The organism is Aeromonas sp. 11P (genome assembly GCF_051920165.1).
Classification (GTDB): domain Bacteria; phylum Pseudomonadota; class Gammaproteobacteria; order Enterobacterales; family Aeromonadaceae; genus Aeromonas; species Aeromonas veronii.
On record NZ_JBQBDJ010000004.1, the window covers coordinates 4,689,587 to 4,747,257 of the forward strand.

Annotated in this window: 44 protein-coding genes and 1 pseudogene (1 of these 45 cut by a window edge); 25 read left to right on the top strand and 20 right to left on the bottom strand. The window is 57.2% G+C overall.

Annotation, left to right across the window (positions count from 1 at the left end; genetic code table 11):
- Positions 1-43: 43 nt before the first annotated feature.
- The 10 genes from ACTG1P_RS21715 to ACTG1P_RS21760 all read right to left on the bottom strand — a co-directional run bounded on the left by ACTG1P_RS21715 (position 44) and on the right by ACTG1P_RS21760 (position 8,896).
- Positions 44-694 carry a hypothetical protein gene (locus ACTG1P_RS21715; RefSeq protein ID WP_440002237.1) on the bottom strand — a complete coding sequence of 217 codons (651 nt, stop codon included), beginning with the start codon at positions 692-694 and terminating at the stop codon, positions 44-46.
- A gap of 550 nt (positions 695-1,244) precedes the next feature.
- Entirely contained in the window at positions 1,245-1,778 is a 534-nt protein-coding gene (locus ACTG1P_RS21720) for a hypothetical protein (protein ID WP_440002238.1), read from the bottom strand.
- Positions 1,779-2,543: 765 nt separating this feature from the next.
- Positions 2,544-3,299, bottom strand: a complete 756-nt coding sequence (locus ACTG1P_RS21725; protein ID WP_440002239.1) for a substrate-binding periplasmic protein — start codon at positions 3,297-3,299, stop codon at positions 2,544-2,546.
- Positions 3,300-3,438: 139 nt separating this feature from the next.
- Positions 3,439-4,185, bottom strand: coding sequence for a substrate-binding periplasmic protein (locus ACTG1P_RS21730; protein ID WP_440002240.1), 747 nt, complete (start codon positions 4,183-4,185; stop codon positions 3,439-3,441).
- Positions 4,186-4,315: 130 nt separating this feature from the next.
- Positions 4,316-5,062 carry a substrate-binding periplasmic protein gene (locus ACTG1P_RS21735; protein WP_335837456.1) on the bottom strand — a complete coding sequence of 249 codons (747 nt, stop codon included), beginning with the start codon at positions 5,060-5,062 and terminating at the stop codon, positions 4,316-4,318.
- 71 nt (positions 5,063-5,133) lie between these two features.
- Positions 5,134-5,652: a GDYXXLXY domain-containing protein gene (locus tag ACTG1P_RS21740; protein WP_440002241.1), complete on the bottom strand. Its 519-nt coding sequence runs from the start codon at positions 5,650-5,652 to the stop codon at positions 5,134-5,136.
- Positions 5,649-6,653 (bottom strand): DUF4401 domain-containing protein, encoded by a 1,005-nt coding sequence (locus tag ACTG1P_RS21745; protein ID WP_440002242.1) that lies wholly within the window; start codon positions 6,651-6,653, stop codon positions 5,649-5,651. The genes ACTG1P_RS21740 and ACTG1P_RS21745 overlap by 4 nt, the downstream gene beginning before the upstream one ends.
- Positions 6,646-7,584: a DUF2157 domain-containing protein gene (locus tag ACTG1P_RS21750; RefSeq protein WP_440002243.1), complete on the bottom strand. Its 939-nt coding sequence runs from the start codon at positions 7,582-7,584 to the stop codon at positions 6,646-6,648. Before ACTG1P_RS21750 ends, ACTG1P_RS21745 begins: the two co-directional genes overlap by 8 nt.
- 165 nt (positions 7,585-7,749) lie before the next feature.
- Positions 7,750-8,307 carry a TMEM165/GDT1 family protein gene (locus ACTG1P_RS21755; protein WP_115521778.1) on the bottom strand — a complete coding sequence of 186 codons (558 nt, stop codon included), beginning with the start codon at positions 8,305-8,307 and terminating at the stop codon, positions 7,750-7,752.
- A gap of 259 nt (positions 8,308-8,566) precedes the next feature.
- Complete coding sequence (locus ACTG1P_RS21760) at positions 8,567-8,896, bottom strand: translation initiation factor (protein WP_440002244.1); 330 nt, start codon at positions 8,894-8,896, stop codon at positions 8,567-8,569.
- Positions 8,897-9,015: 119 nt separating this feature from the next.
- On the opposite strand from ACTG1P_RS21760, the gene ACTG1P_RS21765 reads away from it, so the two are divergent.
- The 3 genes from ACTG1P_RS21765 to ACTG1P_RS21775 all read left to right on the top strand — a co-directional run bounded on the left by ACTG1P_RS21765 (position 9,016) and on the right by ACTG1P_RS21775 (position 11,878).
- Positions 9,016-9,243 (top strand): FeoA family protein, encoded by a 228-nt coding sequence (locus ACTG1P_RS21765; RefSeq protein WP_005337384.1) that lies wholly within the window; start codon positions 9,016-9,018, stop codon positions 9,241-9,243.
- A gap of 128 nt (positions 9,244-9,371) precedes the next feature.
- Entirely contained in the window at positions 9,372-11,642 is a 2,271-nt protein-coding gene (gene feoB / locus ACTG1P_RS21770) for a Fe(2+) transporter permease subunit FeoB (protein WP_440002245.1), read from the top strand.
- Positions 11,639-11,878 (top strand): FeoC-like transcriptional regulator, encoded by a 240-nt coding sequence (locus ACTG1P_RS21775; protein ID WP_005350974.1) that lies wholly within the window; start codon positions 11,639-11,641, stop codon positions 11,876-11,878. Before feoB ends, ACTG1P_RS21775 begins: the two co-directional genes overlap by 4 nt.
- A gap of 94 nt (positions 11,879-11,972) precedes the next feature.
- Here the strand turns inward: ACTG1P_RS21775 and ACTG1P_RS21780 are convergent, their stop codons facing one another.
- Both ACTG1P_RS21780 and ACTG1P_RS21785 read right to left on the bottom strand, forming a co-directional pair.
- Complete coding sequence (locus ACTG1P_RS21780) at positions 11,973-12,623, bottom strand: DUF2913 family protein (protein ID WP_005346760.1); 651 nt, start codon at positions 12,621-12,623, stop codon at positions 11,973-11,975.
- 99 nt (positions 12,624-12,722) lie between these two features.
- Positions 12,723-14,018, bottom strand: coding sequence for a DEAD/DEAH box helicase (locus tag ACTG1P_RS21785; protein ID WP_440002246.1), 1,296 nt, complete (start codon positions 14,016-14,018; stop codon positions 12,723-12,725).
- A 286-nt stretch (positions 14,019-14,304) separates the two neighbouring features.
- Here ACTG1P_RS21785 and ACTG1P_RS21790 point away from each other — a divergent pair, with 286 nt between their 5' ends.
- Positions 14,305-14,883: an O-methyltransferase gene (locus tag ACTG1P_RS21790; RefSeq protein WP_440002247.1), complete on the top strand. Its 579-nt coding sequence runs from the start codon at positions 14,305-14,307 to the stop codon at positions 14,881-14,883.
- A 79-nt stretch (positions 14,884-14,962) separates the two neighbouring features.
- Here the strand turns inward: ACTG1P_RS21790 and ACTG1P_RS21795 are convergent, their stop codons facing one another.
- Together ACTG1P_RS21795 and gltB are read right to left on the bottom strand one after the other, a co-directional pair.
- A complete protein-coding gene (locus ACTG1P_RS21795; protein WP_042056188.1) occupies positions 14,963-16,378 on the bottom strand; it encodes an FAD-dependent oxidoreductase in 1,416 nt (471 codons plus the stop codon).
- A 12-nt stretch (positions 16,379-16,390) separates the two neighbouring features.
- Positions 16,391-20,848: a glutamate synthase large subunit gene (gene gltB / locus ACTG1P_RS21800; RefSeq protein ID WP_440002248.1), complete on the bottom strand. Its 4,458-nt coding sequence runs from the start codon at positions 20,846-20,848 to the stop codon at positions 16,391-16,393.
- A 611-nt stretch (positions 20,849-21,459) separates the two neighbouring features.
- Here gltB and ACTG1P_RS21805 point away from each other — a divergent pair.
- From ACTG1P_RS21805 to ACTG1P_RS21845, 9 genes are all read left to right on the top strand, one after another.
- Positions 21,460-22,389, top strand: a complete 930-nt coding sequence (locus ACTG1P_RS21805) for a TIGR01212 family radical SAM protein (protein ID WP_042083735.1) — start codon at positions 21,460-21,462, stop codon at positions 22,387-22,389.
- Positions 22,390-22,766: 377 nt separating this feature from the next.
- On the top strand, positions 22,767-24,911 hold the full coding sequence (locus ACTG1P_RS21810; protein ID WP_005337360.1) for a type I secretion system permease/ATPase: 2,145 nt from the start codon (positions 22,767-22,769) through the stop codon (positions 24,909-24,911).
- The gene (locus tag ACTG1P_RS21815) at positions 24,904-26,337 is read left to right on the top strand and encodes an HlyD family type I secretion periplasmic adaptor subunit (RefSeq protein ID WP_440002249.1); all 1,434 of its coding nucleotides are present in this window, start codon (positions 24,904-24,906) and stop codon (positions 26,335-26,337) included. Before ACTG1P_RS21810 ends, ACTG1P_RS21815 begins: the two co-directional genes overlap by 8 nt.
- 37 nt (positions 26,338-26,374) lie before the next feature.
- Positions 26,375-27,700 carry a TolC family outer membrane protein gene (locus ACTG1P_RS21820; RefSeq protein WP_440002250.1) on the top strand — a complete coding sequence of 442 codons (1,326 nt, stop codon included), beginning with the start codon at positions 26,375-26,377 and terminating at the stop codon, positions 27,698-27,700.
- Between the two features lie 135 nt (positions 27,701-27,835).
- Positions 27,836-28,588, top strand: coding sequence for a transglutaminase-like cysteine peptidase (locus ACTG1P_RS21825; RefSeq protein WP_440002339.1), 753 nt, complete (start codon positions 27,836-27,838; stop codon positions 28,586-28,588).
- A 3-nt stretch (positions 28,589-28,591) separates the two neighbouring features.
- Complete coding sequence (locus ACTG1P_RS21830) at positions 28,592-30,517, top strand: EAL domain-containing protein (RefSeq protein WP_042056178.1); 1,926 nt, start codon at positions 28,592-28,594, stop codon at positions 30,515-30,517.
- A gap of 263 nt (positions 30,518-30,780) precedes the next feature.
- A complete protein-coding gene (locus ACTG1P_RS21835) occupies positions 30,781-39,399 on the top strand; it encodes a retention module-containing protein (RefSeq protein ID WP_440002251.1) in 8,619 nt (2,872 codons plus the stop codon).
- A gap of 86 nt (positions 39,400-39,485) precedes the next feature.
- Entirely contained in the window at positions 39,486-40,046 is a 561-nt protein-coding gene (locus tag ACTG1P_RS21840) for a hypothetical protein (protein WP_440002252.1), read from the top strand.
- 56 nt (positions 40,047-40,102) lie between these two features.
- A complete protein-coding gene (locus ACTG1P_RS21845) occupies positions 40,103-40,819 on the top strand; it encodes an SIMPL domain-containing protein (protein WP_440002253.1) in 717 nt (238 codons plus the stop codon).
- A 136-nt stretch (positions 40,820-40,955) separates the two neighbouring features.
- On the opposite strand, the gene ahpF is transcribed toward ACTG1P_RS21845, so the two are convergent.
- From ahpF to ACTG1P_RS21860, 3 genes are all read right to left on the bottom strand, one after another.
- Positions 40,956-42,536, bottom strand: a complete 1,581-nt coding sequence (gene ahpF, locus ACTG1P_RS21850) for an alkyl hydroperoxide reductase subunit F (RefSeq protein WP_440002254.1) — start codon at positions 42,534-42,536, stop codon at positions 40,956-40,958.
- 124 nt (positions 42,537-42,660) lie between these two features.
- Entirely contained in the window at positions 42,661-43,227 is a 567-nt protein-coding gene (gene ahpC, locus ACTG1P_RS21855; RefSeq protein WP_005337335.1) for an alkyl hydroperoxide reductase subunit C, read from the bottom strand.
- Between the two features lie 691 nt (positions 43,228-43,918).
- Entirely contained in the window at positions 43,919-44,365 is a 447-nt protein-coding gene (locus ACTG1P_RS21860; RefSeq protein WP_440002255.1) for a CBS domain-containing protein, read from the bottom strand.
- A 212-nt stretch (positions 44,366-44,577) separates the two neighbouring features.
- On the opposite strand from ACTG1P_RS21860, the gene queA reads away from it, so the two are divergent.
- From queA to nlpI, 7 genes are all read left to right on the top strand, one after another.
- Positions 44,578-45,630 carry a tRNA preQ1(34) S-adenosylmethionine ribosyltransferase-isomerase QueA gene (gene queA, locus ACTG1P_RS21865; RefSeq protein WP_005344678.1) on the top strand — a complete coding sequence of 351 codons (1,053 nt, stop codon included), beginning with the start codon at positions 44,578-44,580 and terminating at the stop codon, positions 45,628-45,630.
- A 74-nt stretch (positions 45,631-45,704) separates the two neighbouring features.
- Positions 45,705-46,841: a tRNA guanosine(34) transglycosylase Tgt gene (tgt, locus tag ACTG1P_RS21870; RefSeq protein ID WP_005337329.1), complete on the top strand. Its 1,137-nt coding sequence runs from the start codon at positions 45,705-45,707 to the stop codon at positions 46,839-46,841.
- Positions 46,842-46,889: 48 nt separating this feature from the next.
- Positions 46,890-47,225, top strand: a complete 336-nt coding sequence (gene yajC, locus ACTG1P_RS21875; RefSeq protein ID WP_005337327.1) for a preprotein translocase subunit YajC — start codon at positions 46,890-46,892, stop codon at positions 47,223-47,225.
- Positions 47,226-47,243: 18 nt separating this feature from the next.
- Entirely contained in the window at positions 47,244-49,097 is a 1,854-nt protein-coding gene (secD, locus tag ACTG1P_RS21880; protein ID WP_005337324.1) for a protein translocase subunit SecD, read from the top strand.
- Positions 49,098-49,107: 10 nt separating this feature from the next.
- A complete protein-coding gene (gene secF / locus ACTG1P_RS21885) occupies positions 49,108-50,055 on the top strand; it encodes a protein translocase subunit SecF (protein ID WP_201982012.1) in 948 nt (315 codons plus the stop codon).
- 84 nt (positions 50,056-50,139) lie between these two features.
- Positions 50,140-50,508 carry a rhodanese-like domain-containing protein gene (locus tag ACTG1P_RS21890; protein ID WP_005351016.1) on the top strand — a complete coding sequence of 123 codons (369 nt, stop codon included), beginning with the start codon at positions 50,140-50,142 and terminating at the stop codon, positions 50,506-50,508.
- A 90-nt stretch (positions 50,509-50,598) separates the two neighbouring features.
- Positions 50,599-51,543 carry a lipoprotein NlpI gene (gene nlpI / locus ACTG1P_RS21895; RefSeq protein WP_005351017.1) on the top strand — a complete coding sequence of 315 codons (945 nt, stop codon included), beginning with the start codon at positions 50,599-50,601 and terminating at the stop codon, positions 51,541-51,543.
- Positions 51,544-51,608: 65 nt separating this feature from the next.
- Here nlpI and ACTG1P_RS21900 read toward each other — a convergent pair.
- Positions 51,609-52,480: pseudogene (locus ACTG1P_RS21900) on the bottom strand (U32 family peptidase).
- 11 nt (positions 52,481-52,491) lie between these two features.
- The gene (gene ubiU, locus ACTG1P_RS21905; RefSeq protein ID WP_440002256.1) at positions 52,492-53,487 is read right to left on the bottom strand and encodes a ubiquinone anaerobic biosynthesis protein UbiU; all 996 of its coding nucleotides are present in this window, start codon (positions 53,485-53,487) and stop codon (positions 52,492-52,494) included.
- A gap of 189 nt (positions 53,488-53,676) precedes the next feature.
- Between ubiU and ubiT the strand changes: the two genes are divergently transcribed.
- The gene (gene ubiT / locus ACTG1P_RS21910; protein ID WP_005344837.1) at positions 53,677-54,210 is read left to right on the top strand and encodes a ubiquinone anaerobic biosynthesis accessory factor UbiT; all 534 of its coding nucleotides are present in this window, start codon (positions 53,677-53,679) and stop codon (positions 54,208-54,210) included.
- Here ubiT and ACTG1P_RS21915 read toward each other — a convergent pair.
- Complete coding sequence (locus tag ACTG1P_RS21915) at positions 54,163-54,579, bottom strand: hypothetical protein (RefSeq protein ID WP_440002257.1); 417 nt, start codon at positions 54,577-54,579, stop codon at positions 54,163-54,165. The genes ubiT and ACTG1P_RS21915 overlap by 48 nt on opposite strands.
- Before the next feature lie 187 nt (positions 54,580-54,766).
- Here ACTG1P_RS21915 and trmJ point away from each other — a divergent pair, with 187 nt between their 5' ends.
- From trmJ to iscU, 4 genes are all read left to right on the top strand, one after another.
- A complete protein-coding gene (trmJ, locus tag ACTG1P_RS21920) occupies positions 54,767-55,489 on the top strand; it encodes a tRNA (cytosine(32)/uridine(32)-2'-O)-methyltransferase TrmJ (protein WP_127006452.1) in 723 nt (240 codons plus the stop codon).
- Between the two features lie 92 nt (positions 55,490-55,581).
- Complete coding sequence (gene iscR / locus ACTG1P_RS21925) at positions 55,582-56,085, top strand: Fe-S cluster assembly transcriptional regulator IscR (RefSeq protein ID WP_026035025.1); 504 nt, start codon at positions 55,582-55,584, stop codon at positions 56,083-56,085.
- A 53-nt stretch (positions 56,086-56,138) separates the two neighbouring features.
- Positions 56,139-57,353, top strand: coding sequence for an IscS subfamily cysteine desulfurase (locus ACTG1P_RS21930; protein ID WP_013723838.1), 1,215 nt, complete (start codon positions 56,139-56,141; stop codon positions 57,351-57,353).
- Between the two features lie 41 nt (positions 57,354-57,394).
- Positions 57,395-57,671 carry the 5' portion of a Fe-S cluster assembly scaffold IscU gene (iscU, locus tag ACTG1P_RS21935; RefSeq protein WP_005333813.1) on the top strand. The gene runs 107 nt beyond the window's last position, so only the first 277 of its 384 coding nucleotides appear in the window; the start codon lies at positions 57,395-57,397; the stop codon falls past the right edge of the window.

Sequence of the window (57,671 nt, forward strand, 5' to 3'; positions counted from 1 at the left end):
GGAACTTGACGCAGGAGGGCGAACACGTGGCAGCGAAACACCATCAGCGATTTTCAACTGTCCAATACTCACCATTGTTATATGGTTCACCTTCTTTATCACATCGAGTAACTTTGTTTTTTCCATTACCCATATCGAGCTCAAGCCAAGGTAATGTAAAGTTTTTAAACATAAAATAGGCTGGTTCTTCTATGTTTATCTTTTGTGGCTTTTTAGGACTGCAAATTATGAAGTGAGGCCTTACATTTGGCCATGTGTTTTCCTTACCAAAAATAGCCTTAAATCGTTTGTTTTTACTATCTAGCTGACCATTGCTAAAGTAGCTATCGCCTTTAGCTTCAATCATCACTATATGGGTTTTATTTTCGGGATCAATGAAGGCAAGGAGAAAGTCTACATCCTCTTGAGTGCCTGATATTTGCAAATCAACCTTTTTATTATTATCGATGAAGTTTCGTGGAAATATTTTTTCACCATGATCTTGGGTGAGAAACAAGCTGACATAGATCCAGTCAAGGTGATAATCTATGGCCGAAAAGTATTCTCTGGGAATTTTGACTTCTATTAGCTTTGATATTTCATCAAGCTGTTTGTCATCCATGCGAAATTCTGGGTTTCCCAGCATTTGACCAATTAGGTAAAACCGCTCTTTTCGGTTAAACGATTTCAAATTATCAATTAGGCTGTTGCTCATATCAATCTCGAAAATGTATCTTGTCTGATAGGAAATAATGCAATGGAAATCGGTGTATATCGTAGGGTGTAATGAACGAAGTGAATTACACTTCTATCTCAGATTGGCATGAATCCTGTGTCTGATATTTTCCTCGGGGCTACGGGTCGGGTGTTGCCCCCTGTTGTTCGCCGAGGTGAGGGCACAAGGTCAGGAGCGCCGTCATGGACGACGGCGCAGACGCAGGCGGTACAGGGATGTACCGTCTGCGTCGTTCCGCCAGACCTTTTGCCTGAACCGAGGGAACCCGACGCAGGAGGGCGAACAAGTGGGGGTGGCCTTTCTTTTGGTGACTTTTCTTTGGCCACGCAAAGAAAAGTCACTCGCCAAGCCGCGTAGCGGCGGCGAAATCCCATCGAGGACGGAGTCCTCGCGTTCTGCATGGCGAAGCCATGCCAAATACCGTGTTGCAGGGCAGAGACGTTACCTACCCCCTCACCCTAACCCTCTCCCACAAGGGGAGAGGGGACGGTTACCGAGATGGCGGACTGTTTTATGCACCTTTATTAAACTATTGAATTAATTCCTGAATGTATGCTTTATATACTTGTGCGGAATTATCAAAATCATCCATGTTGCTCTCATGCATATTAATAGTGCCGGAGTCACTACCGTAAGTTTTGTATCGTTTTACTGTGACAGTTAATTCGGATTCTATGTCTGGTTGTGTAAGGGTTATGGCTACACCATGATTTTCGATGTTTTTATATGACATGTAAACATCGATATAAAATTCACCTGATATCATTAACCCACCAGTTTTTACGCCATTCTTAAGCTGATTATTACTTAAATTGAATTCTTTGCATAAATCTTGGTATAGTTTGTCGAGTTTACTTTCTGCAAAAGATTCCTTGGCACCGAAAATTCTTTTTGCTGACTTTGGAAATCGAAGGCGAGTATTTTTCTCTATAGAGAAAATAAGAAGTGCTTTATCCTCTTCACTTATCTTATTATTTGATGTTGCGTTGTTGAATAAGTTAATCAGTTCTTTCTCAGAAAATGCATTGTTTTCAATTTTTGTTATTAAATTTGATATTTGCATGTTGTTATAAACCTTAGTGCTAAAAAAATATAAGATTAATAGCTTTAAATGCACTCTACATTTTTATCTTTCATAAGCCCTCCCGGCTAGGGCATAACCTTCTCGTCCTGCATGGCGAAGCCATGCCAATTAGGGGGGCGATATTCCGCTATGCAATGACGTTACCGACCCCTAACCCTCTCCCGCAAGGGGAGAGGGGACGGTTACCTTGGTGCAATGCGCTGCGCTTATTGCACCCTACCGCTCCCCCGCAGGGGGAGGGGATGGTTACTGCGGACGATTACGCTTCGCTAATCGACCCTACTCGACCCCATTCGACCCGATTCGACCTTACAAATTGCCCCAAGCGTCGTATCCGCATGGGGGCATGGGCATAGCCCCGGGGGCTGACGGGTACGCCCGTCGAGGGTGCAACCCTCGCACCTTGGCGCGGGAGACCGGCTGGTCTCCGCTAAAGTGGCTACCGCCCCTGACTGTCGCTACCAGATTGCGCCGTTGACCATTGATCTCGGAAAAGGGGTCAACAGACGCCCGTTGCCATATTACGGAGCCAGAGTGGTCTTATCTATGGTTTTGATGAGCTAACTATCAGAAAAGAGTGGTTTTTTGCGCTGGCACAAACTTTTATTAATTATCGATTAGTTGATGGTTGTCGGGGCTTGGCAGTGGCAGGGCGGTGGGGTGACGCCGCAAGAGGCGTGCAAACGGTAAAAAGCGAAGGGGCCCGCGGTGGGCCCCTTGTTGTTGGCGTTCGACGCCTCGCCGCTATTTGGCGGTGGGGGTAGGGAAGTATTTGCTGTGCAGCAGCGGGTATTCGCTGCTCGCCAACACCTGGGTCAAGCCGGTCTGGAACTCCTTGACCAGCTCGTCGCTCACCGGATGGCTGAAGGCGAAGCAGAGCTGCTCCGAGCTCAGCACCCACTGCTCCTTGAAGCTGGCTGGGTCGATCTTTTGCTCTGCGACCAGCATCTCCATGGTGGTCTTGTGAGTTGACAGCAAATCAACCCGGCCGGAGGTGAGCATCTTGAGCGCTTGTGATAGCCGATTGGCAGTCATCAGCTTGGTCTCGTCAAAGCCGTTGTTGAGCAGCAGTTGCTCCCCCACATCGGCCCGCACCGCCCCGATATTGAACGCCTTGGCATCGTCGAGCTTGGTGATGGTGATATTGCGCTCGGCCAACCCTACCAGCACGACTTCGATATAGCCGACGGGACAGGCCCACTTGAACAGGGGATCCCGCGCCTGGGTGCGGGCGGTGGAGAAGAGCACCGCATTGGGCTTTTGGGTCAGCAGGTAGTAACCGCGCGCCCACGGCATGATGGTGACGGGCTGCGCCGGTGTATTGGTTTTTTTCCACACCAGTTGCAGCAGCTCGACCGCGAGGCCGGTGGGGGCGCCGCTAGCATCGGCGTAGTTGTAGGGCTTGTACTCTTCTGTGATGTAGTGCAGTTTGCCAAGCTCAGGACTCGCCTGTGCGAGGGTGGCCAGCAGCGCCCCGGCCAATCCAATCCATGGTTTCATTTTTGCCATCCTGATCAAGGGAATATCTGCTCAAGTGTGACCAAGCTGACCGATTTCGCCAAGGTGACGGAGCATGTTTGGCAAAAAAGCGCGAGGGGCGGCCGCCATCCTGCGCCCAATGTCGGCGGCGATCAGGGCGTTAGCGCAGCGGCAGGTATTTGGCTTGCAGGGCCGAGAAATCCGCCGAAGCGACGACGTGGGTCAGCGCCTGCTGAAAGAGGGCGACCTCGCTGTCGGGCACCTGACGGCTGAAGGCGTAGCAGAGCGGTCTGGCATCCAGCACGAAGGCGACATGAAAGTCATCCGGCTTGAAGCCCAGTTGCTGCAAAGTTTGATAGCCCGCGAGCTTGTTGGTCGCAAAGAGATCGGCGCGACCTGAGGCGAGCATTTTGGCCGCCTGGGTGAGGCGATTGGCCAGCATCAGCTGGCGCTCATCGATACCGCGTTCGAGCAGCAGCTGCTTGGAGACGGTAGAGCGCACCACGCCGACCTTGTAGCGGCTGATCTCGGCCTCCGAGCCGAGGGTGATGTTGTCCGCCTTGCGCCCCAGCAGCACAAACTCCGAGTGATCGATGGGGCAGGCCCACTTGAAGAGCGCTTCCCGCTGCGGGGTGCGGGCGGTGGCAAACAGCACCACATTGGGTTTTTGTTGCAGCAGGTTGTAGCCCCGGGCCCAGGGCAGAATGCGGATGGGCTGGGGCGACACGCCCCGCGCTTTCCAGATAAGCTGCATCAGCTCTACCGACAATCCGGTTGGCATCCCTTGCTGGTCGCTGAAATTAAACGGGGGAGAGATTTCGCTCAGATACTCGAGCTTGCCCGGATCGGCCTGCGCGAAGGTGGCCCACAAGAGCAGTAGCAGATGAGGTAGGTGCCATGTCCGCACGGGAAAGATCCTTCGCAATCAACTATGTAGCCCAGTTTGACTGCTTGCGGCGGGAATAGCTAGCCACCTCTATTGCATCTTTCATCAATAAAAGGGGCAGCGAACCGCTGCCCATCGGGTGAGTGAGTACTCAGCGCACCGGCAGGTATTTGGCCTGCAATTTGCGAAACTCCTCCGAGGCGAGGGCGCGGGTCAGGCCCTGCTGAAAGAGGGTGATCTCGCTGTCTGGCACCTGACGGCTAAAGGCGTAGCAGAGCTGCTCGGCGCTCAGCACCATGGCCACGTTGAAGTCGTCGCTGCTCAGCTTCAGTTCGCGGATGGCGTCATATCCCGCCAGCTTGCTGGTGGCGAGCAGGTCGGCGCGGCCGGAGAGCAACATCTTCAACCCCTGCGACAGGCGGTTGGCCGGGATGATGTTGTTGTCATCCATGCCGTTGTTGAGCAGCAGCTGCTCGGCGGCGTCCGAGCGCACCGCGCTGATCTTGTACTGGCTCATCTGAGCGAAGGCGGTCAGGGTGATGTTCTGCGCTTTGCGGCCCAGCAGTATGTACTCCGAGTAGCCGATGGGGCAGACCCACTTGAAGAGATCTTCCCGCGCCTGGGTGCGGGCGGTGGAGAAGAGCACCACGTTGGGCTTCTGGGTTAGCAAGTAATAACCTCGCGCCCATGGCAGGATGCGCACCGGCTGGGGTGTCACGCCGCTGTGCTGCCAGATCATCTGCAGCAGATCGACCGCAAGGCCGGTGGGCTGGCCTTGCGGATCGCTGAAGTTGTAGGGGGGGTACTCTTCGGTGAGGTACTCGAGCTTGCCCAGATCAGCCCGGGCCGTCGAGGCCCAGCAGAGCAGCAACAGATGACAGATCAGCCATATCCTCATTGGGAACATCCTTAGCGATCAACCTTCCCTTGAGTGTGACCATGAACAGCGTAAATAGCCACTCACTGCCGTTACCAGCGGGCGCGAGTCTGCCCGATGGGCTGGTAGGCCTCGTCCCGCAGCCCCACCAGCAGGGTCTTGCCATCCGCTTGCAGCCGGAATTCGCCGTAGCGGGCCGCTTCGTACTGCTCCCCCGAGCCCTCTTCAAAGAAGTAGGCATCGGGGCCAATCTGCCACTGCCGCTCGCTTTGGTGCACCTGCAATATCCGCTCATCGCTGGCGAGCCGATCCTGTTTGCCATCGGCCACCAGAGTGGCCACCTGATGGGCATCGAGGCGGATCACCAGGGTATTGCTGCCCTTGTTTTGAGTAGTACGGGCGTCGCGGCTGGTCAGCTCGCGGGCAATTTCATAGTTGAGCCGCATGTAATCCCCCTGCATCAGGGAGCGGGGATCGACCGGAGCGAGCCGCAGCAGCACCACTTCGCCGCTGCTCATGGCGTGCTCATAGCGCCAGACGGTGGCATTGATGCCTGCCAGGATGGCGAGGCCGCTCAGCAACAGGGCGAGTTGTCGGGTGACGGGTTTCATGAATCGCTCCTTGCCGCGAAGGTGGTGAGCAGCTGGTGGGCACCCAGCAGCAGGATGCCGGAGCCCAGCAGCAGCCAGGATTTGGTCATCAGGGTGAGCCCAAGATCGTAGTAATAGAGGGAGCCATAACCGAGCAGCAGCAGGGCCGAGAGGGTCATCAGCCCCAAACTGCCAGCATAAAACCCGAGGATCAGCACCAGTGCGCCCGCTCCCATGCCGGGGATGATGGCGCTGATCAGCACCAGCGGCAGGCCAAATAGCAGGGGGAGCCTGAGTTTCACCATCACCGCCAGCAGCAGGGCAGCGCAGATCAGCGGATTGAGCCAGAGCGGCAGGCGCGATAGCCCCAGCTCGTCCAGCACGCTGCTGCCGCCATCCCACAGCGGGTGGTGCAGACGGCCCAGCACCAGCAGCGAGAGAGCCAGCCCCAGCGTGATGGAGTGGTAGAGCTGGTGGCGCTCTGGATCCCTATCTGCCCGCAGCCAGCAGAAGGTGATGGCCGCCATCACCAGCGGCAGGGCCAGCAGTTGCAGCCCGAGGCAGGCGAGGCCAAGGGTGAGCAGCAGGGCCGCTGCCACGCTGTGAAACAGCCGCACCAGCCAGTGCTCGAACAGCACGGCGATGGTGAGCGAGAGCAGGGCAAGGCCGAACCAGAGCAGGGCGTGATGATAGTCAATCTGATCGATCAGGCCATAGAGCAGCCAGGCATCAGCCGCCAGGGTGAGTGCCAGCACGAACTGATCCCAGAGATCGCCGCTTTGGCTGCGATTGAGGGCGTAGGCCCCCGCCAGCAGCACAGCTCCCAGCAACAGGGCGCTGTTGGCCTCGCGGGTCAGCTGCTCGAAGGTGAGAAACAGGAAAAAAAGCAGGAACAGGGCGGCAATCCAGCCCACCAGCCCCAGCATAAAACGGCTCGACCAGTGAGGTTGGGTATCACGGGGCATCTCCCCTTCCACCAGATTGGCCTGTTGCAGCGCGTGCCAAAGGGTCAGATCACTCATGAGACCTCCGTTGTTGTTGCAGCCAGCGGGCGGCGGTGACAGAAAGGCCGATGGCGATCAGGCTCAGCAGCAAGAAGCCGTTGATGTCGGGTTCCATCCACTTGCCCAGCGCCGCGAGGATGACGGCAATCAGACTGAGGCACCCCATGGCGAGTCCGGCGATAAATTTGTGGTGCCACAGGGCATAGGCCGCGGCCAGCCAGCCAAGCCAGAGCGGCCACACCAGCGGGGAGGCGGCATCAAACAGCGCCAGCAGGGTGAGCAGGGTGGCCCCCAGACCCGCAGCCAGACCCGCCAGCCAGCTTGGCATCAGGCGCCAGCTGGCAGGTGCCAGCAGAAGCAGACCCCAGAGGGCGGCGTTGAGCAGGGTAAGGCACCAGCCCAAACCCTCTTCATCGAAGGTAAAGAAGAGGGTGAACAGGCCGAGCCGCCAGTAGAGCACCAGCGCCAGCTGGCCGAGCAGCCAGCTGAAGGTCCAGAGCAGGGGGCTTTGGCCAAATACCGCCAGCGGCACCAGCATCAGCGCCCAGGTGGCAAACAGCTGCCAGGGATCGGCGCCGGTCTGGTAGGTCTGGCCCACCAGCGCCAGCAGGGCGCCGATATTGAGGGCGATGGCGAGCAGCAGCGCCTGACGGGGGGTATCCCCCAGCGGTTTGCGCGACAGCAGAAGCAGCATGGCGAGCAGCGGTGCCTCCAGCAGGGCGAGGCGGGAGACCCGGCCCAGCTCTTGCCAGTTGAAGGCGACGAAGAAGATGAGGCCAGCCCCGATGCAGAGGGCTCCGAGCCAGAGCAGCAGCTGGTCAAACAGCCACTGCCAGCGCGCCGGATGGGGGGGAAGATCGGCGAGGGTCAGGGCGTCCGCCAGCTTCTCTGGCGCCAGCCGTCCCTGTTTGACCCATTCGAGAAGCGTCTCTCTTGATACGTTGTGCATGGGGGGACTCCACGAGGTTTGCCCCATTATGGCATGAGGCACCCGCAACCGTGCACTGTCCCTTGGCTCTGCGGCTGGTGGTTGCGACAGCGGGTTACGCACTAGACAAAGCAGCAAACAAAAAAGCCCTCCGCAGGGGAGGGCTTGGTCATCGGATACGGGCCATCAGGCAAAGATCAGGGTGCTCACCCCGAGGCCGACAAAGAGGATGGCGCAGGCGATGCGGATCCCCTTGAGCGGCAGCTTGTCCGCCCCCAGCTTGCCGATCAGCACCACCGGCACGTTGGCCAGCATCATGCCGAGGGTGGTACCGGTAATGACCTGCACCAGCGAGTCATATTTGGCGGCCAGCAATACGGTGGCGATCTGGGTCTTGTCGCCAATCTCGGCAATAAAGAAGAGCACGAAGGTGGCCATAAAGGGGCCGTATTTATCCAGCGAGCTCTCCTCGTCATCCATCTTGTCTGGCACCAAAATCCAGATAGCCATGGCGATAAAGGCGATGGCGACCAGCCAGGTCATTATCTTGGGATCGAGCCAGCGGCTGATGAACTCGCCAATCCAGGCGGCGCCCGCATGGTTGAGCAGGGTAGCCGCCAGCATGCCGGTGATGATGGGCCAGGGCTTGCGAAAACGGCAGATGAGCAGCAACGCCAACAGCTGGGTTTTATCGCCGATTTCGGCAATAGCGACGCTGAGGGTTGAGGTTAACAAGGCTTCCATAAAAATGACCGGGGGACGGAATTGTTATAAACCAAAGACAAGCCTGCGCCATCCGTCCCCGGTATTGGCACTGGCCCGTCAAAGGTCTTGTCAAATCCATGGCTGACATGGATCACCCTGACCATGGTGATTTGGCACCAAGTATGTTGATCAGGGTCGCAGGCCGATATTCATGCAATGGATGGCACCGGCGTGCGAGACTACTCCCCCTCGATGGGAGCGGGCATTCTAGGGAAAAACCGCATGAGTGACAAGGGGATCAGCCACCCACCAGCTTGACGCTGAAACCGGCTTTCTCCAACTCGGTTTTGATCGGATCCCGTTTATCCCCCTGGATCTCGATTACCCCCTCCTTGATACCGCCTCCGGTGCCGCACTTTTTCTTGAGCAGGGTGGCCAGGGATTTTTGCTGTTCGGCGGGTACGCCATGAATGGTGATCACCCCGGCACCCTTGCGCCCCTTGGTCTCGCGGCGAATGCGCACGGTGCCGTCGGTGGGGAAGGGGGAGGCGGATTGGGGAGCGCTCTGCTCCTTGATCATGCCGCCATCTGTGCTGTAAACGAGGCGGCTGTTGTTGTCGTGACTCATGGCAATACTTTATGGGTTAGCTAAGCGGAGTTTGATTTTACTCAAATAAAAGTTGAAGACACAGCTTATAATGCCCCAAGTAAAAGCGAATTATTATTGTTTAACTTCAGGAGTCAGTCATGGTACTCACGCAGTTGTCACCGGGACAGAGTGCTCGCATCAAGAATATGAATCAGCTCGCCCGGCCGCTGCGCCGCAAACTGATGGTGATGGGCCTGTTGCCCCAGACTGAAGTCATCTATCTGCGCTCCGCCCCCCTGGGGGACCCGCTCCAGATCCAGTGCCAGGGGATCTGTCTCTCCATGCAAAAGAGTCTGGCCCAGCAAATAGAAGTCGAGCCGGTATAACCCCCTGTTTGGCTACCGCTTCGGTCAAGAAAGTCACCGGGAGCGGTTCAGAGACAAGAAGTCGAACCTGCAAAGCAGCTTGCCACACGCACGCGGCGGGTTCAGAAGAAAATAGAGGTAGAGCTGGTATGAATTATTCCCTGGTAACGGTAGGTAACCCCAATAGCGGCAAGACCTCCCTGTTCAACGCCCTGACCGGCGCCCGCCAGCAGGTAGGCAACTGGAGTGGTGTCACCGTCGACAAGAAGATGGGTGAGTTCAGCGCGGGTGAACATCACTTCAAGCTGATGGATCTGCCCGGCATCTATAGCCTGGCCAGTCAGGATGGCAGTCTGGACGAGCAGATCGCCAGCCGCTTTGCCCAGGGCCAACAACCCGACCTGCTGCTCAACGTCATCGACGCCGCCAATCTGGAGCGCTCCCTCTACCTCACGCTACAACTGCGCGAACTGGGCCTGCCCATGGTGGTGGTGCTCAACAAGCTGGATATCCTGCAAAAGCGCCTCATCGTCATCGACGAGAGCAAGCTTGGCAAATCCCTCGGTTGCCCTGTAGTGGCCCTCTCTGCCCACAACAGCAAGCAGGTTGCCGCCTTCAAGCAGCAGATCCGGCAGTTTATCGGTCAGCCGCAAGCCGCCTTGCAGCTCGATTACGGCCACGAGCTTGAAACCGATCTGGCGGAGCTGGAGACCCTGCTCGCCCCGCATCATCTTACTACCCGTGGCCGCGCCCTGCGCCTGCTGGAAGAGGATGCGGTGATGCAGGAGACCCTGCTGCCCGGTCAGCAGGCAGCCGCCGCCAATGTGGTAGCTCGTGCCCATCAGGGACAGGATATCGACCTGCAACTGGCGGATATTCGCTACGGCCATATCCACCAGTGGGTACAACAGGCTCGTCAGCAGAAGGGCAAGCTCACCGAGGCCCAGAGCGAGTGGCTGGATCGGGTGCTGCTCAATCGCTGGATTGGCATCCCCTTCTTCCTGTTTGTCATGTACCTGATGTTCCTGTTTGCCATCAACGTCGGCAGCGCCTTTATCGACTTCTTCGACATTATGGGCGGCGCCCTGTTTGTCGATGGGGTGCACCACCTGCTGGGGCTGATCAATGCTCCCGAGTGGCTGGGGGCCATTCTGGCAGACGGCTTCGGTGTCGGCTTGCAGACCGTGGCCACCTTTATTCCGGTGATTGGCTGCCTCTATCTGTTCCTCGCGGTGCTGGAGAGCTCCGGCTATCTGGCCCGTGCCGCCTTCGTGGTGGATGCCCTGATGCGCCGTCTCGGCCTGCCGGGCAAGGCGTTCGTGCCGATGCTGATGGGCTTTGGCTGTACCGTCCCCTCGGTGATGGCGACCCGTACCCTCAACTCCGAGCGGGAGCGGCTGATGACCTCCGCCATGGCCCCCTTTATGTCGTGCGGTGCCCGTCTGCCGGTTTACGCCCTGTTTGCGGTGGCTTTCTTCCCCGAGTCTGGCCAGAACCTGGTGTTCGGTCTCTACCTCATCGGCATTCTGGTTGCAGTGCTCACCGGCCTGTTACTGCGCAGCACCCTGCTGCCGGGCAAGAGCGACTCCATGCTGATGGAGATGCCGGATTACGAGTGGCCGCGTCCGGTCAACGTTGCCATCAAGACCTGGCAGAAGCTCAAATCCTTCGTCTTTGGCGCAGGTAAAACCATAGTGCTGGTGGTCGCCGTGCTGAGCGTGCTCAACTCGCTCGGCACCGATGGCAGCTTCGGCCATCAGGATCAAGAGAGCTCGGTCCTGAGCAAGATCAGCCAGGCGGTGACGCCGGTGCTGCACCCCATCGGTGTACGCGATGACAACTGGCAGGCCACGGTCGGTATCGTCACCGGTATCTTCGCCAAAGAAGCGGTGGTCGGTACCCTTAACAGCCTCTACGCCGGTGCTGGTGGTGAAGAGGAGGAGAGCGAGTTCTCGCTGGTGGCCAGTTTCCACGAGGCGATCGACGCCGTGGCGGCCAATCTGGCGGAGATCAACCCGAGCGACCCCATGGGATTGTCTGTCGGTGAGCTGGATGATCAGCAGGCAGCTGCCGAAGCGCAGGAGGTCGATGTCTCCACCTACGGCAACATGCAGACCCACTTCGACGGGGCGGCCGGTGCCTTTGCCTACCTCTTGTTCGTGCTGCTCTACATGCCTTGTGCTGCTGCCATGGGCGCGCTGGTGCGGGAAACCGGTCGCCAGTGGGCGCTGATGACGGCGGTATGGTGCAACTATATGGCCTTTATGTGCGCGACCCTCTTCTATCAGGTGGCGACCTTTGCCGCTCACCCGGAGCAGAGCCTGTTCTGGATCGTCAGCTATGGCCTCTCTCTGGTACTGCTCTGGTGGGCCGGTCGCCGTCACGGTGACATCGTCGCCCGCAAGGTGGTGACCTTATGATCCTGCGCGAGCTGGGGGATTACCTCGCCGCGCAGCAGAAGGTGAGCCGGCGCGATCTGGCTCGCCATTTCCATACCTCGGAAGATGCGGTGGAGGCCATGCTCGGCGTCTGGATGCGCAAGGGGCGGGTCATCAAGCGCGAGAGCCGGGTTTGTGGTGGCAGTTGCTGCGGCAAGAGTGAGGAGGTGATGTTCGAGTGGTGTGACGCGGGTCAGATTGGCATCAAGATCCGCTAAACGATAGCCACACTTCATCACCGAAGATCGAACAACAAAAAACGGCAGACCCTGCACAAGGGCCTGCCGTTTTTATTGCTGCACACTGGCGGGATCAGGCGCTCTGGCGAGCCTCGCTCAGCAGTGCCAGCGCCGGTTGGGCGTTGTCCGGCATCAGCCGGTAGGCCTTGTGGTGTTTGACCAGGGTGGTCTTCTTGTTGCCCTGGCTCAGCAGCAGGCCGTGCTTGAAGGCCGCCTCGGCCAGCACCTTCTCGTCACCGCGCACATAGAGGGTGAGGGGTTTGACAAGCTCACCGTCCTCGATATGGCCTGCATATTCGCTATGGCTTACCACCAGACTCGCCTGACCGCCCGATTGCAGGCGCAGCTTGGCGTTCACCTCGCTCTCGGTCAGCACCAGCCAGCCTGCCGCCGTCAGATCCTCCAGCAGGGCCGCCAGCTTGGCTCCCAATTGCTGCGGATTGGTCATGGCGCACTGGTATTGGAAGGCGATGCGCTCCAGCAATCCCTTGAGATCGGCGCCCGCACCCAGCGTGCGGCCAAGCTGCACCCAAGCTTTCAAATCTTCCATCACCAGACGGGAGAAGCGCTTCTCCTTGAGGGAGTCGGCCATCCAGGTGCAGAGAAAGTGGCTCTCTTGCGCCGGAGTGCGCTTGCCCGCCTTTTGCTCGGCGGTGCGGGCCAGTTCGGCCAGGCTTTGAGTGGCCATCTCGAGCAGGGCCTGATTGTAGGTCGGAGAGGTCATAAGCAATCCTTGAGTTGACCTCCAGGGGTCAACACCGATGACAGAGATGGCAAAGGCGCCAGTGGCGCCTTTGCGGTTCAACAAAGCAGTCTGCGCGCCTTATTTCGGCTGACGGGGCTTCTTGGCGGCGGCCAGACGCTTGAGGCGCTGACCCTGCAGCTTGGCTTCGGCCATCACCTGGGCCACGGCGTTATCTTCACGCTGCGGACGCTTGCCGAAGCGGCGACGCTCCTGCAGCTGTTTGATCAGCTCGTCACGGCTGCTCACCTCATAGCCCGGCACCATGATGCGACGGATCTTCTGGCCGATCAGGGCCTCGATCTCCAGCAGGGTACGCTCCTCTTCACGGCTGACGAAGGAGATGGCCATGCCGCGCTTGCCGGCACGACCGGTACGGCCGATGCGGTGGACGTAATCTTCCGCCAGGAACGGCAGATCATAGTTGACCACGTATTCCAGATCCGGGATGTCCAGACCACGGGCGGCCACTTCGGTGGCGACCAGTACCCGTACCTTGCCTTCCATGAATTCGCGCAGGGCGCGGCGACGGTTGCCCTGGGCCTTCTCGCCATGGACCACGGCGGACTTGATGCCGTCGAGGTTCAGCTCCTCGACCAGCACATCACAGCTCTCGCGGGTACTGGCGAACACCAGCACCTGCTGCCAGTTCTGTTTGCCAATCAGCTCTGAGAGCAGCTCGCGCTTGCGCTTCTGCTCGACCGGATAGACGGTGTGGCTGACGGTGTCGGCGGTGGAGTTCTGCTTGTTGACGCTGACAATCTGCGGGCGATCCAGCATCAGGTTGGCCAGCTTCTTCACCGCGTCGGAGAAGGTGGCGGAGAAGAGCAGGTTTTGACGGGTCTTGTTGACCGCTTGCAGGATCTTCTGCACATCGGCACTGAAACCCATGTCGAGGATGCGATCCGCTTCATCCATTACCAGACACTCGACGCAGGAGAGGCTGAGGTTGCAGGCGGTGAGGTGCTCCAGCAGACGGCCCGGGGTGGCCACAATGATGTGAGCGCCCGCTTTGAGCTTCTTGGCCTGCACGTCCTGCTTGCCACCGCCGACGATGGTGATGGTGGTGATATCGAGATACTTGGCGAAGTCATTGATGTTGCTCGCCACCTGAGCCGCCAGCTCGCGAGTCGGGGTCAGGATCAGCACCCGGGCGTTGGAAGGCTGGACCGGCGCCGGATTGTCTACCAGACGCTGCAAGATGGGCAGGGCGAAGGCGGCGGTCTTGCCGGTACCGGTCTGGGCGCTGGCCAGCACATCGCGGCCACGGCGAATGGCCGGGATCGCCTGTTGCTGCACAGGGGTCATCTCCTGATAACCGCAATCTGAGACAGCACGCAAAATCTCGGGGGCAAAATCGAACGATTCAAATCTCATAATGGGTTCCTGTGTTCCAGCTGGGCTGTGTTTGGCTTGGTTAGCTCGGCATGAGCGAGACGGAGGTTGTAACCACCGACGGCTGCGCCTGACATCAAGTCAGAGAGTGAGCCGGAAAATGGCGGGCGCGAAGTGTAACAGATAGACGTCACAAATTCTGCCTCAAATGGTTGTCCTTTTCTCATCCTTTGTGGTGTGAATGGCGGTTGAAAGAAATCATTTGACTCCCAAAGGCCAAGCCAAGGGGGTGGGCTAACGGTTTTGGGCAAGGACGAAAGGGATATTGATGGAACTGGAACAGTTAAAACGTCAGCTGGAGCAGCTTGGCGAGCGCAATGACAGCATGCAGCAGGCTCGCCACCGCAAGTTGCTCAATATCACCCGCGATACGGGGGAGTTGCTGTCAGTGCTGGTGCAGACCCGTGGGGCGCAGGCGGTGCTGGAGATTGGCACCTCCAATGGTTACTCCACACTCTGGCTGGCAGAAGCAGTGCGTCGGCTGGAGGGGCATGTCACCACCATTGAGCTGGATGAGGATAAGCGCGTGCTGGCCCATGACAATTTTCAGCGGGCAGGGCTGGCCCCCTGGATCACCCTGCTGGCTGGGGATGCGGGTGAGCTGTTGCCTACCTTGCCGCAAGCCGGCTATCAGCTCATCTTCCTCGATTCAGATCGTCAGCACTACCGGGCATGGTGGCCGCAGATCCGCCGCCTGTTGGCGCCTCGCGGCCTGCTGGTGGTCGATAATGCCATCTCCCATCGCAGCGAGATGGTGGAGTGGATGAACGAGGTCGCGCAGGATCCCGCCTTTGCCACCTCGCTGGTGCCGGTCGGCAAGGGGGAGTGGCTGGTGGTGCGTTTGTAGGGGGGGGGTAGCTACAAAAAATCAGCCCCGCATGGGCGGGGCTGATAGTAAAAGCGCATCAGGGCCTTGGTCGGTCGGATTAGACAGCCAGATAGTCCATGATCCCTTCGGCCGCTTTGCGTCCTTCGTAGATGGCGGTCACCACCAGGTCGGAGCCGCGTACCGCGTCGCCACCGGCGAACACCTTGGGGTTGCTGGTCTGGAAGGCATATTCCGCCTGCTCGCGGGCCTTGATGCGATCCCGGTTATCGAGCTCGATGCCGAACTCCGCCATCCAGGGCTGGGGGTTGGGCTGGAAGCCAAACGCCATCACTACCGCATCGGCGGCCAACACCTGCTCTGAGCCCTCGATGACCACCGGATTGCGGCGGCCATTGGCATCGGGTTCACCCAGCTCGGTGCTCACCACCTTGATGCCGACGGTGCGACCGTTGGCATCCAGTTCGACCGCCACCGGTTGCAGGTTGAACATGAACTCAACCCCCTCCTCGCGGGCGTTTTTCACCTCCCGCTTGGAGCCCGGCATGTTCTCCTCGTCGCGGCGATAGGCGCAGATCACCTTGTCAGCCCCCTGACGGATGGCGGTCCGCACGCAGTCCATGGCGGTATCACCACCGCCTAGCACCACTACCTGCTTGCCGGCGAAGTCGATGTAGTCGGCTTGCGCCTTCTCGAACCCCAGCAAGCGGTTGGCGTTGGCGATGAGGTAGGGCAGGGCGTCATAGACGCCCGGCGCCTCTTCGTTGGCAAAGCCGCCCTTCATGTACTTGTAGGTACCGACCCCGAGGAAGACCGCATCGAACTCGCCGAGCAGGTCGGCGAAGGTGATGTCCTTGCCCACCTCGGTTTCGAGACGAAACTCCACGCCCATCCCCTGGAAGATCTCGCGGCGACGCTGCATCACCTCTTTTTCCAGCTTGAAGGAGGGGATACCGAAAGTGAGCAGGCCACCGATCTCCGGGTACTTGTCAAACACCACCGGGGTGACGCCATTGCGTGCCAGCACGTCGGCGCAGGCAAGACCCGCAGGGCCGGCGCCGATGACGGCGACCCGCTTGCCGGTCTTGACCACGTTCGAGAGATCGGGCTTCCAGCCCATCTCGAACGCCTTGTCGGTGATGTATTTTTCGATGTTGCCGATGGTGACGGCACCGAAGCGATCGTTGAGGGTGCAGGAGCCCTCACAGAGGCGATCCTGCGGGCAAACCCGGCCACACACTTCCGGCAGGCTGTTGGTCTGGTGGGAGAGCTCCACCGCCTCCAGAATACGCCCCTCTTTGGCCAGTTTCAGCCAGTTCGGGATGTAGTTGTGGACCGGACACTTCCACTCGCAGTAGGGGTTGCCGCACTCGAGGCAGCGATCCGCCTGCATCTGTACCTGCGGCTGATTGAAGGATTCGTAGATCTCCACAAACTGGATTTTGCGGATCTTGAGCGGCTTCTTGGGCGGGTCAACCCGCTGGACATCGATAAACTGAAATACGTTCTGGCTCATAGGGTTCCCTCCTTATTGCGCCTGGATTCTGAGTTCTGCACTGGAACGGCTGGTGTGACCCAGCAGCGATTTCACGTCGCTGGACTTGGGTTTGATCAGCCTGAACTTGGGCACATAGGAGTCGAAGTTGGCCAGGATCTCCTCGGCGCGCGAACTGCCGGTCTCATTGAGGTGCGCCGTGATGATGCCGCGCAGGTGCTCCTGATGGATGGCGAGATCCGCCACGTCCAGCAGTTCCACCAGCTCGGGGTTGGTGCGCTTGGCGAAGTTGCCGCACTCGTCGAGCACGTAGGCAAAGCCGCCGGTCATGCCCGCAGCGAAGTTGACGCCAGTCTGACCCAGTACGGTGACGATGCCGCCGGTCATGTATTCACAACCGTTGTCGCCAATTCCCTCGACCACCGCCAGGGCGCCGGAGTTGCGCACCGCGAAACGCTCGCCAGCAGTGCCCGCGGCGTAGAGTTTGCCGCCGGTGGCACCATAGAGGCAGGTGTTGCCGATGATGGCCGCTTCGTGGGATTTGAACGCCACGCCGACATGGGGCTTGATCACCAGCTTGCCGCCGGTCATCCCCTTGCCCACATAGTCGTTGGCGTCACCGGTGAGGATCATCTCGAGGCCACCTGCGTTCCAGACGCCGAAGCTCTGGCCTGCGGTACCGTTGAAGTGCACCTTGACCGGATCTGCTGCCATCCCCTGGTTGCCGTGGCGTTTGACGATCTCGCCCGAGAGGCGCGCACCCACCGAGCGGTCGGTGTTGCGGATGTCGTAGCGGAACTCGCCGCCGCTTGAGGTTTCTACCGCTTCCAGCAGATCTTCCACCATTTTCAGGTTGAGCGGCCCTTTGTCGAAGGTGGGGTTGTGCTGCTGGCTGAACAGGCTGGAGCCTGCCGGTGCTACCGGACGGGCCAGAATGCCAGAGAGATCCAGCTTGGCCTGACGAGCGGTGAGGCCGGGCAGGGCTTCCAGCAGATCGGTGCGGCCAATCAGGTCGGTCAGCTGGGTGACGCCGAGCTGGGCCATCAGCTCGCGGGTCTCCTCGGCGATGAACTTGAAGTAGTTCATCACCATCTCCGGCAGGCCGGTGAAGTGCTCGCGACGCAGCTTCTCATCCTGAGTGGCAACGCCGGTGGCGCAGTTGTTCAGGTGGCAAATACGCAGGTATTTGCAACCGAGCGCCACCATGGGGCCGGTGCCAAAACCGAAGCTCTCGGCGCCGAGGATGGCTGCCTTGATGATGTCGAGACCGGTCTTGAGGCCGCCATCCACCTGCAGCCGCACCTTGTGGCGCAGACCGTTGGCGACCAGCGCCTGCTGGGTTTCAGCCAGACCCAGCTCCCACGGGGAACCGGCATATTTGACCGAGGTGAGGGGGCTCGCGCCAGTGCCGCCGTCATAACCGGAGATGGTGATGAAGTCGGCATAGGCCTTGGCCACGCCGCAGGCGATGGTGCCAACGCCGGGTTCGGAGACCAGTTTCACCGACACCAGACAGCTCGGGTTGATCTGCTTGATGTCGAAGATGAGCTGGGCCAGATCCTCGATGGAGTAAATGTCGTGATGCGGCGGCGGCGAGATCAGGGTCACGCCGGGCACGGAATAACGCAGCTGGGCGATCTGGGCAGTCACCTTGTCACCGGGCAGCTGGCCACCTTCGCCGGGCTTGGCACCCTGAGCCACCTTGATCTGCACCACATCGGCGTTCATCAGGTAGTGGGGGGTGACGCCAAAGCGGCCGGAAGCCACCTGCTTGATGCGGGAGTTCTTCTCGGTACCGAAACGTTTGGGATCTTCGCCACCTTCGCCGGAGTTGCTCTGACCGCCGAGGCGGTTCATGGCAACAGCCAGCGCCTCGTGGGCCTCAGGGCCGAGGGCACCGATGGACATGGCTGCGGAGTCGAAGCGGGGGAACAGCTTGTCGGCTGGCTCAACCTGATCCAGCGCGACCGGATTGTCGACCTTCTTCAGGGCCAGCAGATCGCGCAGAGTGGCAACCGGGCGCTCGTTCACCAGACGGGCGTACTCTTTGTAATCGGCATAGTTGCCGGAGCGCACCGCCGCTTGCAGGGTCTGCACCACATCCGGGTTGTAGGTGTGGTACTCGCCGCCGTGGACGAACTTGAGCAGGCCGCCATGGGGGAGGGGCTTGCGCACCAGCCAGGCCTGACGGGCCAGATTGTGCTGATCCTGCTGGATGTCGGCAAAATCGGCACCCTGAATACGGCTCGATACGCCGCGGAAGCAGGTATCGACCACCGACTTGGCCAGGCCCACCGCTTCGAACAGCTGGGAGCAGCGGTAACTGGCGACCGTGCTGATGCCCATCTTGGACATCACCTTGTAGAGCCCCTTGTTGATGCCGTTGCGGTAGTTGACCATGGCCTGGCGCAGGGACATGGTGAGCACGCCCTCTTCAACCTGTTTGGCCAGGGTTTCGTAGGTCAGATAGGGGTAGATGGCGGTCGCGCCAAAGCCCAGCAGCACCGAGAAGTGGTGCGGGTCACGGCAGCTTGCGGTCTCCACCAGAATGTTGGCGTCGCAGCGCAGGTTGTTGTCCACCAGAGTGCGCTGTACCGCGCCTACCGCCATGGCGGCCGGGATCGGCAGGGTATCGGCGCTGATATCGCGATCCGACAGCACCAGCAGCACGGTGCCACTCTTTGCGGCGGTTTTTGCCTCCTCGCAGATACGCAAGATGGCCGCTTCCAGCCCCTCTTCGGGCTTGAAGTTGAGGCTGATCACCTGATGACGGTAGTACTCACCTTCCAGTGCCAGTAGCTGGTGGAAGTCGGAGTAGAGCAGGATCGGCGACTGGAACAGCACCCGGTGGGCGTGGCCGAAGGTCTCGTTGAAGACGTTCTGCTCGCGACCGATACAGGTGGCCAGCGACATGACGTGGTTTTCCCGCAGCGGATCGATGGGCGGGTTGGTCACCTGGGCAAACATCTGGCGGAAGTAGTCATAGAGGGTACGCGGGCCGGAGGAGAGCACCGCCATCGGGGTATCATCCCCCATGGAGCCCACCGCTTCCTGACCGTTCTCACCCAGTACCCGGATGATCTGATCCAGCTCCTCGAAGGAGTAGCCAAACAGCTTCTGATAGGTTTTCAGCTGGTCGTCGGAGAACTCGCGGCTACCGGTCTGGCTGTCGTCCATCTGCTCGAAGGGGACCAGTCGGCGGCAATGTTTGTCCATCCACTGTTTGTAGGTGTGGCGGGTCTTGAGATCGTCATCGATCTCGAAGCTGGTCCACACCTTGCCGTTGCTGGTATCCACCACGAACAGCTCGCCCGGGCCGACCCGGCCCTTCTCCAGCACTTCGTCCGGGGTATAGTCCCAGGTGCCGACCTCGGAGGCGAGGGTGATGAACTTGTCCTTGGTGATGACGTAGCGGGCCGGACGCAGACCGTTGCGATCTAGTGCGCAGGTGGCGTAGCGGCCGTCGGTCATGACGATACCGGCCGGGCCATCCCAAGGTTCCATGTGCATGGAGTTGAAGTCGTAGAAGGCGCGCAGGTCGTCATCCATGTTCGGGTGTTTTTGCCATGCAGGCGGGATCAACAGACGCATGGCACGGAACAGGTCCATGCCACCGGCGAGGAAGAGATCCAGCATGTTGTCGAGGCTGGAGGAGTCAGAGCCGGTGGTATTGACGAAGGGGGCCGCTTCCTGCAGATCGGGAATGAGCGGGGTGGCAAACTTGTAGCTGCGTGCCTTGGCCCACTGGCGGTTGCCGGCGATGGTGTTGATCTCGCCGTTGTGGGCCAGATAGCGGAACGGCTGGGCCAGCGGCCAGCGCGGGCTGGTGTTGGTGGAGAAACGTTGGTGGAAGACGCAGATGGCCGCCTGCATACGGATGTCTGCGAGATCCAGATAGAAGCGCGGCAAGTCCACCGGCATGCACAGCCCTTTATAGACGGTGACCAGGTTGGAGAGGCTGACCACATAGAAGTAGTCGTCGTTGACGCGCTTTTCGATGCGGCGGCGCACGATATAGAGGCGGCGCTCGAGATCCTTGTCGACCCAGCCGGGCGGGGCGTTGACAAAGACCTGTTCAATGCTGGGCAGGGAGGCTTTGGCGATGGTACCCAGTACGTTGGTATCGACGGGCACCTTGCGCCAGCCGACCAGACTCAGGGTCTCTTTTTCCAGCTCTTCGTCGATGATGTCGCGGGTCTGCTGGGCCAATACGGGGTCAGGGTTGAGAAACAGCATGCCGACCGCATAGTTGCGGCCAAGGTGCCATCCCTTCTCCTCGGCGACAGCTCTGAAGAAGCTGTCCGGTTTTTGCAGCAGCAGACCGCAACCATCGCCGGTCTTGCCATCGGCGGAGATCCCTCCGCGGTGCTGCATGCGAGCCAATGCTGACATCGCGAGACGGACAAGCTTGTGGCTGGCTTCCCCTTCCATGTGGGCCAACAGGCCGAAGCCACAGTTATCCCTCTCCAGCTTTGGATCATATAGTGACATTGCATTTCTCCCTTGCTCGGCCTTGCATCGCACAGTCATCGTCTGACTGCATAAATTGCGATTGGCTCTTGTGGTTCCGTCTGCCTGACGTGGCGAATCTCCAAACTAATGGGATTTTCTGGCGAGGTCAATCGCAGGTCAGGTTTGTCTTCATGGTTACATTCGCATAACAAAATGTCGGGTTAGGGGGATTCGCTCGCAGTTATGGAGTGTTTATTCTGTGTGGTTTGATTTTGTTGGTTAAATATATCGCCATTGGCGGGCTCAATGGTGCGCTCGGCGACTATGGGCGAATGTAGTAATTTTACCAACCCGATGTGGCCGACAGCGGATGGGATCACATTTTCAATATCCCATGCTTGCAATTGTGTGCTGTCGGGTCTCTTTGAATTTTTCATTGTTCAACAGTGGGTTATCAGGTCTCATTTTCATATGGATGTTTACTGTTTGAATCGTCAAAGAACTGTAAAAATCCTTTTTTTGCGCTTTTTCTCTATATTTATTCAAAATTGGTCGGGTGTTTATATGTTTTACCCTCTCCGCTAGCTTGATCCAGCTCAGCCCCTGTTTTACGCAAGCTCGTACAATGGCGCTCCTTTAGCGGAGGTGTCATGCAGTTACACGAACTCGTCAATACATTCGGTCAGGATCTCAAGCAACGTCATGGTCAGAAGATCCACAAACTCTCCATCCACGGGGCCTTCACCTGCCCGAACCGTGACGGCACCCTGGGCCGTGGTGGCTGCACCTTCTGCAACGTATCCTCTTTTGCCGACGAGTCGGCTCAGCAACTCTCCGTGGTGCAACAACTGCTGGCTCGCCGAGACGAAGTCACCCGTGCCAAACGCTATCTTGCCTATTTTCAGGCCTATACAAGCACCTATGCCGAGGTCGAATATCTGCAGCGGATGTATGAAGAGGCGCTGTCGGTGAGCGATATGGTGGGGCTCTGTGTGGGCACTCGTCCCGATTGCGTGCCGGATGCGGTGCTGGATCTGTTGGCGGGCTATCAGGCCCGGGGTTACGAGGTGTGGCTGGAGCTCGGGCTGCAAAGCGCCAACGACAAGACTCTGCAACGGATCAACCGCGGCCACGGTTATGCTGCCTATGAGGATGCGGTAAGACGTGCCCATCAGCGCGGCATCAAGGTATGTGCTCATCTGATCGTCGGCCTGCCGGGCGAGGTGCCGATGGACAGCCTCGATACCTTGCATCGTATCGTTGAGACTGGTGTTGAGGGGATCAAGTTGCATCCGCTTCATGTGGTTGAAGGCAGTACTCTCGGTAAAGCGTGGCAGGCGGGGCGGCTTGAGGTATTGACGCTGGAGCAGTATGTAGAAGCCGCTGTCGCCATGATCCAGCACACGCCGCCCGAGGTGGTGTATCACCGGATTTCGGCATCCGCGCGCCGTCCAACCCTGTTGGCGCCAGCCTGGTGTGAAAATCGCTGGACGGCCATGGCGGACATTGCCAAAGCACTCTCATTGAACGGCCCGCAAGGTCACGCGTTGGGCAGACCCTTCATACTTCCTGACCTATAATTGAGCGCCAGATTATTATTTTCACGTAAAACATAGGGTTATATAAAAAACTTCATACCCTAAACTATAGTTTTGGTACGTGCCGGTTGATATAGTGGTGCGCCATAATAAATGTCATTATCAATTAACTCCGACATTCACCCTGATTGCAGTGTTAGCATGGTGTTGATGAGCCGATTATTTTTACCAATAACGAATCATGCCGCCATTGCTGCTGTGCCGGGAAATTGGGGATGAGTGTCGCGATCTATCTGGACAGGTTTATCCCCTGATCAGTCTCATCAGCGGGAAGGCCACTCGGTTTTAGCGTGGCTATAGCAGGGAAATATGAGCGATGAACGCTCTTATCTACCTCATTTATGCAGTGACAGGATGCTATGCAAGCAGAAACAAGTCGTATTGATGAGTTATTGGAGTGTCTGGTCTTCTTGACCCGCTTTTATGGTGTGCCCAACAGCCAGGATGCCCTGACGACCGGGTTGCCACTGGTCTCCGGGCGCCTGACTACCGCACTCTTTTGCCGTGCTGCCGAGCGGGGCGGGTTATCCGCCCGTGAAGTGATACAGCCACTGGCCGATATTTCTCCCTTGCTGCTGCCTTGTGTATTGCAGATGCGCAATGGTGGCGCCTGCATTTTGCTGGAGTGGAACGAAGATCGCAGCCAGGGGAAAGTGATTTTCCCGCAGGCAGGTGATGCAGCCCAATGGCTAACCGCAGCCCAGTTGGGTGATGAGTATCTGGGGCGCCTCTTCTACGTGAAGAAGCAGTTCAAGTTTGACGAGCGCTCGCCCAAGGTGCTGGAAACCCGTGATGGCCACTGGTTCTGGAGCACCTTGTTCGAATCCCGCGGCATCTATCGTGATGTGCTGATCGCCTCCATTCTGATCAACCTGTTTGCCATCGCAAGCCCTCTTTTCACCATGAACGTCTATGACAAGATTGTGCCCAATCTGGCGTTTGATTCGCTTTGGGTGCTGGCGGTCGGGGCTATGGTGGTCTTTACCTTCGATTTTGTGATGCGGCAGTTGCGCAGTTACTTTATCGATATCGCTGGCAAAAAGTCTGATGTGCTGCTGTCCGCCAAGATCTTCGCCAAGGTGATGGGCATGCGGATGGAGTCTCGTCCCGCTTCCACCGGCGCGTTCGCCAAACATCTGCAGGAATTTGAATCGGTGCGGGAGTTTTTCACCTCCGCAACGGTTTCTACTCTTATCGATCTGCCTTTTGCCGTCTTCTTCCTTTTTATTATCTGGATGTTTGCCGGTGTGATGGTGGTGGTCCCCATCGTCGCCATGCTGATCCTCATCGCCTACAGCTTCTATATTCAGGAGCCCCTCAAGCAGTCCATCGAAGAGGGGTCACGCCTGGCGTCCCAGAAGAACGCCAACCTGATTGAAAGTATTTCCGGGCTGGAAACCGTCAAGATTTTCGGCGCCGAGAGTATGTTCCAGCATCGCTGGGAACAGGCCGTTTCCCATATTTCCACCTGGGGCGTACAGACCCGCCGCATTACCAACTCCATGTCCTCGCTGGCCAGTTATATCCAGCAGGTGGTGACGGTCGGTCTGGTGATCGTTGGTGTTTACCAGATCTCCGAAGGCTTGGTCACCATGGGGGGCATGATTGCCGCCGTGATGCTCTCCAGCCGCGCCATTGCGCCTATGGTGCAACTCTCCGTGTTGTCGACCCGTTATAACCAGGCCAAGTCAGCACTGGATATTCTGGAAAAAATCATGCAAACCCCGGGAGAGCAGGAGGAAGGCAAGCAATATATCCATCATCCGGTGATTGCCGGTCGAATTGAATTCGAAAATGTCTCCTTCAAATATCCGGGAATGGAAACCAGCACCCTGCACAATATCAATTTGCGCATTCAGCCGGGCGAAAAAGTGGCGATTATCGGCCGGATTGGGGCGGGTAAAACGACCCTCGAGAAGTTGTTGATGGGACTGTATCGACCGACCGATGGCTCGGTACGTATCGACGGCTTTGAACTCGATCAACTGCCACCTGCGGTGATCCGTCGCAATATCGGCTGTGTTCCGCAAGATGTCATTCTCTTTTTCGGATCTGTGCGGGACAACATCATGCTGGGTAATCCGCTGGTGGATGATGTGAGAGTCTTGCGCGCCGCCAAGCGGGCGGGTGTCACCAACTTTACCAACCGGGATCCCAACGGGCTGGATCGGCAGATAGGCGAGGGTGGCCGTCAGCTCTCCGGTGGCCAGCGTCAGTCGATCCTGCTGGCTCGCGCCCTGCTCAATGACCCCCCCATTCTGGTGATGGATGAGCCGACCTCCAACATGGACAACCAGTCCGAGATGCAGGTCAAACAGGAGCTTGCCAGACTGGGCCCGGAAACCACATTGATCCTCATCACTCACAAAACCTCGATGCTGGATGTGGCATCGCGAGTGATCGTTATCGAGCAGGGGCAGATCGTTGCTGATGGCCCCAAAGAGGTGGTGTTGCAGCAGTTGAAGGAAGGCAAGGTGCGCGTGCAGGAGGTGTCCCATGGTTAAGGGGCTCATGGACTGGTTCAAGCGCAGCAAAAAGACGCCTTCCGGCGAGGTATTGCCAGCACCCGAGCATCTGGAGTTTGTCGATGACGGCGCGGCAGCTGTACTGCTGACCACGCCGACCGGAGCTCGCATCCTGTTGTGGTGCTGTTTCCTCTTTTTCATGAGTGCCATCGTCTGGGCGGCCTGGGCCGAACTGGATGAAGTCACAGTGGGTCAGGGCAAAGTTATTCCGTCCCGTCAGCTGCAGGTGATCCAGAACCTGGAAGGGGGGATCGTCAAAGAGATCTTCGTCAAAGAGGGGGACATCGTCGAAAAGGGGCAGCCGCTGCTGCGTATTGATGACACCCGTTTCCGCTCCGACTTTAGAGAACGGGAGCAAGAGGTCGTCACCCTGAAGGGGGATGTGGCCCGTCTGCGCGCCGAGATGGCCAGCGTCGAGGTGAAAAACAACCCGGCACTGGGGTGGCGTGAGCAGGTAGTGGTAGGCGAAGCGCCAATCCAGTTCCCCGATGGTTATGAAACCGTCTTTGCCGAATATGCGCACCGTGAGCGCTCTGTACAGCGGGATCGCCTCAATAACCTGAAGAACCAGCTCTATATTCTTGGTCAGCAAATCGAACAGAAAGAGCAGGAGCTGATTGAACTGAATGCCAAGATCCGCACCGTGAATCGCAGTGTGGATCTGGCCAGACAGGAACTGAATATTAGCCGTCCGCTGGCGAAAGAGGGTATAGTGCCTCAAGTGGAGCTGATCAAGCTTGAGCGGCAGGTCAACGAGATGCAGGGGGAGCTGGAGAGCAACCGTCTGCTGATCCCAAAACTCAATTCGGTACTGCGTGAGACCATCTCCAAGCGTAATGATATTGCGCTGAAGTTCAGAGCAGACTCCCAGACTGAACTGAATGAGAAACAGGGGCGGCTTGGCCAGTTATCAGAAGGGCAGGTTGGCTTGCGAGACAGGGTCGACCGGACCAGCGTGATTGCTCCGCTCAAGGGCACCATCAAGAAACTCAAGATCAACACCCTGGGCGGCGTGGTTCAGCCCGGCATGGATTTGATGGAGATTGTGCCGCTGGAGGATACCTTGCTGGTAGAAGCCAAGGTGTCACCGAAAGATATCGCCTTCCTGCGACCGGGGCTGGATGCCATCGTCAAAATTACTGCCTACGACTTTACAATCTATGGAGGATTGCATGGCAAGGTTGAACAGATAAGTGCGGATTCGATCCAGGATGAGGAGGGGAACTCCTTTTATCTGGTTCGGGTTCGAACAGAGAAGAGTTACTTGGGCGATGAGCTTAACGCACTTCCCATCATCCCCGGTATGTTAGCCAGTGCTGATATCATTACTGGTAAAAAAAGTGTCCTAGACTATTTGCTTAAGCCGATTTTACGGGCAAAGCAGTCGGCACTGAGAGAACGATAAGCCAACAATCTAAAAACAAAACATGACTGGAGATAACATGAAAAAAACGATTGTTGCCATGCTGGTCAGTGGCTGCATCCTGATCCCGAGTTTGGGTCAGGCCCAGACTCTGGAAGAGTCGGTGGCACAGACACTTGCTACGCATCCCAAGATCAAGGAAGCGTTTGATCTGTATCAGGCACGACTCTATCAGCATGATGGAGCCAAGGGTGGCTATTATCCTACGATCGATCTGCGTGGTGGCGTAGGCTATGAAAAAACTGACAGCCCTTCTACCCGCGCTGCCAGTGCCAACAGCAATATTGATGATTCCATGATTCGCAAAGAAGCTGGACTCAGTCTGCGGCAGATGTTGTTTGATGGCTTTGATGTCAGCAACAACGTATCCCGAACCGAAGCTGAAGCCAATGCCCAGCGTCTGGCGATGATCTCCGAAGCTGAAAATACCGCGCTGCGAGTAGCTGAGGTCTACCTCAATATGCTGCGCCAGCAGGAGATCCTGGAACTCTCCAAACAGAACCTAGAAACCCATGAACAGATCCGTAGCGACATCAGCAAACGGACTGATTCAGGGCTTGGCTCTACTGCGGATCAGACCCAGATTGAAGGTCGTGTTGCCCGGGCATACTCAAATCAGGCTGCTGCAGAAAACAACTATCGCGACGCAGAGAGTGAATTTATTCGTGTCGTGAACGAGGTGCCCAAAGATCTGGTACAGCCGGTTCCCAATACCGAGCTTATCCCGACCAGCCTCGATAGTGCGCTGAAAACAGCGACCGAAGTCCACCCGACCCTGCTCTCTTCCCTGCAGGATATCGAAGCGGCCAAGTACCAGCATGAAGGTGCCAAATCCGGTTTCTACCCCAATGTGACATTCGAGGTCGATCAGAACTGGAATGAGGATATCGATGCGGTCAAAGGGCGCAACGATGATCTGACCGCCATGGTGCGGATGCGTTACAACCTGTTCCGTGGCGGTTCTGATGTGGCAGAGAGCAATGCAACATCTGCGCTCTACTCTCAGGCGAAAGACATTCATTTGAATGCGTTCCGCCAGGTGGAGGAAGGCACTCGTCTGGCCTGGAACGCGAAAGAGTCGCTGGCCAAGCAAAAGACCTTCCTGAAAGAGCATGTTGACGCCAGCTATGACACCGTACAGGCATACAAGAAGCAGTTTGGTTTGGGTCAGCGGACATTGCTGGACGTATTGAACACCGAGAACGAACTGTTCGAGGCGCGTCGCAGCTATATCACTGCCGAGTATGATGCACTGCTGGCTGACTATCGCATTCTCAACGCGACAGGCAGTCTGCTCAATGCATTTAGCGTCAAACAACCCGCTGAATGGCAGGCCAGGCAATAACCGTTTGTTCATGATCCCGCAGGGATCATGAACGCCAACATGGTGACTGCTGCTGGCAGTCACCATGTTTGGCTAACGCAGGTTGTTGTACGAGCTTTGAGGAGTGCAGCAGTAATAATGCAGCAGGAATATGATGTGACACTCCAGCGTGGTGCCGGTAGCCGATGGTGTTATCTTCTCAATGATTGGAGATTCCGATCGCTACGCGCTCTGCGCCACTCCTTATGGATCCTGCTGTTACCCTTCTCACTTCTGCTCTGTGCCAGTCAGCCTCTGCCACAGGAAGATCTCAACTTGATCAAACGGGCGGAGCAGACCTATGGCGCCAGAGCCGGCAAGCGTGTAACTAGTTGGCGTATGCTGGTCATGGAGACGAAGGGCAGGGCCCTGAGCGAAGAAAAAAAGCTTGAGCGGGTTAATAATTTTTTCAATCGGATGCGTTTTATTGACGATATCAAGTTATGGCGCAAAAAGGATTATTGGGCAACCCCGCTAGAATTTTTGGGAGCCGCCGGGGGAGACTGTGAAGATTTCAGTATCGCCAAATACTCTACGCTGCTCGAGCTTGGGATCCCGGATGATAAAATGCGGATGGTGTACGTCAAGGCGCTTGATTACAACCAGTTTCACATGGTGGTGGCATATTATGAGACACCCTCTTCCGTTCCGGTTATTTTGGATAATTTGATAGGCTCGATTCGCCCAGCCACACAGCGGCGTGATCTGGTGCCTATTTACAGTTTTAACGGTAGTCACTTGTGGTTGATGAAGGCACGAGGCCAAGGGGAACTGGCTGGTCAATCATCCCGCTTGGGATTATGGAATGATTTACGCAATCGCATGACCTCGGGGCGATTGGCTCGGCCAGTGGTGAATTTGGATGATTAACCTATGACGCTCTATCGACAGTTATTAGCCACCATGCTGCTGCTGTTTGGATTGTTATTTGCGGCCACATACTGGGTGCAATTCAATTCAACCCGCACTTATCTGGCGCAGCAACAGGAAACAACGGTCATCAATACGGCAACCTCGCTGGGGCTTGCGCTTACCCCGTATCTGGAAAACGGTGACAAGGTCGGTGCCGAGTCGGTGATCCAGGCTATTTTTGATGGCGGCTATTATCGATTGGTTCGCCTTGATCTGCTGGCATCGAAGGATGTCATCGAGCAGGAAAATACCAACAATATTCAGGGGGTACCGCGGTGGTTTGTCAATTTGGGACTGTTTCCTGAGGTATCCAACGAATCAATTCTGACATCTGGCTGGTTGCAGCTTGGAAAATTAAAAGTAGTGGGTCACCCCGGCCAGGCTTATTACGAGTTGTGGCGGGGGATGAGCGAGCTGGCGAGCTGGTTTCTGGTCGGCTTTTTGATCACCACAATTTTGTTAATGAGAGCACTCAACTACTTGCTCAAGCCACTCAAACAGATCTGTGATCAAGCCGTAGAGATCGAGCTGCACCATTTCGGTCATACGATCCCGGAGCCTAAAACCCATGAATTGAAGCAGGTCGTTCAGGCGATCAACACCCTCTCAAGCAAGTTGGCGTTGCAGTTCAAAGAGCAAGCCGATGAGGCCGAGAAATTGCGTGAGCGGGTTTATGTCGATGCCGTGTCGGGGCTTGGCAACCGAGCCTATTTTGTGGGCCAGGTAAACGCATGGATAGCGGAGGCTGGCCAAGGTGGCGTCATGCTGGTTGCGGTCGACATGCTGGATGATATCTATCGCGATGAAGGCTTTGCTGCCCGTGACAACATGGTCAAATCGATAGCTCAGGCTTTGAAAGAGCAATTAAAAGGGTGGGATGGCGCCGCCTTGGCACGGATCTCCGCGACGGAATATGCGCTGCTCTGTCCAACTGACGATCTGACTCAGCTAAAAGAGCTGGCTGAAGTGATTAATAGCCGCATTGCCGATCTGGTGGTGAATCCAATGGGCGAAGGGGATGCGCTCTCCGTCATTGGTATTGCCGGTCGTGATGGCAATGATGATCTCTCTGCCTTGTTGACCAAAGCCGATAATGCGCTTGGCAAGGCGCGCAATGAACGCCGTGGTGCTGTTGTGATGGAAGGGGGTACCGAGCAAGGTTTGATGGGGCGCTTGGCCTGGCGAGATCTGGTACAAGATGCAATTTCACGACAACTTTGGCGCTTCAAAGCCCAACCAGCTTGCCGGTTTGATAATGGAGCAAGGTTGCATGCCGAGCTGTTTGCTTCCATCTCTCGGGATGGCACTGATTATTTTGCAGGTCAGTTCTTGCCCGCGATTGAACAGTTCAAATTGGGTGGCGAGTTTGACCAAGCGGTGCTTGATGCTTGCGTTCCATTACTGCAAAAACAGTCTGATCTGGTACTGGCGATCAACATCACTGCTGGCTCGCTCTGCTCGGATGAATTTTTAACTTGGCTGACGCGCTATCTGACCGAGCATGCAGAGCTGAAAGAGCGGTTGTTATTTGAAATACCTGAAGCTGCCATCATGAAACATAAAGACAACGTGGCTGCGTTGGTGGGCACCTTGCAAGCGCATGGCTTCCAGTGGGGGGTTGACCACTATGGTCGTCACTTCCAGTCCCTGGGCTATCTGGAGGAGTTGTCGCCGGCTTATGTCAAGGTCGATCACGGTTATACCAGTCAGGTCATGGAGCCGGGGGCTGACACCTCATTCCTGGCTGCAGTGTGTCGCGCCGCACACAATGCTGGTGTGACCACCATTGCAACCCGTGTCGAAGATCAACATCAAGTGGAACTGCTTTCCAAGTTGCATATCGATGGTTACCAGGGATTTGTTCATCCCGCCTTCCCATTGTCTTGAATTAAATGCTGGAAATGGCCCCGATAGGGGCCTTTTTTATACCAGTCACTTCTCTTTTCGCCATTTTTCTATAACTAACTCAAGGTCGGTCTTGAATGGGGCTGTATCTAGGGTTCTGATTTGTATTAAGAAATTCCAACTTTTCGATTTTTTTCCGTCCATTTGTTGAATTTCTCTCGAACGTACGCTTTTTTGCAACGGAACAGCGCGCTATCTACTTCTACGGTGTAGACATCAAGATCTGTCACCTTGGAGCAATGGATATGCGTACCCAAATCATCGACAAGTCCGTGGTTGTCTCAGCTATCGAAGGCAATGTGGAGATTGTGCTGGCTGATGGAAGCAGCCGCCCTCTGCAAAAAGGGGAAATTCTCCAACCTGGGGCCAAATTGACCATAGCGGATGACGCCAAGCTGGCTCTTTCCCCTTATGACGATACTCCTGCATCGGATGTACCGGTAGGTTCCGAGTCCGCTGAATCTGCTCAACCGCAAGTGGCTGCCAGCCAGGAAGGCGCTCCTTCAGATATTGCCGCATTGCAAGAATCGATTCTGCAGGGGGTTGACCCGACTCAAAACTTTGAGGCTTCTGCTGCTGGTGGGGCACCAGCGGCCGGTGGTGGTGGCGGTATTGGTGGGGTTGCGGGGGCCAGTGGTAATGGTGGTTTCGTCACAATTGATCGAACCGGCGATGCCACGATAGCGGCTGCAGGGTTTGATACAACCTACGATACAGCTGCTGTCATCAATGAAAATCAGGCCGAAGATTTGATTCTTGAAAATCAGCTTGATGATTTGGGCGAAACCGCCGTGACCCTGGAAGACACCCAGGTCAGTGGGAATTTGCTCGACAATAGTGCCAATCCAGATGGACCGGCTGATGCCTCTATCGTTTCATATGACTGGGGTATCAATATCGGAGTCCCTGCCGGTGTTGCTGCCACCATTACCGGAGTGGGCACGCTGATCATCAATCCGGATGGGAGCTATACCTTCACACCTGCGCCTAACTATGATGGCGCAGTTCCCCCGGTGAACTATCAGGTAACTGATGGCCAGGACACAGTGACTTCAACACTCGTTATCTCTATCACTCCGGTCGAGCAAGAGGTAGAGCTTGCAGGGCTTGATCTGGTTGGGGGTGAGGTACAAGTCAGCGATACCAATTTAGCGGATGGTTCGGATCCCAACGCAGCAGCTCTGACTCAAAGTGGGGTATTTACCTTCAATGCGCCTGACGGTGTCCAGAGTTTGATTTTGGCTGGCGTTACATTAATCACCAATGGCCAGCTAGGCACATCGTTTCCACAGTCCATTATCAGCCCGTTAGGAAATGTACTGACTATCTCAGCGGTGACCTACAACCCGGTGACCGGTGAAGGGCAAGTCAGTTACAGCTATACCCTTGGCGATAATGAAAACCATACAAGACTCGTCAATGACACCTCCCTAAGCGAAAGCTTCAGCGTTTTACTGATCGATAGCGATGGGGACACGGCCAGCGATACCCTTGACGTTACCATTTTGGATGACACCCCCACTCTGGCTGGTGGGGAGGAACAATTCGTGCGCGGTTTGGTGCACGAAGATGCGCTGCCCAGCGGCAACAGCGAAGGGTCTGACCAGAGTGTGAGCGCAACAGGGCTGGCTGGCACCCTTAATGCACTGGTCAACTTTGGTGCCGATGGGGCAGGCAGCTTTGGTCTGGGCAGTGATGTCAGTAGTCTGGTGGGACAGGGGCTGACCAGTGGCGGTGTGGCGCTGAGCTACAGCGTGGCGGGCAATGTGCTGACAGCCAGTGCGGGTGGTGTGCCGATCTTTACCCTGACTGTAGGGGCTGGCGGCAGCTACAGCTTTACCTTGAGTGGTCAGTTGGACCATCCGACAGCGGATGGTGATGACGGTGAACAACTGGCAGACGTGGGCATCGACTTCTCTGGCGTACTGGCCGCCACCGATGGTGACGGAGACCCGCTGACAGGTGGCTTCCCTGCAGGGAGTTTTGCCATCAACGTGGAAGATGATGTGCCGACCGCCACCAACGACGAGGGTGGTTCTGTCACCGAAGATGCGGCGGGTAGCCTGAGTGGCAATGTGCTGGGCAATGATACATCTGGTGCCGATACGCTAGCGGTGTTTGTTGGCTGGAGTGCTACCGGGCATGACAACAGTGCTGCGGTCAGTGCGTTGGCCACCTACGGTGTCTTTACTCAAAACCCGACCACTGGCGCCTGGAGTTATACGCTGGACAACAGCCGTGCGGCGACCCAGGCATTGACGTCCTTGTTCAACCAGAGCTACGACGTTTGGTACACCATGAAGGATGCGGATGGTGATGAGAGCATCGCCAAGCTGACCATTACTATTCAGGGTGCGAATGATACGGCCAAGGTGACGGTGGCGGCAGAAGGGGCGGATTCGACGGTTTATGAAGCGGGTCTGAACCCGGATGGTTCGGCCGCTGCGGGTAACAGTGAAACCGATAGCGACAGCTTCCAGGTCTCGGCCAGCGATGGGATCAAGGAGGTGGTGATTGGTGGCGTGACCTTCTCGGTGGCGACGCTCAAGACCTTCTCGGTCGGTGCGCCATCGGCAGGGATCAACACGGGGGAAGGCACCCTCAAGGTAATTGGTTACAGCAGCGCCGACGGGGACAAGAGCGCGACGATCACCTACAGCTACACACTCAATGCGGCGCAGACACACACGCAACCAGTGAATGACACCACCCTAACGGACGTGGTGGGAGTGACCGTGAACGGGGTGGGTGGCAGCACAGACAGCGGCAACCTGACGATCGCCATCATCGACGATGTGCCGAAGGCGGTGAATGATGGCCCGGTTGCGGTGACAGAAGACGGTACGCTGGCGGTCAGCGGCAATGTGCTGACCGATGGTAGCGACGATGTGTTTGGTGCCGATGGCAAGGGAGCAGACTACGTGGTGTGGGACGCCAACGCGGCGGCCAAGGCCGAGTTGGCGCAATATGGCACACTGGTGCTGGATGATGTGACCGGGGCGTACAGCTTTACCCTGAACAACGCCAGTGCTGCGGTACAAGCACTGGGTGCAAATGACCTCAAGAGTGTCGACCTGACCTACTTCATTCGTGATGCGGACGGTGACACCAGTCCGGCCAAGCTGACGATCACCATTCAGGGTGCGAATGATACGGCCAAGGTGACGGTGGCGGCAGAAGGGGCGGATTCGACGGTTTATGAAGCGGGTCTGAACCCGGATGGTTCGGCCGCTGCGGGTAACAGTGAAACCGATAGCGACAGCTTCCAGGTCTCGGCCAGCGATGGGATCAAGGAGGTGGTGATTGGTGGCGTGACCTTCTCGGTGGCGACGCTCAAGACCTTCTCGGTCGGTGCGCCATCGGCAGGGATCAACACGGGGGAAGGCACCCTCAAGGTAATTGGTTACAGCAGCGCCGACGGGGACAAGAGCGCGACGATCACCTACAGCTACACACTCAATGCGGCGCAGACACACACGCAACCAGTGAATGACACCACCCTAACGGACGTGGTGGGAGTGACCGTGAACGGGGTGGGTGGCAGCACAGACAGCGGCAACCTGACGATCGCCATCATCGACGATGTGCCGAAGGCGGTGAATGATGGCCCGGTTGCGGTGACAGAAGACGGTACGCTGGCGGTCAGCGGCAATGTGCTGACCGATGGTAGCGACGATGTGTTTGGTGCCGATGGCAAGGGAGCAGACTACGTGGTGTGGGACGCCAACGCGGCGGCCAAGGCCGAGTTGGCGCAATATGGCACACTGGTGCTGGATGATGTGACCGGGGCGTACAGCTTTACCCTGAACAACGCCAGTGCTGCGGTACAAGCACTGGGTGCAAATGACCTCAAGAGTGTCGACCTGACCTACTTCATTCGTGATGCGGACGGTGACACCAGTCCGGCCAAGCTGACGATCACCATTCAGGGTGCGAATGATACGGCCAAGGTGACGGTGGCGGCAGAAGGGGCGGATTCGACGGTTTATGAAGCGGGTCTGAACCCGGATGGTTCGGCCGCTGCGGGTAACAGTGAAACCGATAGCGACAGCTTCCAGGTCTCGGCCAGCGATGGGATCAAGGAGGTGGTGATTGGTGGCGTGACCTTCTCGGTGGCGACGCTCAAGACCTTCTCGGTCGGTGCGCCATCGGCAGGGATCAACACGGGGGAAGGCACCCTCAAGGTAATTGGTTACAGCAGCGCCGACGGGGACAAGAGCGCGACGATCACCTACAGCTACACACTCAATGCGGCGCAGACACACACGCAACCAGTGAATGACACCACCCTAACGGACGTGGTGGGAGTGACCGTGAACGGGGTGGGTGGCAGCACAGACAGCGGCAACCTGACGATCGCCATCATCGACGATGTGCCGAAGGCGGTGAATGATGGCCCGGTTGCGGTGACAGAAGACGGTACGCTGGCGGTCAGCGGCAATGTGCTGACCGATGGTAGCGACGATGTGTTTGGTGCCGATGGCAAGGGAGCAGACTACGTGGTGTGGGACGCCAACGCGGCGGCCAAGGCCGAGTTGGCGCAATATGGCACACTGGTGCTGGATGATGTGACCGGGGCGTACAGCTTTACCCTGAACAACGCCAGTGCTGCGGTACAAGCACTGGGTGCAAATGACCTCAAGAGTGTCGACCTGACCTACTTCATTCGTGATGCGGACGGTGACACCAGTCCGGCCAAGCTGACGATCACCATTCAGGGTGCGAATGATACGGCCAAGGTGACGGTGGCGGCAGAAGGGGCGGATTCGACGGTTTATGAAGCGGGTCTGAACCCGGATGGTTCGGCCGCTGCGGGTAACAGTGAAACCGATAGCGACAGCTTCCAGGTCTCGGCCAGCGATGGGATCAAGGAGGTGGTGATTGGTGGCGTGACCTTCTCGGTGGCGACGCTCAAGACCTTCTCGGTCGGTGCGCCATCGGCAGGGATCAACACGGGGGAAGGCACCCTCAAGGTGATTGGTTACAGCAGCGCCGACGGGGACAAGAGCGCGACGATCACCTACAGCTACACACTCAATGCGGCGCAGACACACACGCAACCAGTGAATGACACCACCCTAACGGACGTGGTGGGAGTGACCGTGAACGGGGTGGGTGGCAGCACAGACAGCGGCAACCTGACGATCGCCATCATCGACGATGTGCCGAAGGCGGTGAATGATGGCCCGGTTGCGGTGACAGAAGACGGTACGCTGGCGGTCAGCGGCAATGTGCTGACCGATGGTAGCGACGATGTGTTTGGTGCCGATGGCAAGGGAGCAGACTACGTGGTGTGGGACGCCAACGCGGCGGCCAAGGCCGAGTTGGCGCCATATGGCACACTGGTGCTGGATGATGTGACCGGGGCGTACAGCTTTACCGTGAACAACGCCAGTGCTGCGGTACAAGCACTGGGTGCAAATGACCTCAAGAGTGTCGACCTGACCTACTTCATTCGTGATGCGGACGGTGACACCAGTCCGGCCAAGCTGACGATCACCATTCAGGGTGCGAATGATACGGCCAAGGTGACGGTGGCGGCAGAAGGGGCGGATTCGACGGTTTATGAAGCGGGTCTGAACCCGGATGGTTCGGCCGCTGCGGGTAACAGTGAAACCGATAGCGACAGCTTCCAGGTCTCGGCCAGCGATGGGATCAAGGAGGTGGTGATTGGTGGCGTGACCTTCTCGGTGGCGACGCTCAAGACCTTCTCGGTCGGTGCGCCATCGGCAGGGATCAACACGGGGGAAGGCACCCTCAAGGTGATTGGTTACAGCAGCGCCGACGGGGACAAGAGCGCGACGATCACCTACAGCTACACACTCAATGCGGCGCAGACACACACGCAACCAGCGAATGACACCACCCTGACGGACGTGGTGGGAGTGACCGTGAACGGAGTGGGCGGCACCAGTGCCAGCGACCAGCTGGTCGTGCGCATCGTGGATGATACGCCGAGTGCCAATGATGATGCCGATAGTGCGACGGAGGGCGTATTCACAGCCGTCACCGGCAATGTGATTACAGGGCTGGGTACCACGGGTGGAACTAGTGGTGCGGGAGCTGATGTCAAGGGGGCGGATGATGCGGCAGTCAGCCAGGTCGTCGGCTTCAATGGCAGCACCGACAATAACCCATCGGGCGGCTTCACGGTGAGGGGGCAGTATGGCAACCTGACCATGGGTCTGGATGGCGAGTACAGCTACACGCTGACCGCGGCCTCGGTGCCGGTTGGGGCAACGGACGTGTTCACCTACACCCTCAAAGATGGTGACAACGACACGGCCCCGGCGACCCTGACCATCAACATCGGCCAGGATACCAGCACACCGGTGCTGACCATCGGCAATGCGACGGTGGATGAAGAGGGTCTGCCGGTCCGTGGCGGCGAGCCAGCCGGTTCGGGTTCGGCAGGCGACACCGAGATATTCACCGGCAGCTTCACCGTCAACACGCAAGGTGAGAACCTCACTGCACTGACCATTGGTGGTGGGATTTACAACCTGGCCAGCGGCGGCAGCCAGACGCTGGTAGACAATGCACTGGGTACGCTGGTCGTGACTGGGGTGACCGGTCTGAGCGGGGGGCTGTACACGGTGAACTACACCTACACGCTCAAGGACAATGTGCTCACGCACAGCGTGCAGGGGGATGATGACACTGTTAACGGCCCGCTGTTCGTGGTGTCTGCCACGGATGCGACGGGGGATGTTGGCACCGGTAATCTCCAGGTGGTCATCAGCGATGATGCCCCGATGGCGAATGCAGTGACCAATGCCGGTCAGGCCACTCAGGTGCAAAATACCAACCTGATGTTGATCCTCGATATCTCCGGCAGTATGGGGGGATCATCGGGGTATCAAGGCATGACCCGGATGCAGGTGATGCAAAAATCTGCCCTGGAGTTGCTCGACAAGTACAGTGCTTATGGCTCTGTCATGGTCAATATCATCACATTTGCATCCTCCGCAAATAATCCAACCAGTGTCTGGGTCAATGTGGATGTTGCCAAGTCGACCATATTGGGGCTGGTGCCGTCAGGCAATACGAACTATGACGATGCTCTAAATGAGGCGATCAAGGCCTTTGGCGATACAGGCAGACTGACTAATGCACAAAATGTCTCCTATTTTATGTCAGATGGTAAGCCCACAGCGAACGCATTGAGTGGCTCAGCCGCTTCTGTCCTGGATGGAGATAACTCCCTTGGTGGTGGCAATGGCATTGATGGTGACGGCTCGACACTGAGTGGAGAAACCAAAGATTGGGCTGATTTCCTTAAAGCGAACAATATTAACTCCTTTGCGCTAGGGATGGGCTCGGGATCTACCCAGTCTGCACTTGATCCCATCGCTTACAATGGTGTCAGCGGCGCGAGCCCAGCGAATACAACCGCTGTGGTTGTGACTGATTTCAGTCAATTGGCCGCTACGCTTTTGAGTACCGTTGTGGCGCCACCGCTGGCGGGTCAAATAATCAATGGCATAGTGGCCAGTGCCGGGGCGGATGGTGGCTGGCTCAGCTCCATTACTGTTGGGGGGATAACGTATACCTACAACCAGAACACGGATACCCCATCTGGCGATACGTCGGTTGGGACCTTTAACCAATCAACAAACGAATGGAGCATTGCGCTGGCTGGCGGCACCCTCAAGGTAGATATGGACAACGGGGCGTATACCTATACTCCGCCGTCTTCTATACCGGCAGGGGGCATAAACCAGGTCGTGGGCTATGGCATTACCGATAAGGACGGGGACACAGCGTCCAGCACTCTGGCCATCGTGATCAAGCCAGCGGTTGGTCCGACGGTGGTACGCGATGATTTCATCATCACCAACCAGGACCCTGCAACCGTTCCGGATTGGGCGTTGCTTGTCAATGATACCGGGCCGCTGGCTGCGACCCAGATTATTACGGGCGTCTCTGGGGCCGTTGGTGGAACAGTGACAGATAACGCGGGTTCGGTGACGTTCGATGATACCTCTGGCAGCGCAACCTCCAGTAGCTACGAAGGGTCATTCAACTACACCAATAGCTCGACCACAGATACGGCCAAGGTCTTCGTGGATGTTCAAAGCGGGGCAACGCTCACAGGAGGATATCTGGACGAGATCCTCATCGGCGGGACGGGGGCGGATACGCTCAACGGCAATGCTGGAAATGATATTCTGCTGGGCGGTACCGGTAACGACGCTTTGAATGGTGGCGAGGGTAACGACATTCTTGTTGGCGGTGCAGGCAACGATACCTTGAACGGTGGTGCTGGCAACGACACGGCCAGTTACATCGATAGTACGGCCGGTGTCACTGTTAAGGTCAATGGTAATAATCAGGCGACCGGTGGTGCGGGTACTGACAGTCTGAGCAATATGGAAAATCTGGTGGGTTCCATGTTCAACGACAGTCTGACGGGGGATGGCAATGCCAACGTACTGAGCGGTGTGGTTGGAAGCGACATCTTGAGCGGTGGTGGCGGCGATGACTTGCTCCTTGGTGGTGCTGATGGCGACACCCTGACAGGTGGAGGCGGTAAAGACACCTTTAAGTGGGGGGCGGGTGATATCGGTGGGGTGGATGTCATCAAAGACTTCACCACCGGCACTGGCGGAGATGTACTGGATATAAGCGAGCTGCTCACTGGCGAACATGCCAACTCTGGTTCGCTTGATGCGTACCTCAATTTCAGTAGTGATGGGCCAGGCACAAACAAATCAACATTGACTATTGATTTGGATGGTACGAATGGAGGAACCACCCACGTCATAAAATTTGACAGTATTGACTTGACGACCCTGGGTAACAGTGACTTGCAGATTATTCAGAAGTTGCTGGATGACGGCAACCTCAAGGTTGATCCGTAACCAGCGAACGGGGCCGGGCTTGCCTGGCCCCTGTTTTTTCCTCAAGGGGATGGATAAGATAGCGGCAGTAGAGGAGAGGGGTAATCATGCAGTCATTCAACTGGGTCGACATTGATGGTATCCGTTATAGCTGGGATGGGCAGGGAAACATTACCTGCGCCGGCCAGTTTGGCTATCAGGCCTCGATCGCGGGTGACCGGCTGGATGGGATGGAGATTGAGAATGAGGTCGGTGATGTAGCGGGCTCGCTCTATGTTGACTTCGCTACGGCCTCTATCACTTATGTGCCCGCCATGGATACCGAGTCTGCCCATAACATGATTCTGGTTGGCCATCATCAGGGGCAGCAGGAGTATCCGCTGGCCAGCTTTCACTCTCCGTTGTTGCAAGATTTGCTAGGGCCATCTGATACCATCCCTTGGTCTGCGATGGAGGAGGATAGTGGTGGCACCAATATCGGACAGGCGGTGCAAGGACACGTTCTGTCGTGGGACTCGTTCCATTTCGATGATGAGGTGTTGGTCTGTGGCACGGCTCCTGCTCTGGATATGGCAAACCAGATCCAGGATCCCGGCAGCATGGTCACCATTAGTCTCGATCTGACCAATCAGATACTGGATCAGCTCCCCCCCTTGCACGATATATGAATCCCGTAGCTGCGCGGGCATAATGACCTCAATCTTTCCGATTGAGGTTTTTTTCTATGTGGCGTCCCCTTCTTACTCTTTCCGCGCTGGTTGTCAGTGCTCCGCTGCTGGCGATTGAAGTGCCGCAAGCGCCCCATCTGGTGGTGAGCGGTTATGCCGAGCAGAAGACCGAACCCGATATGCTCACTCTCAATGTGGCGGTGAGTGCACTGGATAAGCAGGGCCTCAAGGCCAAGCAGCAGGTCGATACCAAGGTCGCAGCCTTTTTCAGCCAACTGGAAGGGTTGGGGATCAAGCGCAGCGATGTTGAGGCTGGCAATCTGATGGTCTCTCCGGAATATCAGTATGGCGAGAACAAGAAGCCGTTATTGTTGGGGTATCGTGCTCAGCGACAATTGGCAGTGAAGCTTTATCAGCTCGACAAGTTGAGCCCCCTGATGGATATCGCCCTCAAAGCCGGGCTGGAGTCCGTATCCCAGATTGAGTACGGGTTGAAGTCGCCGCAGGTCATCAAGGAGCAGGCCCGTTTGAATGCCGTTGAGGATGCCAAAACCAAGGCTGAATCTCTGGCCAAGGCGTTCGGGATGAAGCTTGGCAAGGTCTACAGTGTGGAGTACCGCAATGCTTCGCCCATTACCGCCTACAGCCGCAACCTGAAGGTGGTGCAGGCCATGGCGATGGCTGCTCCCGCGCCGGATATGGCGGACAACAGCTATCAACAACAGCAGATCACGGTAAGTGATAATATCGAGGCTGTTTTCTTGCTGGAGTGATGCCCGTCGTTGAAGTCCAGTCATGAACAACCCAGCTATTTGCTGCGGGGTTTTTATTGCGCATCGATACAGATATAAAAAAGCCGACGCTCGTGTTTACTTAATCGAGCGTCGGCTTTTTGTTGCGCTGGGTTTATCAGGCGGTCACAGCATCAGCTTTGGTCGCTTCCGGCGCCGGGTTGCGGATGAGGTAATCAAACGCACCCAGTGCGGCGGTGGCGCCAGCACCCATGGAGATGATGATCTGCTTGAACGGTACCGTGGTGGCATCCCCTGCGGCGTAGACGCCGGGCAGGGAGGTCGCCCCTTTGGTATCGATCTCGATCTCGCCAAAGCGGGTAAGAGCAATCTCGCTCCCTTTCAGGAACTCGGTGTTCGGTACCAGGCCGATCTGGACGAAGATACCCGCCACGCCTAAGTGTTTGATCTCACCTGTGGTGCGATCTTCGTAATCCATACCGACCACCTTGCTGCCATCACCGATCACTTCGGTGGTGCGCGCGCTCATGATGATGTCGATATTGCCCATGGAGCGAGCCTTCTTCTGCAGCACTTCATCGGCTCGCAGGGTGTCGGCGAACTCCACCACAGTCACATGCTCGACGATGCCAGCCAAGTCGATTGCTGCCTCGATGCCGGAGTTACCGCCACCGATCACAGCTACTCGCTTGCCCTTGAAGAAGGGACCATCGCAGTGCGGGCAGTAGGCCACGCCCTTGGTGCGGTACTCAAGCTCGCCCGGTACGTTCAGATCACGCCAGCGGGCACCGGTAGCCAGGATCACGGCGCGGCTCTTCAAGGTGGCGCCAGAGGCGAGATCCACGTTCACATATCCATCTTTGCTGATGGCGGCGGCGCGCTGCTCTGTGATCACTTCAACGCCGTACTCTTTGACGTGCTGCTCCAGGCTCGCAGCCAGTTTGGGGCCTTCGGTGTAGGGCACGGAGATGAAGTTCTCGATGCCGACGGTGTCCATCACCTGACCACCGAAACGTTCGGCAACGATGGCAGTGCGAATGCCTTTACGGGCGGCATAGATGGCCGCTGCGGCGCCAGCCGGGCCACCGCCCACCACCAGTACATCGTAGGGATCTTTCTCATTCAGCTCGGCAGCCTTGCGCTCGGCGGCACCGGTGTCGAGTTTGGCGACGATCTCTTCCAGCGAGATGCGGCCCTGGCTGAACGGTTGGCCGTTCAGGTAGACATTCGGTACCGCCATGATTTGACGCTCGGCGACCTCGTCCTGGAACAGGGCGCCATCGATCATGGTGTGGGTGATACCGGGGTTCAGGGTCGCCATCAGGTTGAGGGCCTGAACTACGTCCGGGCAGTTGTGGCAGGAGAGGGAGATATAGGTCTCGAAGTGGTACTCACCCTTGAGATTGCGGATCTGCTCCTGCACGGCCGCATCGGCCTTGGAGGGGTGGCCGCCGCTTTGAAGCAGGGCGAGTACCAGAGAAGTAAATTCATGACCCATGGGGATGCCGGCAAAGTGAACGCGCGGGGCTTGGCCCTGCGGCGCGACACTCATGGAAGGCTTGCGAGCGGCAGTGCCAGAGGTCTGGGTGATCTTGGGTGACATCTCGGCGATCTCGCTGGCCAGTGCCAGCAGCTCTGCAGATTTGTCGCTGTCGTTGCCGGACACGCTGATCTCGATGGGATTGACGATGTACTGCAGATAGGTGTTCAGCTGTTGTTTGAGGTTGGTATCCAACATCTTCGAATTCCTTCTTGTGATTGCGGGTCGGCGTGAGATGTAAGCCGGAAAGCAGACCGGCGCCTTTGCTTGGGGCCGGAAACAAAACCGGCCCTTATGCGGGCCGGTCTTGGAAGCGGGAGGCTTAGATCTTGCCTACCAGGTCCAGGGACGGGGCCAGAGTGGCTTCGCCTTCTTTCCACTTGGCCGGGCACACTTCACCCGGGTGGGAGGCAACGTACTGGGCAGCTTTGACTTTGCGCAGCAGTTCCAGTGCGTCACGGCCGATGCCGCCAGCGTTGATCTCGACGATCTGGATGATGCCCTGCGGGTCAATCACGAAGGTACCACGGTCAGCCAGACCAGCTTCTTCGATCATCACGCCGAAGTTGCGGGTGATGGTACCAGTCGGGTCACCAATCATCGGGTACTGGATCTTCTGAATGGTGTCAGAAGTGTCGTGCCATGCTTTGTGAGTGAAGTGGGTGTCGGTAGAGACAGAGTAGATCTCGACGCCCAGTTTCTGGAATTCAGCGTAATTGTCAGCCAGGTCGCCCAGCTCGGTCGGGCAAACGAAGGTGAAGTCAGCCGGGTAGAAGAAGACCACGGACCACTTGCCTTTCAGGTCAGCGTCAGACACCTGAACGAATTTGCCATTGTGGTAGGCGGTAGCATTGAACGGCTTGATTTCAGTGTTGATGTAGGTAGACATGTAATTGCTCCTTGGTGATGTACATATGCCGGTCTGGTGTTGAAGAGTCTTGCCAGACGAGGCGCTTAACTTTCGATGGATTCATCATAGGGGCTTCCGCTAATCGATAAAAGCCGCAATTTTGAATCGCTTAAATCTACTTATTAGATAGCTCACTATGGCTGTACCTAACATGAATATCTCTGGCCTACTGAGATAACTCCTTGTCGTGGTTCAATATCTGTGCGCCACATCGCCTTTTCAAGGCATAAGAAGGGGTGTGCAGAGCCACGATGACGCGATGAGATAAGCGGTGGTGCAAACGGGTGGCGCAGGAGGTTGAGGCCGCTGCTCGCAGCGATGGAGATGCGCTGACAAGGGGGAGAGCAGAAAACGCAGATAAAAAAATCCCGGCGCTATCGCAACGACAGGGCCGGGTCATCAAACAAGGAATGGCTATATAAACAAATGCTTTACAGCAAAGACTAACTACGGGGTGTGCAAACTTGCAGACATATGAGAGGAAGATAATGGGTGCACAATCCCTCGTCTCCCCCTCGGCAACTATTGCATGAGAGGGATAATAGTGTGACGTAGATCACAAGGCAAGCATTTGGTGTAATTTTTCAGTCAAAATGAAAGTGTTTCATCATTTCAGCTTATTTTGACGACTGAAAACGCTTTTATTGTAATTTAATTACAACCGGATCTGTCAAAAGTCGGTAGGTGGTTCCTGCTCTTCCATCAATTCCAGCAGGTTGATGGCCACGGCAATAAAGTCCGACTCGGTGACAATGCCGATCAGCTTGCGTCCTTTGAGTACCGGCAGGCAGCCATATCTGTGGCGCTGCAGGTAGAGTGCTGCCTCCTTGATGCCGGCGTGAGGATCTACGCTCGCCACTTGCCGTGTCATGATCTCGTCGAGTTGCACGCTGTCGGTAAATTCTGCTTCCCGCTCTGGGCTGATGAGCAGCAGCTTGGATTCGCGGGTGGCCAGGATATCGGTGAGGGTTACCAACCCCAGCAGGTGATGCTGCTCGTCGACGATGGGAATGTGGCGGATCCGCTCCTGCTGCATCAGCTCCATCGCCTGTTTGACACTGTTTGACGGACCCAGAGTGAAGGGGTGTTCGGTCATGATTTCGGATAGGGTCATCATGGTGGGCCTCCTTGTGTATCTGCTTTCACCCTAGCCCAGCCCCAACTGGCAAAACATGATCAGGGTCAATACAGAACATTAAAGAATCATTAACCGGAGGTGTGTCTCAATATTGCTCGCTACCCCTTGTCTCTCTTGGGTTTTTGGTCTTTTGGGTTGCCTTGGAAGATGGGGATAACTAGACTAGCCGCCGATTCCCCCCGAGGTGAAAGATGCAAGTATCCGATTTTCATTTTGATCTGCCAGACGAGCTGATTGCCCGCTATCCGATGGCAGAGCGTACCGCCAGCCGCCTGTTGCAGCTCGATGGTCAGACTGGCGCCCTGCGCCACGGTCAATTTGTGGATGTGCTGGATCAGCTCAATCCGGGTGACCTGCTGGTATTCAATAACACCCGTGTCATTCCGGCGCGCATGTTTGGCCAGAAGGCCAGCGGCGGCAAGCTGGAAGTTCTGGTCGAGCGTATTCTGGACGAGCACAGCGTGCTGGCCCATGTCCGTGCATCCAAGGCGCCCAAGCCCGGCACCCGGATGATCATGGATGGTGGCGTCGAAGCCGAGATGCGCGCCCGCCACGATGCCCTGTTCGAGATCCACTTCCTCGACCCGCGTCCGGTGCTGGAGATTTTAGAGGCCATCGGCCACATGCCGCTGCCCCCCTATATCGACCGTCCCGACGAGGATGCCGACAAGGAGCGCTACCAGACCGTTTACAATCAAAAGCCGGGCGCCGTCGCGGCCCCGACCGCCGGTCTGCACTTTGATGAGCCGCTGCTTGAGAAAATTCGGGCCAAAGGGGTTGAAACGGCCTTCGTCACCCTGCATGTAGGGGCGGGGACCTTCCAGCCGGTGCGGGTTGAGAAGATTGAAGATCACCATATGCACTCCGAGTATGCGGAAGTGCCGCAAGAGGTGGTAGATGCCATCGCGGCCACCCGGGCCCGTGGTGGTCGGGTGATCGCGGTGGGGACCACGTCGGTCCGTTCGCTGGAGAGCGCGGCCAAGGTCACCCTGGCACAGGGCAAACCGTTGGCGCCCTTCTTTAGTGACACCGACATCTTCATCTTCCCTGGCTACCAGTTCCAGATTGTCGATGCCATGGTCACCAACTTCCATCTGCCGGAGTCGACCCTGATCATGCTGGTCAGCGCCTTTGCCGGTTATGACAACGTGATGGCGGCCTATCAGGCAGCCGTGGCCGGGCAGTACCGTTTCTTCAGCTACGGGGACGCCATGTTCGTCACCCGTCGCCAGGTTGAAGCATAAGCTTCAGCTTATTTACCGGGCCGTGAGCGGCCCTCCTATTGTCAGACTGTTTATCTGACGCAGCCGAGGTAGCAATGAAATTTGAACTGAAAACCACCGACGGCCGTGCCCGTCGCGGTCAACTGGTCTTCGAACGTGGTGTGGTACAAACGCCGGCCTTTATGCCGGTCGGGACGTACGGCACCGTCAAGGGGATGACCCCGGAAGAAGTGCGTGAAACCGGCGCCCAGATCCTGCTGGGTAACACCTTCCACCTCTGGCTGCGTCCGGGTCAGGAAGTGATGCGTGCCCACGGCGATCTGCATGACTTCATGAACTGGCAGGGCCCGATCCTGACCGACTCCGGTGGTTTCCAGGTGTTCAGCCTGGGCCATATTCGCAAGATCACCGAAGCGGGCGTCCACTTCCGTCACCCCATCAATGGCGAGAAGATCTTCCTCGACCCCGAGAAGTCCATGGAGATCCAGTACGATCTGGGCTCCGACATTGTGATGATCTTCGACGAGTGCACTCCGTACCCGGCTACTTATGAAGAAGCGCGCAAGTCCATGGAGATGTCCCTGCGCTGGGGCAAGCGCTCCCGCGACAAGTTTGATGCGCTGGGCAACAAGAACGCCCTGTTCGGCATCATTCAGGGCTCGGTCTACGAAGATCTGCGGGATGTCTCCCTCAAGGGGCTGCTGGAGATCGGTTTCGACGGTTATGCGGTCGGTGGTCTGGCAGTGGGTGAACCCAAAGAGGACATGCACCGCATCCTCGAGCACGTCTGCCCGAAAATTCCGGCTGACAAGCCGCGCTACCTGATGGGTGTCGGCAAGCCGGAAGATCTGGTTGAAGGGGTGCGCCGTGGTATCGACATGTTCGACTGCGTCATGCCGACTCGCAACGCCCGCAACGGCCACCTGTTCACCACCGATGGCGTAGTGAAGATCCGCAACGCCCAGCACCGCAACGACACCAGCACCCTGGATGCCGAGTGCGATTGCTACACCTGCAAGAACTACAGCCGCAGCTACCTGCACCATCTGGACAAGTGCAACGAGATCCTCGGTGCCCGTCTGAATACGATTCATAACCTGCGTTATTACCAGCGTGTGATGCAGGGTTTGCGGGACGCGATCGAGCAGGGTAAATTAGACGACTTTGTAACAGAGTTTTACCGTCGGCAAGGGAAGCCTGTGCCTCCGTTAGCTGAAAATGACGTTAAATAACAACAACATATAATTTTTTTTAAATCTACATCAATAAGAGGTTGTTAAATGAGCATTATCTCCAAGGCGTATGCAGAAGGCGCAGCACCGGGTGCACAGGGTGGTGGTATGGAAATGATCATCATGCTGGCCGTATTCGGCCTGATCTTCTACTTCATGATCTATCGTCCCCAGGCCAAGCGTGCCAAGGATCACCGCAATCTGATGAGCTCCTTGTCCAAGGGTGATGAAGTGCTCACTTCCGGTGGCCTGGTTGGCAAAATTGCCAAAGTGGCTGCAGACAGCGATTACCTGGTGATCGCCCTGAACGACCAGACTCAAGTCACCATCAAAAAGGACTTCGTCTCTGCCGTTCTGCCCAAGGGTTCTATCCAGTCCCTTTAATCTCCCAAGGAGCACAGCGTGTTGAATCGCTATCCGCTGTGGAAATACCTGATGGTGATCCTGGTGATCGCCATCGGTTTTCTATATGCAGCCCCCAATCTTTACGGCGAAGATCCGGCTTTGCAGGTTTCTGCCAGCCGTGGTGCCGAAGTCAAGCTAGATACTCTTGACCTGGTGAAAGAGACCCTTGAAGCGGCCAAGATCCCGGTCAAACATGCTGCATTCGAGCACGGTTTTATCCTGATCCGTTTCAAGAACACCGAAGACCAGCTGAAGGCGCGCGATATCGTTGCCAACAAGCTGGGCGACAACTTCATTACCGCACTCAACCTGGCACCTTCCACTCCCGCCTGGCTCGAAGCCATCGGTGCGGCGCCTCTGAAGCTGGGTCTTGATCTGCGCGGTGGTGTGCACTTCCTGATGGAAGTGGACATGGCCGAAGCACTGACCAAGCAGCAAGAGCAGATGGTGCAGGATTTCCGCTCCGAGCTGCGCACCCAGAAGATCCGTTACTCCGGCGTGCGCCGGGTCGGTGATCAGGTGCAGGTGATCTTCCGTGACGAAGCCGATCAGGAACGTGCCGTTTCTCATCTGCGTCGTCAGAACCCTGATTTGACCTTCACTACCGAGCAGAAAGGGGATGAGTTCATCCTGCTGGCTGGTCTGAGCGAAGCCAAGATCAAGGAAGTGAAGAAGTACGCCCTCGAGCAGAACATCACCATCATCCGTAACCGGGTCAACGAACTGGGCGTGGCCGAGCCGCTGGTACAACAGCAAGGGGCCGAGCGCATTGTCGTTGAACTGCCCGGTATTCAGGATACCGCTCGTGCCAAGGAGATCCTGGGGGCAACCGCGACCCTGGAATTCCACATGGTCGATGAGACTGCCGACATCCAGGCTGCGGCCGACGGCCGTGTCCCGCCGAGCTCCAAGGTCTACAACGATCGTAACGGTCGTCCCGTGGTGCTGCAAAAGCGGGTGATCCTGACCGGTGACCACATCGTGGGTGCCCAGTCCGGTTTCGACGAGTACAGCCGTCCCCAGGTCAACATCAAGCTGGATGGCCAGGGTGGCAACAAGATGGCCAACTTTACCAAGGACAACGTTGGTAAAGGGATGGCTACCGTCTTCATCGAGTACAAGCCGGTCGGTCAACCGGGTCCGGATGGCAAGCGCAAGTTCCGCAAGCAGGAGGAGGTGATCAACGTCGCCACCATCCAGTCGCGTCTTGGCAGCCAGTTCCGTATCACAGGTATCGACAACGCCAACGAAGCCCACAACCTGGCGCTGCTGCTGCGTGCAGGTGCCCTGATCGCCCCGATCCAGATCGTGGAAGAGCGCACCATCGGCCCGAGCCTGGGTCAACAGAACATCGACAGCGGTATGGAAGCCATCGGCTGGGCCATGCTGGTGATCGTGCTGTTCATGGGGATCTACTACCGCGCGTTCGGCTGGGTCGCCAACCTGGCGCTCTGTATGAACCTGGTGTTGATTGTCGGCATCATGTCGATGATCCCGGGTGCCACCATGACACTGCCGGGTATCGCCGGTATCGTCCTGACGCTGGGTATGGCGGTGGATGCCAACGTGTTGATCTACGAGCGTATTCGTGAAGAGATCCGCAATGGTCGCGGTGTTCAGCAAGCCATCCATCTGGGCTTTGATCGGGCATTCTCCACCATCGCCGACTCCAACGTGACCTCGCTGATCACTTGCGTGATCCTGTTTGGTATCGGTACTGGCGCCATCAAGGGCTTTGCCCTGACGCTGGGCATTGGTCTGACCGCCTCCATGTTTACTGCCATCACAGTTTCCCGTGCCATTATCAACCTGGCTTGGGGTGGACGGCGCATCGACAAGCTGCCCATCTGAGGATAGAGAGATGTTTCAGATTCTACATTTTGAAAAACCGATCCCGTTTATGCGCTATGCCAAGCCGGGTGTGGTTTTCTCTTCCGTGCTGATGGTGATTGCCCTGTTCTTCCTGTTTGATCGGGGGCTGAACTGGGGTCTGGACTTTACCGGTGGTACCACCATCGAGGTGGGGTTCCAGCAGTCGGTGAGCCTGGACAAGATCCACGACGCACTGGAAGAGCAGAAGATTGAAGGGGCAACCCTGCAACACTTTGGCTCCAGCCGTGACGTGCTGTTCCGCCTGACCCCGAAAGAGGGTGTCAAGGTAGAGGAGCAGGGTAACGAAGTGCTGGCGGCGGCCAAGCAGCTCGACGAGGGCGCAGTGCTCAAACGCGTCGAGTTTGTCGGCCCTTCCGTGGGGGATGAACTGGCGACCGACGGTGCGCTGGCTATGTTGGCCTCCATCCTCTGTATCCTGGCCTACGTGGCAGTGCGTTTCGAATGGCGTCTGGCGCTGGGGGGCATTCTCTCTCTGGTGCACGACGTGGTGATCACTTTGGGTGTGTTCGCCTACTTCCAGTACGAGTTCGACCTGACCGTGCTGGCGGCGTTGATGACCCTGGTGGGTTACTCCCTGAACGATACCATAGTGGTGTTCGACCGCCTGCGGGAGAACTTCCGCAAGGTGCGTAAAGGGGATACCGACTACATTCTCGATCTCTCCATGACCGAGACCCTGAGTCGTACCATCATCACCTCCGGCCTCACCTTTATCGTGGTGCTGGCGCTGCTGCTCAAGGGCGGTGCGCTGATCCACGGTTTTGCCGTGGCCATGGTGATCGGTGTGGCGTTTGGTACCTACTCTTCCATCTATGTGGCGAGTTCGTTTGCCATGTTCCTCGGCGTCAAGCGCGAGCACATGCTGCCGACCCAGGTAGAGAAAGAGGGTGCGGACCAACAGGAAATCCTGCCGTAACAGTGAAGAGCGCCTCATGGCGCTCTTTTCTTATCTCTGCGTGTCGTTTGCTGACGCACATGATTTATACAACAGGAGTTTGTCATGCATCACAATCCCCGTTTTTTGGCGCTGGTTGACGGGATCCGCTCCCGCATCACCGAAACCGATGTTCACCAGATAAAGCGCTGGCAGGATGAAGGGCGCACGTTTCACCTGATTGACGTGCGGGAAGAGAGCGAGTGGGCCAGGGGTCATCTGCCCGGTGCCCGATATCTGGGTCGTGGCGTGATTGAGCGGGATATCGAGACCCAGTTCCCGGATCTCGAGACCGAGCTCTACCTCTATTGTGGCGGTGGTTTTCGCTCCATTCTGGCGGCGGACAACCTGCAACAGATGGGTTATCGCAAGGTGATCAGCGTCGACGGCGGGTTTCGCGGTTGGTGTGATGCCGGATACCCTGTCGAATCCTGATTTATTTGAGGTAGAGGGGCACAGCTACATGACAAAGCAGCTGTTGACCTTTACCATATGCGGGGTCAAGCGTAAGCGTCGGAGTGTTCATTGAACGTCAGGAAAGGGATTGGATACCTCCTCGGTATCCTGTTGTTGCTTCCCATGTGGGGTTGCAGCAGTAGCAGTCAGGTTAACACCCCCAAGGTTCCCAAGCCGCAGCCTGCTTCACTGGTTTTGGCGACCCCCCTGCAGGTCTCCTACCAAAGCGAGTTGGCGTTGGCGCGACTCGGGCAGATGCTCAGTGAAATGGAACTGACCACCGAGCAACGGGCAGAGTTGTTCTATGAGCGTGCCGTGGTGTTTGATCGGGTTGGTCTGCGCTCCCTCGCGCGGCTCGATTTCAACCGTGCCCTGCGGGAGAAGCCGGATTTCGCCGAGGCCTACAACTTCATCGGCGTCTATCTGGTACAGCAGCAGAATTACGACGAAGCCTATGATGCGTTCGATTCCGCCCTCGAGCTGGCGCCGGACTATGACTATGCCTATCTCAACCGTGGCATCGCCCTCTATTACGGCAACCGTCCCGAACTGGCCGCGGCAGATATGAAACGCTTCTACGAGGCGCAGCCGGAAGACCCCTATCGGGTGATCTGGCTCTATCTGGCCGAGCAGAAACTCGACCCGTCGGCCGCCATGAGCCGGATGCGCGAGCGTCTCAACAAGTACGATGACGATGCCTGGAACTGGGATCTGGTTCGCCTCTATACCGGCGAGATCAACGCTTCCCAGCTGATGGGCAACGTGGTGAAAGGGGTGAAGGATAACCGGGAGCTTGCCGAGCGCCTGTGTGAAACCTACTTCTATCTGGGCAAGTTCGAGCTGGGCAAAGGCAACCGCAAGGAAGCCATCAGCTACTTCAAGCTGGCCTTATCCAACAACGTCTATGACTTCATCGAGCACCGCTATGCGCTGCTGGAGCTGGAGTTGATGGCGCGCAAACCCTTGCCGCCAGGTGCCCAGAGTGCCCGTAACAAGGGTGATCAGCCCTCCTGAACCACTGCCAGATAGTGGTAAAAAAGGCCTCGCGATGAGGCCTTTTTGTTGGGCGAATGGCGGGTTTACTCCACCAGGCTCATGCCGGGGATCTGACGCCAGTAGCCGTTGCAATCGCTTCCTTGCTGCAAGGGGAGGGGAGCCAGGCCCTGTCGGTTGGCTTTGAAGCGGGCCAGTATCTCCAGCGTCTCCATCCCTTGCGGCGAAAGCCTGACCACATCCACGAGACCTTCCATACCAGCCGCTCGTTACCCAGGTTGTAGCAGTAACCGGACTGGGTCTGGATCCCGTTGAGATTGAACACCCGCTGCCCCTCGCGGCTATTGGCCAGCCGTCCGGTGGGGTAGTTGATGCAGGCGAGCTCGCAGTTGTCCTTGGGTTTGTCGAGGGAGCGGGCGGTGAAGCAGCGCGCCGAGTAGGCGAGCGGCAGATGGCCGTAGGCAAACACCTCCACCTCAAATTGGTCGCGCAGGGAGCCCAGATCCTGATTGAGCTGGATCAGCCAGTCACGGGAGAGCTCCACCGGCATGACCCAGCGTTTCATTCCCTGTTTGAGCAGCATGCGCAGCACATCGGCGTTATAGGCGTTGATGGCGGGGCCACAGACGAAGGGGATCCCTGCCTCCCAGGCGAGTTGCACCGTACCGAGATCGTTGGCTTCGACCATCAGATCGCCATTGTCGACCAGCCGCTTCACCTCCTTGAGTTCGGAGGGGGCGGAGATAAGGGCGAGGGTCGAGAGCACCACCTGCTTGCCGGAGCTGGTCACCTGACGGGCCAGCGCAATCCAGTCATCGACTTTGAGTTCGCGCCGCTTGCTGCAGACGGTCTCCCCCAGATAGATGATGTCGGCCTGACTGTCGGCAGCGGCATGGTAAAAGGCTTCGGTATCGGCTTTGGGCCAGTAGAAGAGCAGAGGCCCGAGAGAAAATTGCATGGGTGGACTCCTTATTGCCACTGACGATGGTAGGCGCCGAGGGTAGTCTGGCTACCTTCGGAGACGCGGGCGAGCTGGGCATCCCACTCAGCTTTGACCTGATAGGCCTCGGGATTGGCCTGATAGGCATCGATGGCCGCACGCCAGACCCGGGTCACTTGCTCCACATAAGCGGGGCTGCGCTGGCGCCCTTCAATCTTGACCGACTGGATCTTGGTCTTGAACAGCTCGGGCAGGAGACCCAGGGTATTGAGACTGGTGGGCTCTTCCAGCGCGTGGTAGGTCTGGCCATCCACGTCGAAACGCCCCTTGCACAGGGTCGGATAGCCAGCATTTTCGCCCGGGCCATAGCGGTCGATCAGCACCTCGTTGAGCCGCGACTCGAGACCATTCGGAGTCTCTTCCCAACGGACGAACTTGGCCGGTGAGCAGGCGCCGACGGTGTTGGGACTCTCGCCAGTCATGTAGGAGGAGAGATAGCAGCGCCCCTCGGCCATGATGCAGAGGCTGCCAAAGGCGAACACCTCGAGGCCAACATCGGTCTCGCGGGCCAGTTGCTTGACCTGATGCATGGAGAGCACCCGGGGCAGCACCACCCGTGTGACATTGAATTGCTGCTGATAGAAGCGAATGGCGGCGGCATTGGTGGCGCTGGCCTGCACCGAGACATGGAGTTCCATCTCGGGGTAGTGGCGGCTGGCATATTCCAGCACGGCGAGATCGGCGATGATTAACGCATCGGCGCCGAGGGCCACCCCGCGATCAACCGCCTGTTTCCATCGAGTATCGGCCCCGGGATGGGCAAAGGTATTGATGGCAATATGCAGCTTGCGACCATGTTGATGCACATAATCCACCGCCTTCTCCAGTTTGCTGTCGGTAAAGTTGAGACCGGCAAAGTGGCGGGCATTGGTGTCATCCTTGAAACCGATATAAACGGCATCGGCCCCGTTATCCACGGCGGTTTTCAGTGCCGGCAAACTGCCTGCCGGACAGAGTAATTCCATTGGTACGCTCCGAGAGTGCATATGAAGGGCAAACGAGCCCTGATTGTATGCAGCCATGCACTCCCGCTTTTTGACCTGAGGCAGCTTTGTGTGGCTTTACCCTTCTTGAGGTAACCCTGCACAAGTTTGATTTCCAACAGGATCTTGCCACTCTCCCTGTGTTTGAATGCGCAAAAAAGGGAGTCTATCGTGTTTCAACAACTGCAACGCCGCCTGGTCGAACAGGCTCCGCGCTTCTTGCGCCATCCCCTCAAGCTGGTTCCCTTCAATCTGCAAAAGCAGCTGATGGAGAGTTTACTGGCCCGGGTTTTCAAAGAGGCTATCGAAGATGGCGATTTCGAGTTTCTGGCAGACAAGTGGCTGAAAGTCGAAGTCTCTGATCTGGAGCTGTGCTGGTTTATCAGTGAGCAGAATGGCCAGCTGGTGGTGGCTCGCGAGTGTGACAAGGCCGATGTCTGCTTCAGCGGTACGGCCAACGACCTGATCCTCATCGCTGGTCGCAAAGAGGATCCGGATTCGCTCTTTTTCCAGCGCAAGCTGAAGATAGAAGGGGATACCGAACTGGGTCTTGAGGTGAAAAACCTGATGGACAGTCTGGATCTCGATGGCTTGCCGAGCCTGATGAAGTATCCCCTGATGGATCTGGCGACGTTTATCGAACGCGCCCGCACCGAGTCAGCGCAGGCTCCGGTGCAGACGGCGCCGGGCGGGATCCCGTCTTAAGTGGACAATCACCCCATGGGCATGGCGACGATAATGGTGCCGTGCCCAGAGGCAACGACAGGCCCACAGACAGGGCACCAAGGCGATGAGTGCCGCAGGGGCGGGCAGCTGTGACATGGCCAGCCCCACAGCCAGCCAGATGAAGGGTTGCGCTTCATACAGCCACTCCGGCTGTAGCCAGCGTTTGGTCGGAAAGATAATCAGATCGGTACGCCGGTAGCTGGAGCGCATCATCCAGGTCACCGCTCCGGCGATAAACAATAAGGCGCCTGCAAACCAGAGCAGGGGCTGTTCACTCAACGTAATCATGGCAATGGCTGCCAGCAGGTAGAGGCTGGGCAATCTCTCATAGATAAAGGGAGGAAGCATGGCGTTGTGTCTCCTGTGCCGTTTATCGGATATCCATCAAGTCTAGTCCTCCCCTCTCACTTCCCTCATGCTGGTTTGTTATACAAACAGGTGGTTTTGTTCTGAAATGGCTCGGCTTTTACGGTGCCAACATCGTGTTCTCTTATGTTACAATTGCGCGCCATTTTTGACTGAAGATTGACTGGGCATGTTGGATCAGATTCGTATCGTTTTGGTAAACACATCTCATACCGGCAACATGGGGTCTGCGGCACGCGCCATGAAGACCATGGGGTTGACCCAGCTGGTATTGGTTGATCCGCAAGCCTTGCCGGATGACAATGCCTTCGCCCTGGCGGCTGGTGCCAGCGATGTGCTTGCCAATGCCCGTATCGTTCCGACACTGGACGACGCGATCGCCGATTGTGGTCTGGTGATTGGCACCAGCGCCCGCTCGCGAACCCTGAGCTGGCCCATGCTCGATCCCCGTGAAGCTGGCGAAAAGTCGGTAGTCGAGGGGATGCAGCACCCGGTCGCGCTGGTGTTTGGCCGTGAACGCACCGGTCTCACCAACGACGAATTGCAAAAGTGCCACTACCACGTGGCCATTCCGGCCAATCCTGATTACAGCTCCCTCAATCTGGCCATGGCGGTGCAGACCCTCTGTTACGAAGTGCGGATGCGCTGGCTACAGGGGCAGGCCGCCGAGCCTGAAGAGGAGATGGCCTATCCGAGTGCCGCTCAGCTGGAAGGGTTTTATCAGCATCTGGAACAAACCCTGATGAAGACCGGTTTTATTGCTGATGACCATCCGGGTCATGTGATGAGCAAGCTGCGTCGCCTGTTCAATCGGGCTCGGCCGGAAGCAGCTGAGCTCAACATTCTGCGCGGTATTCTGACCTCGGTGCAGAAAGCGCGCGTACCGGATTAATCCGACTGATTTACTCAACCATATACTTGACTGATTTGGTCGGGTATGTGACCATGTGCCCCATTAAATTGCTTCGCAAGACGGTAAGGCACATGAGACTGACTTCAAAAGGACGTTACGCTGTAACCGCCATGCTCGACGTGGCGCTGCATGCAGAGCAGGGGCCCGTCCCCCTTGCCGATATTTCCGAGCGCCAGGGCATCTCGTTGTCCTATCTCGAGCAGCTCTTTGCCCGCCTGCGCAAACATGGTCTGGTGAGCAGTGTGCGTGGCCCCGGTGGTGGTTATCGCCTCGGGTTGGCCCCAGGCGAGATTTCGGTTGGCCAGGTGATCACCGCGGTTGATGAGTCGGTCGATGCCACCAAGTGTCTCGGTAAGGGCGGTTGCCACGGCGGTACCCAGTGCCTGACTCACTCCCTGTGGCGCGACCTGAGTGAGCGGATCTCCAGCTTCCTCGGGGATATCACCTTGGCCGAGCTGGTACGCCAGGCCGATGTGCGCCGGATTGCCGGCAAGCAAGATGAACAAATGAAGACCGTGTTGTCCCTGGTTGATCGGGCAGAACACGGCGATGTGAGCTTGAAAGTCCAACTATAAACGTGCTTTCCACAGCGGGACTCTGTATGACCCGGACTGTGACGGAGAAAAACATGAAACTGCCTATTTACCTTGATTATTCGGCAACCTGTCCGGTGGACCCGCGTGTCGCAGAAAAAATGATGCAGTGTCTCACCATGGATGGCCTGTTCGGCAATCCGGCTTCCCGTTCTCACCGCTTTGGCTGGCAAGCCGAGGAGGCGGTGGATCTGGCCCGTAATCAAGTGGCAGATCTGATCGGTGCCGATCCCCGCGAGATCGTCTTCACTTCCGGTGCGACCGAATCCAATAACCTGGCCATCAAGGGTGTTGCCCACTTCTATGCCAGCAAGGGCAAGCACATCATCACCTCCAAGACCGAACACAAGGCGGTGCTCGATACCTGTCGCCAGCTGGAGCGTGAAGGGTTCGAGGTGACCTATCTTGAGCCGATGCCAAACGGCCTGTTCACTATCGAGATGATCGAGAATGCCATGCGTGATGACACCATCCTGGTCAGCATCATGCATGTGAACAACGAAATCGGCGTGGTTCAGAACATTGCCGCCATCGGCGAGTTGTGCCGTTCCCGCAAGATCCTGCTGCACGTGGATGCCGTTCAGAGTGTGGGCAAGATCCCGGTAGATGTGGAAGCACTGAAAGTGGATCTGCTCTCCGTCTCTGCGCACAAGGTGTATGGTCCGAAAGGGATCGGTGCGCTGTTTGTTCGCCGCAAACCCCGCGTTCGTCTGGAAGCCCAGATGCACGGCGGTGGCCACGAGCGCGGCATGCGTTCCGGTACTCTGCCGACCCACCAGATCGTCGGGATGGGCGAAGCTTTCCGAATCGCCAAAGAAGAGATGGTGAGTGAAGGCGAGCGTATCTTGGCACTGCGCCAGCGTCTGTGGAATGGCATCAAGGATATTGAAGCCGTCTACATCAATGGCGATCTGGAGCAACGTGTTCCGGGCAACCTCAACGTCAGCTTTGCCTATGTGGAAGGGGAATCCCTCATCATGGCGCTGAAAGATTTGGCGGTCTCTTCCGGTTCGGCCTGTACCTCCGCCAGCTTGGAACCCTCCTATGTGCTGCGCGCACTGGGTCTGAACGACGAGCTGGCACACAGCTCCATCCGTTTCAGCATGGGTCGCTTCACCACCGAGGAAGAGATTGACTACGCGGTCAAGCTTATTCGTGACTCCATCGGTCGTCTGCGCGAGATGTCCCCACTGTGGGAGATGTACAAAGACGGCGTCGATCTGAACACGGTCGAATGGGCTCATCACTGATCCACCGGGTCGGTGAGCAACAGAATTAGCAGGAGTGAGATATGGCTTACAGTGAAAAAGTAATCGACCACTACGAGAATCCTCGCAACGTCGGTGGTTTCGACAAGAATGATCCCAGCGTTGCAACCGGCATGGTCGGTGCGCCCGCTTGTGGCGACGTGATGAAGCTGCAATTGAAGATCAGCGACGAAGGCATCATCGAAGATGCCAAGTTCAAGACCTACGGCTGCGGTTCTGCCATCGCCTCCAGCTCCCTGGTGACCGAATGGGTCAAGGGCAAGACCCTGGACGAAGCAGCTGGCATCAAGAACACCGATA

Coding starts and splice junctions, on each gene's coding strand:
- ACTG1P_RS21715 (WP_440002237.1), bottom strand. CDS start 694: ATGAGCAACAGCCTAATTGATAATTTGAAATCGTTTAACCGAAAAGAG.
- ACTG1P_RS21720 (WP_440002238.1), bottom strand. CDS start 1,778: ATGCAAATATCAAATTTAATAACAAAAATTGAAAACAATGCATTTTCT.
- ACTG1P_RS21725 (WP_440002239.1), bottom strand. CDS start 3,299: ATGAAACCATGGATTGGATTGGCCGGGGCGCTGCTGGCCACCCTCGCA.
- ACTG1P_RS21735 (WP_335837456.1), bottom strand. CDS start 5,062: ATGAGGATATGGCTGATCTGTCATCTGTTGCTGCTCTGCTGGGCCTCG.
- ACTG1P_RS21740 (WP_440002241.1), bottom strand. CDS start 5,652: ATGAAACCCGTCACCCGACAACTCGCCCTGTTGCTGAGCGGCCTCGCC.
- ACTG1P_RS21745 (WP_440002242.1), bottom strand. CDS start 6,653: ATGAGTGATCTGACCCTTTGGCACGCGCTGCAACAGGCCAATCTGGTG.
- ACTG1P_RS21750 (WP_440002243.1), bottom strand. CDS start 7,584: ATGCACAACGTATCAAGAGAGACGCTTCTCGAATGGGTCAAACAGGGA.
- ACTG1P_RS21755 (WP_115521778.1), bottom strand. CDS start 8,307: ATGGAAGCCTTGTTAACCTCAACCCTCAGCGTCGCTATTGCCGAAATC.
- ACTG1P_RS21760 (WP_440002244.1), bottom strand. CDS start 8,896: ATGAGTCACGACAACAACAGCCGCCTCGTTTACAGCACAGATGGCGGC.
- ACTG1P_RS21765 (WP_005337384.1), top strand. CDS start 9,016: ATGGTACTCACGCAGTTGTCACCGGGACAGAGTGCTCGCATCAAGAAT.
- feoB (WP_440002245.1), top strand. CDS start 9,372: ATGAATTATTCCCTGGTAACGGTAGGTAACCCCAATAGCGGCAAGACC.
- ACTG1P_RS21775 (WP_005350974.1), top strand. CDS start 11,639: ATGATCCTGCGCGAGCTGGGGGATTACCTCGCCGCGCAGCAGAAGGTG.
- ACTG1P_RS21780 (WP_005346760.1), bottom strand. CDS start 12,623: ATGACCTCTCCGACCTACAATCAGGCCCTGCTCGAGATGGCCACTCAA.
- ACTG1P_RS21785 (WP_440002246.1), bottom strand. CDS start 14,018: ATGAGATTTGAATCGTTCGATTTTGCCCCCGAGATTTTGCGTGCTGTC.
- ACTG1P_RS21790 (WP_440002247.1), top strand. CDS start 14,305: ATGGAACTGGAACAGTTAAAACGTCAGCTGGAGCAGCTTGGCGAGCGC.
- ACTG1P_RS21795 (WP_042056188.1), bottom strand. CDS start 16,378: ATGAGCCAGAACGTATTTCAGTTTATCGATGTCCAGCGGGTTGACCCG.
- gltB (WP_440002248.1), bottom strand. CDS start 20,848: ATGTCACTATATGATCCAAAGCTGGAGAGGGATAACTGTGGCTTCGGC.
- ACTG1P_RS21805 (WP_042083735.1), top strand. CDS start 21,460: ATGCAGTTACACGAACTCGTCAATACATTCGGTCAGGATCTCAAGCAA.
- ACTG1P_RS21810 (WP_005337360.1), top strand. CDS start 22,767: ATGCAAGCAGAAACAAGTCGTATTGATGAGTTATTGGAGTGTCTGGTC.
- ACTG1P_RS21815 (WP_440002249.1), top strand. CDS start 24,904: ATGGTTAAGGGGCTCATGGACTGGTTCAAGCGCAGCAAAAAGACGCCT.
- ACTG1P_RS21820 (WP_440002250.1), top strand. CDS start 26,375: ATGAAAAAAACGATTGTTGCCATGCTGGTCAGTGGCTGCATCCTGATC.
- ACTG1P_RS21830 (WP_042056178.1), top strand. CDS start 28,592: ATGACGCTCTATCGACAGTTATTAGCCACCATGCTGCTGCTGTTTGGA.
- ACTG1P_RS21835 (WP_440002251.1), top strand. CDS start 30,781: ATGCGTACCCAAATCATCGACAAGTCCGTGGTTGTCTCAGCTATCGAA.
- ACTG1P_RS21840 (WP_440002252.1), top strand. CDS start 39,486: ATGCAGTCATTCAACTGGGTCGACATTGATGGTATCCGTTATAGCTGG.
- ACTG1P_RS21845 (WP_440002253.1), top strand. CDS start 40,103: ATGTGGCGTCCCCTTCTTACTCTTTCCGCGCTGGTTGTCAGTGCTCCG.
- ahpF (WP_440002254.1), bottom strand. CDS start 42,536: ATGTTGGATACCAACCTCAAACAACAGCTGAACACCTATCTGCAGTAC.
- ahpC (WP_005337335.1), bottom strand. CDS start 43,227: ATGTCTACCTACATCAACACTGAAATCAAGCCGTTCAATGCTACCGCC.
- ACTG1P_RS21860 (WP_440002255.1), bottom strand. CDS start 44,365: ATGATGACCCTATCCGAAATCATGACCGAACACCCCTTCACTCTGGGT.
- queA (WP_005344678.1), top strand. CDS start 44,578: ATGCAAGTATCCGATTTTCATTTTGATCTGCCAGACGAGCTGATTGCC.
- tgt (WP_005337329.1), top strand. CDS start 45,705: ATGAAATTTGAACTGAAAACCACCGACGGCCGTGCCCGTCGCGGTCAA.
- yajC (WP_005337327.1), top strand. CDS start 46,890: ATGAGCATTATCTCCAAGGCGTATGCAGAAGGCGCAGCACCGGGTGCA.
- secF (WP_201982012.1), top strand. CDS start 49,108: ATGTTTCAGATTCTACATTTTGAAAAACCGATCCCGTTTATGCGCTAT.
- ACTG1P_RS21890 (WP_005351016.1), top strand. CDS start 50,140: ATGCATCACAATCCCCGTTTTTTGGCGCTGGTTGACGGGATCCGCTCC.
- ubiU (WP_440002256.1), bottom strand. CDS start 53,487: ATGGAATTACTCTGTCCGGCAGGCAGTTTGCCGGCACTGAAAACCGCC.
- ACTG1P_RS21915 (WP_440002257.1), bottom strand. CDS start 54,579: ATGCTTCCTCCCTTTATCTATGAGAGATTGCCCAGCCTCTACCTGCTG.
- trmJ (WP_127006452.1), top strand. CDS start 54,767: ATGTTGGATCAGATTCGTATCGTTTTGGTAAACACATCTCATACCGGC.
- iscR (WP_026035025.1), top strand. CDS start 55,582: ATGAGACTGACTTCAAAAGGACGTTACGCTGTAACCGCCATGCTCGAC.
- ACTG1P_RS21930 (WP_013723838.1), top strand. CDS start 56,139: ATGAAACTGCCTATTTACCTTGATTATTCGGCAACCTGTCCGGTGGAC.